Origin of the sequence: Amnibacterium sp. (assembly GCF_051956055.1) — a bacterium.
In the GTDB taxonomy this organism is placed as follows: Bacteria; Actinomycetota; Actinomycetes; order Actinomycetales; family Microbacteriaceae; genus Amnibacterium.
The window spans coordinates 1-57,671 of the sequence record NZ_JBQCGC010000080.1 but is presented as its reverse complement, the minus strand read 5'-3'; the positions used below and the strand labels follow the sequence as shown (position 1 = coordinate 57,671).

Sequence of the window (57,671 nt, the reverse complement as noted above, 5' to 3'; positions counted from 1 at the left end):
TCGGTGCGCGTCACGGTCCACGGCCTGAAGGCGGGCGAGCGGTTCCGCATCGCCCTGAACGGGCGCCAGGTCGCGACCGGCCGGTCCACGTTCGGCGGCAGCCTCACCCGCACGGTGCGGCTCCCGGCCCGCGCGAAGGACACCGTGCACCGGATCCGCGTCACCGGCAGCCGACGGGTCACCGACCCGGCGACCACGGCGAGCCACGAGCTCACGGTCACGGCGGTCTCGTCGGCCAAGCGCCTCCGGGTCACCCGCTCGGGCAGCACGCTCACGGTGCGGGGGCTCGCCGCGAAGGAGCGCGTCACGATCCGCCGCGGCCGAACCGTGCTCGCGACCGGTCGCGCCGACGCGCACGGCGTCTTCGTGAAGCGCACCTCCCGTCTGCAGCACGGCACGCACACGGTGACCGGCTCCACGGCGAAGCGCACGGGCCGCCTGGTCGTGCGGTAGCGCCGCCTCCGCTGGCTTGCCGCGGCCGGACGTTCGGAGACGCCCGAATCGACCGATCGTGGCAGCCCGGCGGAGGAGTGGGCGCGCTCGCCTGTTGGCCTGCAGCGCCTCCGCGCTGCGAGCGAAACCCGAGCAGATCGTGACCCGGGCGTGACCTCGGGCGACCATGCTGAATGAGACCCGTTGTGGGTCCGCAACGGCGCGGGCTCCACGACGGGCTCGACGTGCGTCGGTCGAACGCCTCAGCGACCTCAACCAAGCCGTGCTGCAACCTGAACGTGATCAGTCGATTCCCCAGGAAGCCGCCCCAGCTTCTGGCAAGATTCTCGCTCGGGATCGTACCCAGGTCCCGAAGCTCCAGGAGGTGCGCGTGAGCGCAATCGGCTTCCTCGTACCGCACGCGGGAGGCTCACGGACATCGACGTCCACCACCGATCGCGGTGCCGTTCGAGTGACACGGCGCAGCGCCGGCACCACGGGGTCCGCGCCGGATCGGACCACCCTTCAGAACCGATACGGAAGCCGATGAGCGACGCTGCAGCGTTCGGAACGCGCGCTCATCGAGGAGGCGCCTCCGAAGAGGGGTCTGGCGCGCGGCCGCCGCGTGAACTGGAATCGGGGGCGCCGCTGCCCGATCGAGAAGGAGAACGAGTGTCCACTGCGTCGCCGTTGATCGACGACCACGAGTACGCAGCCCTCGAGTCCGCGGTGAACGCATTCCTCGACCAGTACGAGGCATCAGGAAGCAAGGGCGTCGGCTACCTGCTCCGCCGGCCTCGGCGGACCGCAGCGGCCTTCGCGTCGGCGCGACGGCTGCCCGTGTTGCAGGTCCGGACGTCAGCCACTCCCGAGGGGAGGGCGGTCCGGCACGAGCTCTCGCGCGGTGTGGGGCGTCTGCGCACACCCCTCCACACCGTCTCCGGCGCGGTGGCCGTGCCCGACGACAGCACCCAGTACGAGCTCGGCGCATCGAAGCAGACGCTCCGCCGCAAGGTACGGGCGGCGCAGAAGCGCGGGATCACCTGGGAGGCGGTCACCGACCCGGTGCTGCGCCGTGAGCTCGTCGACCTGGCGGACGAGCACGAACGGAACAATCCGCACGCGCTCTATCGCGCCGACAGCCCGAGCAATGAGGATCTCCTCGACTACGACCTGTGGCTGCTCGCCCGGGCCGCGGATGGCTCCCCGCTGCTGCTCTCCGTGACGCCGATCGATGACGGCGTCGGTGCGCTGCGCTACTTCCGCACCCTCCGCGCGGACGACGACGCCTCGTTGGCTCGCTACCTGATGACCCAGGTGCTGATCACGGAGCTGAGCCGCCGCGGCGTGCACCATCTGGTGGACACGACGATCTCGATGCACCTGTCGCACGGCCTGCGCCACTTCCAGCGGATGGTCGGGTTCCGGCTCATCCGGCTCGAGGTGTGCGAGGACTGAGTCCGGGACGTGCCGCAGGGTGGGAGGTGCTCCCACCCTGCGGCTCGCGAGCGCTCAGCGCACCTCGAACTCGGCGAGACCGACGTTCTTCGTCGTCGACGACACCGACGTAATGGTCAGCTTGATCGAGATGGTCGATCGGGCGGGGAAGGTGATCGTCACCGGCGCGCCGGTGTTGTCGAGGCTCGGCACGGTCACCGTCGACCCGTCACTGAAGGTCAGCGTGCCCCCGGTGATCTGGTCATCGGTGTTCGGTCGGTCGTAGAGCGTCACCGAGCTGACCGACTGCGCACTGCTCCAGGTCAGCAGGATCCAGCTCCCGGCCTTGCCTCCCGCACTGGCCCACTCCGCGGTCGCATCCGTCGGATAGCCGCTGATCTTCCCGTCGATCGCCTTCGCTGCCGTCTGGTTCGTCGCCTGCGAGGACGCGGTCGCCGTGGCCGTCAGCGCGAGGTTCGTCCCGGTCGGCGTCGGCGTCGGCGTCGGCGTCGGCGTTCCAGTCGGCGTCGGGGTCGGTGTCGGCGTTCCAGTCGGGGCCGGCGTCGAGGTGCGCGTCGGCGTTCCAGTCGGCGTCGGGGTCGGCGTCGGCGTTCCCGTCGGCGTCGGCGTCGGCGTCGGCGTTCCCGTCGGCGTCGGCGTTCCCGTCGGCGTCGGCGTCGAAGAACCGCTCGTGCCGGTCCAGGCCTGCAGCTCAGCCAGTCCGACGTTGACCGTCGTCGAGCTGACGCCGTCGACGACGAAGCGGACGCTCGTGACGGAGCGCGACGAGAAGTCGATCGTCGTCGCCGCTCCGGCGTTGTCCAGGCTGCCGAACGACACCGTGCTTCCATCGGAGAAGAGCAGATGTCCGCTCGTGACCTGGTCGTTCAGGTTGGGCCGATCGAACAGGACCACCCTCGTGAGCGGCTGCGGGGCAGCCCACGTCAGCTGGAGCCAGCTGCCGACGCCGCCGCCGACCGTGGCCCACTCCTTGGTGTAGTCACCGGGATAGCCGTCCGCTGTGCCGTCGATCGCCGCCGCCGCACTCTGTCCGTCCGCGGTGTTCTGCGAACTCGCGGTGGCGGTCGCGGAGGCGGACACGTTGGTCGCCGTCGACGGAGGAGGCGTGGTCGTACCGCTGCTGGCGGTCCACACCTGGAACTCGGCGAGGCCGACGTTCGTCGTCGTGGAGCTGACGCCGGTCACGGTCAGCTTGACGCTCGTGATCGAGCGACTCGAGAACGACACCGTCGTTCCTGTCCCGTCGTCGGCGAGAGAGGGCACGGCCACCGTCGACCCGTCGGAGAACGTCAGGGTTCCCGCGGTGATGCGATCGTTGAGGTTCGGGCGGTCGAACAGGGTGACGTGGTCCACCGTCTGCGGCACCGCCCAGGTGAGGGTGATGGTGGCGCCGACGCCCTGCCCCTGGGTCGCCCACTCCTTGGTGTAGTCACCGGGGTAGCCGTCGACGATGCCGTCGATCGCGTTGCTGGCGAGCTGTCCCGTCGACGTGTTCTGCGAGCTCGCGGTCGCCGTCGCGTTCAGTGCGATGTTGGTGCCGAGCGAGGAGTCCCCGCCGCCGCTCTGCTCGGAATCCACCGTGTACTCCCGCTGAAGCCAGGCGGCCTCCGGGCTGCCCGCGCACTGCGCGGCCGTGCTGCAGATCTGGGTGTCGTAGGGCGCGTAGGTGTAGAAGGCGGCCGACTTGGCCGCGATCTGCGCGCTCGTGAGGTTGACCGCCATGTTCTGCGTGGCGTAGTCGAGGAAGCCGGTGAGGGTGTGCGTCGTCGTGTACTGACCCGAGGCCTCGTGCGTCAGGATCGCGACCGCGTGGTGATCGGCGTGGTCGCCGTCGCCGTAGGAACCCACGTAGTCCTGCGTGTTCACCTGACCGGGCCGGTAGGTCGTCATGAGCGCGAGGATCGACGCGACGAGCTGCGCTCTCGTGTAGGTGGCGGTCCCGTCGACCGCACTGATGCTGGAGATGTACCCCTTCTCCAACTGTGGCACGCTCACGTTGCCCGTGCTGGGGTTGCCCGCCCCCGTCAGGCCGCCGTCCGGCAGCCGGAAGTACACGAGCGTGATCGCCGGATCGGCGGTGAGGGATGCCGTGACGACCGTCTTCCCGGCGAGGACCACCGTGCCCGCGGTCCACGAGTTCGCGACGCCGGCCATCTCGGCGTACGCAGCCTTCACCCCCAGCTCACGGCCCTGCCAGTACGTCTGCGCGCGGCCGTCGTCACCGGCGGTGATGTAAGCCGTCGTCACGCACTTGCCTGCGGCGATCGCCGTCTGGATGTCGGGGTTCTGGAAGAAGAGGTCGTCGTCCTGGTGCGCGACCACGTCGAGCACCGAGCCGGAGGCGCAGCCCGTCGTGGCTGCAAGCGCCGGAGCAGCAGGAGTGACGAACGCGCCGACGACGAGCGCGACGACGGCGAGGAGTGCACGCGACGATCTCGGGCGACGGCGGGTGGGCGAATCGGGCATTCGGGGGATCTCCTCGACATCGCGGCCGTGGAATCCGGGACCGCGGATGTCGGACGGCCGTGGGTGCGGTCCATCGTCGGGTGCGTGTGGGGGAAGTAGCGCAGGGTGCAGCGCGCGGTGGGGACCGCAGCCGAATCCTCCCCCGATGCTCGGGCGCCGTCAACGCCGAAAGGCTCTGTCGGCCGCCTGAGGCCCGCGGATTGGGGGTACGGGTCAGCTCGAGCGACTCCAGGCCGCTACCCAGTCGATCAGGATGTCACCCTGCGCCGACCTCGCCGGGGGTGTGTCGATGATCTCGGTCTCGGCCTGCAGCGCCCAGCGCATCGGCACGCGAGGGAGAGCGAGCGGATCGGTGGTGGTCCACGACTGGCCGTCCAGCAGGAAGGTCAGGCGACCCGGTTCCCAGTCGATCGTGGCCGTGTGCCACGCCTGCATACGGGTCCCCGTGTCGACGAACCAGGCGAAGTCGGCCGGGTCGCCATCCGTGCGATGGGAGCTGCCGGTGATGGGGCCGTCGAGCGACCCCTCAGGGAAGTCGATCTCGCCCTGGTTCCACTGGTCCGAGTCCGGCCAGAGCAGCCACGCGATCTTGAATCCGGGCACGGCGTCGGCGCGGAACCGGACGCTGTAGCGCCCGTACAGCTGACCGTGCCACTGCTGGCCGTCGGGGGTCGGCGTGAGGGCGCAGACCTGCGGCTGCTCCCCTGCGGTGTGCAGGTGACAGTCGAGCATGCCGTTGCTGACGCTCATGGTGGTCGCGGAGTTCCACACTCCCACCTGACCGCGCGGACGCGCAGTCTCGCGGGACGTCTCGGTCATGCCGTCGTACCAGGACCATCCCGGATACACGGCGGCGAACGAGCCGAGCGGCGCCGGTGTCGCGAAGTCCTGCTCGAGCAACGGGGTCCATCCGGCCGGGGCGGAGGGGCGCGTGGCACCGGCCGCGACCGGCGCGCCGTCGGCGGTCGCCGGCAACTGCACGGCCGCTCCGACGACCTCAGTCCCCTTGCTGCGCACGACCGGAGCGACGTCGACGGTGTAGGGGGTGGTGGTCGCCAGCCCGGTGAGCACGAGAGAGCCGCTGGCCGCGATCGCGTCGTGCTCCTGGATCGGCGCCGTCCCGCCGGCACGGATAAGGGTGACCCGGACCGCCACGACGTCCTGACCACCGGGCGCGAGCTCCCAGTCGACGGTCAGCCGTCCCCGTCCAGGCCGGACCGCAGCGGTGAGATGGGCGGGTCCCTCAGCACCGACCCGCTTCACGACGGCCTCCGCGACGATCCTGGCAGCAGCGGTCGGCACGCCTCGGCGCTCCGCGATCAGTCGCGTGAGCACGTCCGTCGGAGGCACGGATGCGCTGCCGCGCGCAACCACGCGCAGTCCGGCGCAGTCCGGGCCCGTGCAGGACACCCCACCTGCGACGCCACGGCCGGTGCGCACGAGTACGAGACGCGCTCCCCCCGGCGCGCCACGCAGTTCGAGCGCCTCGGAGGCGCGTGGTGCGACGGTGACCGAGCCGGTCGTCGATCCAGCTGGCCCGATCGGCGAGGCATCCGCGCGCAGGTAGGCCACGACCCCGATCACGACGGAGCCGGTGCGGTCGTCGTTGCGGATCAGGAGGCGACCGTCCGCGCTCAGCGGAAGGATCGCCCATTGCGGGGATGCATCGGAGGCGAGCAGCCGCGTGCACACGGTGCCCTTCTCGTCGCACACGACTGCCTGCCCCAGCCCTTCGGCGCCCCCGGCGATGAGCGTCGAGAGGACCAGCCCCAGGCATGCGAGGACCGCGATACCGGCGGACCGGACCGGGTGTCGGCGCACGGCCCGCCCCACCCCGGCTGCCCGAGTACGGACCCTCGGGAGGGGGGAAGCGGGCGGCACTGCGGCACCATACCCGCGGATGCCCTGATCAGATGCCGAAGTCGGCGGATCCGGACCTTCGAGGGCCGCGACTCGGCCCCTGAAGGTCCGGATCCGCTGAGGTCAGCCCCGCTTGTACTGCGCCACCCAGTCGATGTACACGGACCCGTCCGCGTTCGCCGCCGGGCTCGTGCCGTCGGTCGACGTCTCGTTCTGGAGATCCCACCGCATCGGCTGCGTCGGCAGGTAGGTGGGGTCGGTGACCGTCTTGACGACGGAGCCGTCGAGCTCGTACGTGATCCGGCCCGGCTCCCACGTCGTGGTCGCCGTGTGCCACTTCCCGTCGGCCATCCGGGTCGCCGTGGCCCCCCAGGTCTGGTCGCTGGGGTTCCCGAGCACGTTGTGCGCCGCCCAGCCCACCGCGCCGTCGAGGTTCGCCTCCGGGAAGTCGACCTCGCCGCTGCTCCAGTTGTTCGAGGTCGGCCACAGCAGCCATGCGACCTTGAATCCCTTGACGCTGTCGGCCTTGAACCGCACGACGTACTTGCCGTACGTCTGCCCCTGCTGGTTCCACGAGCCCGTGCCGGGCACGATCGGCGTCAAGGCGCCGGCCTGCGCCTTGCCGTTCGACATCCAGTTCCGCATGCGGAGCACCGAGCCCGACACGCTCATCGTGGTCGATGAGTTCCACGTCGTCCCCGAGGCTCCGGAGGTGCTCCCGTCGTAGCCGGCCCACCCGGGGTACTTGGACGCGAACGAGCCGAGTGCGGCATCGGTGTCGAAGTTCTGGGCGATCACCCGTGTCCATCCCGGGTAGGCGTTCGCCGCCGGCATGGCGGACCCGCTCGACGGAGTCGGCGCCGCATTGCTCGGTGTGGCGCTCGGCGATGCGCTCGGGCTGCTGGACACGCTCGGCGCGCTCGAGGACGGTGCGCTCGACGGGGTCCCCCCGGCGGTGTTCGCGAGCGTGGTGGCGGTCATCGAGATCGGCGACACCGTCGCGCCGCCGACGACGGGTGCGACCGTCACGGTGTAGCGGGCACCGGCACGGAGGCCCGAGAGGGTGTACGAGCCGTCCGACGCGGGGCGATCCACCGGGGCCGCGCCACTGCCCGGGCCGGAGCTCGCGACGCGCACGGCGCTGACCTTGTCCGAGCCGACGGCGAGCTTCCACGAGACGGTGAGCGACCCCGGCCCCGGGGCGATGGCGGCCGCGATGGTGGCCCGATCGACGCTGGCAGCGAAGTCCGCCACCGCACTCGGGGTGGGCATGGCCGTGGCGGTGCGCGACGCGAAGTCGCGGAGCGCGGTGGCGATCTCGGTGCGGTCCACGGTGTCGTGCCGACCGGAGAACGCGACCAGCGCGGTCCCGCATCGGCGCGCGCCGTCTTGGACGGCCGAGGTCGACGCATCGGTTGCGGTGGCGCTACCGGAGGAGGCCGAAGCGCTGGGCACGACCGGGGACGTGCAGGCGGCATGACTCTTCGCCCACTGCGACCGGGCGAACGAGCTCCCGACCTGCACGATGACGGCGCGCGCGGTGGAGGGCACGCCGGAGAGCCGGACCTGCTTCCGCTGGTGCTGGTCCAGCTCCACGGACGCTGCGGTCCCAGGGCTCGCGGGTGTCACCGATGTCGCGGAGGCGGCGTCCGACGTCACGTAACCGACGACCCCGACCTCGGTGTCCCCCTGTGCGCCGTCGTTCCGCACGGCCAGCCGGTCGTCGCCCTGTCGCTGCAGGGGGATGATCGCGATCGACGCCGTCGTCGCGGCGGTCGTGTCGATGCACGCGCCTCCTGCCGAGTCGCACACGGCGAGCGCCGGGGACGCGCCCACGCCGAGCAGCGCGCCCGTCACGGAGACGGCGGTGGCCAGCGCCGCGCCGGCGCCCGTCACCAGCAGCCAGCGCCGCGGTCGGACCGGGCGTCGGCCGCCCCGGTGCGCTGAGCGCCGTCCCCCGGCGATGGCAGGATCGCCGACGCCGGCGACCCAGTTGCTCCGCATCCTGCTTCTGGACACCCCGTGCTCCCTCGTCCCGGACGCCCGTGCTTCCTTCGGGACGTCCTTCTTGCGCGGCCCGGTCGTCGTCCGGACTCGCGGAACGTATTGAGGAGTGTTCGCCGGGAAGGCGAGGCGACACGGCGTGTTGGGCACCCTTCCGGTGGCCGAAAGGTGCTACGCCGCGTCCGGCTCGGGCGTGCTAGGGACGCCGGACGGCGAGAGTCGCTCCGTTCACCGACGGTCCGCTTCGGCCTGCAGCGTCGCCTCGACACGAGCGAGGTGCTCGGCGTACGGGAATCGCTCATCGACCCACGCCTGGCAGGCTGATCCGAGACCGGGCTCCGTGTCGCGCCAGTCGAGGACGTCCGAGAGCACCTGGAGCAGCGCATCCGCGTCCCGCGGCGGCACGAGCAGGCGCTCCATGCCCCCTTCCAGCAGCTCGGGCACCGCTCCGACCCGGGCACCGATCACCGGCCGTCCGGTCGACATGCCCTCCACGATCGTGCGGCCGAACGCCTCCTCGACCCAGGAAGGGCTGACTACCACGTCCGCGGCGTGGAGGAAGGGGATGACGTCCGTACTCGGCGGGACAACGCGGACCCGCCGTTGGTCGAGCCGGGCGATCTGTCGCCTGGTCTGGTCCGAGTCCATCTCGGGCGGGTAGAACCCCGCGAGCAGCAGGGTGACGTCGTCGCGCTCAAGGCGACGGAACGCCTCGAGCACGGTCGGCAGCCCCTTCTCCTCCGTGAAGCGTCCGTAGAAGGTGATGACCCTGCCCTCGATCGGCAGCCCGAGGGACGTCCTGGCCGCCCTCAGCTCGTCGGCGCCGCCGAACGGGTAGCGCCCCGGCGGGAGCGCGTTGTGGATGACCTCGATGCGGTCGCCCGGTACCCCCGCCTCGATCCACTGCCGCCTGGTGAACTGCGACACCGCGATGAAGCGGGGCACGCCCCTGGCGAGCCATCGGGTGCGAGGCGAGCTCGGCGCGTGGTGCAGGTGGGCGACGAGACGGACTCCCGTGGCGGCGGCGAGCAGCCTCCCCCACACGATGTGCTCGGCGCGCCCGAGCCACACCACGTCCGGGCGCAGCCGGCGCGCAGCACGCAAGGTCGGAAGGAACGCGAGCAGGTCGCGAAGCGGTCGACGTCGGGTGAGCTTGAACCGCACAGGTCCGTGCAGCACGACGCCGCCGTCCTCGAACAGCGACCGCTGCGACCCGTCCATCCCGTAGAACAGCTCGACGTCGTGACCGTTCGCGACGAGGGCCGTGGTGTCTTCGAGGGTGCAGATCTCGATGCCGCCGACCGGCAGGAGGAACGCGATATCGCCGACCACCCGCATCCTCGAACGATATCCGTTCACCCCCGCGACCAGGCGGAGCGGGCCCACAACTGGGGTGTCGACGGCGAGGGGCCGTCACGTAGTCTCAGGACGCTGTCGAACCCGGGGCAGCCCCGTCCTTCACCCAAAGGTCCCTTCTGACATGGCCGATGCCCGCGGAATCGCGCGTGGCGCGATCTGGAACTACTCCGCGCAGATCGCCACCGTCCTGGCACAGGTGGCCTATGCGGCGGTGACCTCGCGCCTCCTGGCACCGCACGACTTCGGTGCGTTCGCCGCGGGCACCGCGAGCGTCGCACTGATCAACCTCGTGTCGATGGCCGGCATGCCGCAGGTCGTGGGCCGGATGACCGACCTGCACCCCGACCGCCTGGTCGGCCTGCTCGCGTACGCCGGGGTGATCGGCCTGGGCGCCGGCGCACTCACCTTCTTCGGCGCCCCGCTCTGGGCGACCGTCTGGGGCGTGCCCGCAGCCGTTCCCGTGCTGCACGTGCTCGCCCTCACCTCCGTCATCACCCCGTTCGTCGCGCTCGGCAACGGGCTCGCCCTGCGACTCGGCCTCTTCAAACGGTTGGCCGCCGCGACCGTCGCTGCGAATGTCGGCGGCATGGCGCTCGGCGCGGTCTTCGTGCTGCTGTGGCGAGCGCCGGACTCCCTTGCGGTCGCCCAGGTCATCTCCCTGCTGGGTGTGGCCACGATCGTGCTCACACAGACGCGCTCGCACTTCCGCGGTCGATTCCGTCTCCGCACCACGCTCGCCGACGTGAGCTACAGCACGAAGACGCTCGTCTCCGCCCTCCTCACCTATTGCGCCTCCACGGTCGGCAAGGTCGGCGTCAGCCAGGCGCTCGGTCCGGTGCCGCTCGGCAACTGGAACCGGGCCGACGCGATCACCACCAACCCGTTCTTCCTCCTCGGTTCCGCCATCACGCAGGCCGTGTATCCGGAATTCCGGCACGACATCGAGGACCGCACGCGCACGCGGCGGGTCTGGTCGGATCTGCTCGGGGTCCTCGGTTGGGTCTGCGTGCCGCTGGGGGTGTTCGTCGCGGTCATCGCTCCGTTCGCGGCGCGAATCCTGCTCGGTGACGGGTGGGGGCTCGCGGGGCAGTACGCGTCCATCCTCGCGATCATCGGCGGCCTGCAGCCCGTGGTGTTCATGCTGGTCAGCGGCTTCGAGGCACTCGGCCGGTTCAGCTGGAACTGGAGCGGATACGTGATCTCGTTGGTGGTCAACGTGCTGAGCGCCGGCGCGGCGGTGATCCTGCACAGCGTCTGGCCGGTCTTCATCGGCACCCTCGTGTCGTTCGCGATCATGCACCCCGTGCACCTGCTGCTGGCCAACCGAGAAGGGCTCGTGGACCTCCGACGTGTCGGACGCCACTACGCGGAGATCGCCGGGTTCAGTCTGGGATTCGCCGTGGTGCTCTGGACGCTGCTGCACGTACCGACCGTGCTCGCGATCTCGCCGGTGCTCCTGATCGCCGTGCTGCTGTTCGCCGTCGTCGGCACGCTCCTCCTGCTCAAGCGCCGCGATCGGTTCCCGCCGGTCGTACTGGCCCGTCGCTACGGGCTGTTGCCGAAGCGGGACGCCGGGATGATCGAGACCACGAACGCCGCGGCGGCCGGACGATGAGCGGCGCGATGCCTCGGCTGCTGATCGTCGCGAGCAACCGTTGGGGTTACCTCTGGCAGCGCCACCAGTCGCTCGCGGTCGCCGCGGCCGCCGACGGATGGCAGGTCGACTACCTGCAGCCCCGCCCGCGCAACCTGCGACAGATCGCCTCCTACCCCCTGCGGATGATCCGGAGAACGAGGGTCGAGCAGGAGCACCCCGTCGCCCACGACGGCGTCTCCATCGTGGGCAGGGCCGGCTGGGCCGGACGAACGGGCCCGTACGACATGGCGATCGTGTATCTGCCGGACCGACTGACCGAGTGGCTGCTGCGACGTGTGGTGCGCGGCCCCATCGTCTACGACGCGGTCCTGGATTGGGCGACGGTTCCCGCCGCCTGGTTCCCGCCGGTGGGCTGGCGGTCGTCCGAGCGCCGCATAACGAGAATGCCCCGCGCGTCGACGTCCACGGACTCCCGCGGCATGGCGGAGCTGCTCGCTCGCCGTGGGTTCTCGGCCGAGGTCGTGCCGCCGGCAGCCGACGACGCCTTCCTTACCGCTCCCCACCCCGACTGGAACGAGCGCCGCAGCCGGGCGCTGTACTTCGGGGCGGTGCGTGCGGAGGTCGATCTGACGCTCATGGAACGGCTCGTGGCGGACGGCGTGCCCGTCGACGTCGTGGGCGTCGTGGACGAGGACCTGCGTTCTCGGCTGCTCGCCGCGGGAGTGTCGATCGAGCCACCGGTCGGAGTCGAGGCGATCGCCGAACGGGCGGCGCAGTACCGTGTCGTCCTCCTGCCGTACCGCGGCGCCCGTGGCGCCACTCTCGCTCCGGCGAAGCTGTTCAACGCCGTCGCGAGCGGCGCGTGGGTCGTCGCGTCCGGCATCGACACCAGCGTCGTCACCGCGCCCGGCCTGGTCACGCTGGAAACGAGTGACGACCCGGCCGAGCGGATCCGCGCGCTGTTCCGTTCGGCGCCGGGGCGCCCCGCGGAGCTGCCCACGTGGGCGGCTCGCTGGCGCCGACTGCTGGAGATCGCCGAAGCGCCGATCGTCGCCGGAAGCACGGAGGTGCTGTCGTGAACATCGTCATGTACATCGGCGGCGGCGCCATCGGCCTGCTGCTCCTCGCCGCGTTGTGGGCCGCGAAGTCGTGGAAGCCGACCCTCTGGGCGCTCGCGGTGCTGCTCTCGGTGTCGCCCCTCGCGCTCGCGACGAAAGTGCCGGCGCTCGGCAGCGACACGCTCTTCAAGGCGGCGATCATGGCGATGATCGTGCTGCTGTGGATGCGGCTCGGCATGCGCGTGCGCTGGCCGGTTGGGCTGATGCTCGGTGCGCTGCTGTTCGCGCTCATCGTGTCCGTGACGCACGTGGTGCCGTCGATCTCCGTCAGCACCGGGCTCGCGTTCAAGGCGTTCTCGGGGTACTTCATCACCATCGCGGCGCTGATGGTGCGCTGGCGCCGCGAGCACCTGGCCGACGTGCTGCAGGTGCTTGTCGCGCTCCCGCTGCTGTCGAACATCATCGGACTCGTGCTCCAGGCGGCGGGCATGTGGCAGATCCGCGGAGACGGCCGTCTCGGTGGCGCCCTGATCGGTCCGACGCTGGCCCTGCTTTCTGTCTCCGCCGCGTTCGCCGCACTGGCCGGGATCATGGTGCTCGGCCGGCGCAAGTGGACCGTCTGGCTGCTCGTGGACTGCGCGTTCGCATTCCTCACCCTGACCCGCGGTGCGCTGCTCGCCTCCGGGATCCTGGTCCTGGCCATGGGCATCTGGACCTTCCGGGCACGCAGGACCAGCTCCTCCAAGACCGTGAACGCCGCCCGACTCGTGTTCTTCGGCGCGGTCGCAGTCGCCCTGATCGCCCTGCCGTCGATCCTCGCGCGCGACCAGGGGAACTCCTACGAGGGCTCGTTCAACACCTCGGGTCGCGATCAAGCCTGGCCGTTCTACATCAGCCTCTCCGCGAACTCCCCGTTGCTCGGTCGAGGGCTGGGATTCGCGAACATCGCGAACGCGCTGCTCCATCCCGTGGGAGTCCAGAGCGCGTTCGAGTCACCGCACAACGAGTACATCCACCTCTACGTGGACGGCGGGTTCGTCTTGGCTGTGCCGTTCTTCTTCGGCCTCATCGCGCTGTTCGCCCTCGTGGGTCGGATCACTCGGCGGCGGATGCTGGCACTCGGGATCCTCGGCGCCACCTTGCTCTACTGCTACGTCGACAACAACTTCTCGACACCGCAGTTCGACGTCGTGCTGGGTCTACTGCTCGCCGCGCTGATGGCACCCGCGCCCACGAGCGACGAGGCTGTCGAGCTCGAGGGCCGCGCGATCGAGGTGGTCGCCGAACGCGAGCAGTCGGATCGGAGACCGGTCCGCGTCTGACCGCGGACGGCGCAGATCGCCGACCACGAGCGATGAGACCGGCGGCCGCTCCGGCTTGTCGGTATCGGAGCACCGGAGCGGCCTGCGACTGCAGCATCTGCACCGACTGGCAGCGGCGACGCACCCGGAGCCGCAGAGTCCGCGCCTCGCCCCGTGGCGACATGCCCCGACCGCATCCGCTCGAGCGCTCCGCGGTCGAGCGCGCGCGGGCCACCTGTCGAAAGGCCGGCCGGCCAGCGGCTCGGCCGGTCAGCGCGCGCGGATGCGGTGCAGCGCCTGACGAGGCCAGAGCGCGGCTGCGCCGAGCATGGCGAGCGCTGCACGGCCGCGGCGCCCGGCCGCCTTCGCCTGCAGCGCCGACCGGTAGAGCGTGAGGCTCCGGGTCTGGAGCTGCACACCGAGCCGGCCGAGCGGCCCGATCGCACTCCACAGCTCCGCCGGTTGCAGCTCCGGTCGGCCCGCGAGTCGCCGACGATGATTCTCGACGGCGAGCCGGATGTTGCGTCGGACCTTGCTCATCGAGCCGGCGTTGATGCCGCTGTCGTGGAACCGGTAGCGCAGCACCGTCCGATCGAGGTTCGCCAACCGGCCGTGCTCCGCGAGGCGGAGGAACAGGTCCCAGTCCTCCGAGACCCCGTGCTGCCAGTAGCCTCCGACCTCACGGATGGCCGACGCGCGCAGCATCACCGACGGGTGGCACACCACATGGCGTCCCGCGATCAGGCCGGCCAGGATCTCGTCGTGGCTCGCAGGGAAGCGCGATTCGGACTCCGCGCGCCCGTCCACCAGGCGCTCGATCTGGCCGCCGACGAGCACCACCTCCGGATGGTCACGCAGGAAGGCGGCCTGCGCGGCGAAGCGACCGAGCACGGTCTGGTCATCGCCGTCCATGCGTGCGAGGAACTCGCCCCGCGCTTCGGCGAACCCGCGGTTCAACGTCGCGGCGAGACCGCGATTCTCCTGACGGACCACGACGAGGCGCGGATCCTGCACCGCAGCGAGGACCGCGTCCACCGAGCCATCGGTGCTCCCGTCGTCGATGACGCGGAGCTCGAGGTCGATCTGATCCTCGTCGAGCACGCTGCGCACCGCCTCGAGCAGATACTCCCCCGCGTTGTACGCCGGGAGGATCACGGAGACGGTCGGCACCGCCCGGAGGGAATCCGCGGAACGAGGCGCGCCCGCCGCCTGCGTCGGAGGGGCGGGCGTCGGACGCTCGGCCATCAGACCTCGCGGGTCTTCAGTGCGGCCGCGCGCTTGGCGTCACGACGGCTCCGAGACTTCCCGACCCGGGACGAGTACTCGTACCGCACGTAGGAGGAGGCGTCCGCGCCCTTCACCGGCAGCTTCGTGAGCACCACGCCGAGCACCCGACCGCCGACCCGCTCGACCTTGCCGATCGCGTCCGCGAGCTGTCCCTTCGTCGCGTGACCGGCGGCGCACACCATGATCGTGCCGGCTGCGCGGTGGGAGAGGATGGCGGCGTCGCTCACCGGCAGCAGGGGCGGCGCATCGATGACGATCGAGCCGAAGCGGTCCTCGAGCGATTCGAGGAGCCGCTTCATCGCCTCGCTCTGCAGCAGCTCGTTCGGGTTCGGCGGGATCGTCCCTGCGGGCAGCACCGTGATCTCCCCGTTCCCCCACTGCTGCAGCGCGTCGTCCAGGTCGACGCGCCCGATGAGCACGTCCGTGAGGCCCACCGCTCCGTCGAGCAGGAGCGAGTCCGCCACGCGCGGACGACGCAGGTCGGCATCGATGATGAGCACGTCGGCGTCCGTGTCCGCGATGGCGAGCGCGAGGTTCACCGCGGTGGTGGTCTTCCCCTCCCCCTCGGTGGACGAGCTGATGACCATCGACTTCAGCGAGCGGTCGACGTCGAGGAACTGCAGGTTGGTGCGCAGCGAGCGGAACTCCTCTGCGAGTCTGCCGGTCGGCTCGTTGCGCATGACGAGCGGGTTCTTCTTGACTGCGCTGGAATGAGCGATGCCGCCGAGCACCGGCCGGTCGGTCACGGCCTGCGCGTCCTCCGGACGACGCACGCGGGTGTCGAGCACCGCGCGGAGGATGGCGAAGACGAGCGCCAGCGCGAAACCGGCGACCACGCCGATGAGCAGCGTCAGCGGGACGTTCGGGGAGCTCGGAGCCTTGGGGGCCTGCGCGGCCTCGACTGTCGAGATCTTGACGGGCGCGCTGCCACCACGGGTGGGCGAGATCTCGGACACGCTCTTCGCGAGCTGCTCGGCGACCCCGTTGGCGATGGCCGCGGCGCGCGTCGGCGATGAGTCCTTCACCGCGATCGCGATCAGGGTGTCCGTGCCGGTCGTCGTGATGGTGATCTCGCTCGCGAGCTTCGTCGTGGACACGGTGAGGCCGAGCGACGAACGCACCGGATCGAGCACGACAGGCTTCGTCGCGATGCCGGCGTAGGTGTTGACGACTTGCGCCAGGTAGGTCGAGCCGGCCGAGAGCTGGTTGAGGTCGCTCGCCGAGCTGAGCGTCACCACGACGGACGATTCGGCGTCGTAGCTGGGCGTCTGCTTGAGCGCGACGACGGCGGCGCCGCCACCACCGATCAGCGCTGCGACGACGAGCAGCACCCACGATCGGCGGAGCACGCGGATGTAGTCGGAGAATTCCACAGCTTGGTCCCTCGGTTCGGGCAGGTCCGGGTGGTCGCGGTCGAACATCGTCGGGTGTCCGATGTCATTGCGACCGCCTGCACCATTCTGCGCCGCATCAGATCATCGGCGCGCCCCCAGAATGCGGCGCACGAGGTCGTGTGCACGCTCTGAGCACGGACCGATCCCTCGGCCCGTCGGAAGACCCCCGCGTCCCCGTCGGCACACGCATCCATTGCGCACGGCCCCAGAAGACGGGTGGTTCCTGGATCTGTGAGGCGCCACGCCGTACAGTCGGACTTGCAGGACACCGATCGCGCCGGTCGCGCCCTGCATACCCGTACCCATTCGGCGCCAGTACTGCGACACCCATCGCAGGTGAGGCCTCCCATGCCCCTCTCTCAGCCCCTTTCGCGATCCATCGAAATCGCGAAGGTCCCGTTCCAGGTGACCACACTCGACGGTGCGGCCGACTGGATGCTGACCCGCGCCGCACGGCCTGGACCAAGCGGGGTCGCGGTGCGGCTCGCCAACGCCTTCTGTGTCACCCTGGCCAGCCGACGCCCCGACTACCTCCATCTTCTCCGGACCCGCGGGGTCAACTTCCCGGACGGAGCACCCGTCGCATGGACCATGCGACGCGCCGGTGCCCCCCACGCCGGCCGCGTCCGCGGCCCCTCGTTCTTCGCCGAGACGCTCGAGCGCAGTCAGGGCACCGGCATCCGCCACTACTTCTTCGGCACCGACGAAGCGGTGCTCGACGGGCTCGTCGAGCGTGTGAGGACGCTGTACCCGCGGGCGATCGTCGTCGGTGCATCCGCGCCCGACTTCGCCGAGGATCCGCGAGCGCTCGCCGCCCAGCTCCCTGCCTCAGTCACGCGCGACTCGGTCGACATCGTGTGGGTGGGGCTCGGGACGCCGAAGCAGGATTTCGTCGCCGATGTGCTCGCCACGGAGCGGGGCATGGTCGCAGCCGGTGTCGGGGCCGCGTTCGACTTCCTCGCCGGCAGCGTCCGTGAGGCGCCGCGCTTCGTTCAGAACTCGGGCCTCGAATGGCTGTTCCGGCTCGTGTCGGAGCCGCGTCGACTGTGGCGCCGCTACCTCATCGGGAACGTGCAGTTCCTTCGAGTCGTGCTGCCCGCGCTTCGCAGCGCGAAGCGCGACCAGGAGCTCGGCGACGCCCTTCCCGACACCCAGCCGATCACCCTCCCCACGCCGGACCAGATCGCGGAGCGCGCCACCGTGCAGGCCCACTGAACGCAGGGCGAAGGCCCCGTCTCCGCACCGGAGCCGGGGCCGTCCGCGTTCCTGCCCGCGGACATCCCACGAAGACCCGTCGAGGGCGTCGCCGGGATCCGCCGACGCCCTCGATGGCCGGCCGCGCTACTCGACCGTGACGGACTTCGCCAGATTGCGCGGCTGATCCACGTCGAGCCCCTTCGCGACGGCGAGCTCCATGGCGAACAGCTGCAGGGGCACCACCGCGAGCAGCGGCTCCATGAGCGGGCAAGCGAGCGGAATGCGGAGCACGTCGTCCGCATACGGCAGCACCGCCGCGTCACCGGCCTCCGCGATCGCGATGACGTGGGCGCCACGAGCGCGGACCTCCTGGATGTTCGACACGACCTTGGCGTGCAGCTCCTCACCCTGTCGAGGACTCGGGACGATCACGATCACGCGCTGGCCCGGCTCGATCAGCGCGATCGGACCGTGCTTCAGCTCACCGGCGGCGAATCCCTCGGCGTGGATGTACGCCAGCTCCTTGAGCTTCAGGGCCCCCTCGAGCGCGATCGGATACCCGACGTGGCGTCCGAGGAAGAGCACGGAACGGGTGTCGGACATGCTGCGCGCGAGTTCGCGCACCTCGGCGGACTCCTCGAGGACGGTCGCCAGCTTCGCAGGGATGGCCTCGAGCTCGGCGAGTTGGGCACGGATCTCCGTCGCGTGGATCGACGCCCGCGCCTGCGCGATCGCGAGGCCGAGCAGGTAGAGGGCGGTGATCTGCGCGACGAAGGCCTTCGTCGACGCGACAGCGACCTCAGGGCCCGCGTGCGTGTAGAGCACACCATCGGACTCGCGCGCGATCGTCGCCCCCTGGGTGTTGCAGATCGACAGGGTCGTCGCTCCGCGCTCACGGGCGTAGCGGACCGCCATCAGGGTGTCCATCGTCTCCCCCGACTGGCTGATGGAGACGACGAGCGTGCTCGGGGACAGCACGGGCTCCCGGTAGCGGAACTCGTGGGCGAGCTCCACCTCGACCGGCAGGCCGGCCCAGCGCTCGATCGCGTACTTGCCGAGCAGGCCCGAGTACGCGGCGGTTCCGCAGGCGAGCACGAGCACCCGATCGATCGCCGCGAGGTCGAGGCCGGCGAGCTCCGGCACCACGACCCGGCCGTCGACGACCCGACCGCGGATCGTGTTCGCGACGGCGTCGGGCTCCTCGCTGATCTCCTTCGCCATGAAGCTCGACCAGCCGCCCTTCTCGGCGGCCGACGCGTCCCATGCGACCTCGAACGGCGTGGGCTCGACCGGCTCGCCGTCGAAGTCGAACACCTCGACGGCGTCCGCCGTGATCGCGACCATCTGGTCCTGACCGATGGCGAGCGCCTGCCGCGTGTACTCGACGAACGCGGCGACGTCGGAGCCGAGGAAGTGCTCGTGCTCGCCGAGCCCGATCACGAGGGGCGAGTTGCGACGGGCCCCGACGACGAGCCCTGGCTCGTCGGCGTGTACGGCCAGCAGCGTGAAGGCGCCTCGCAGTCGCCCGACGATCGCGAGCATCGCGGCGCGGAGGTCGCGCGTCCGGCTGTACTCCCGACCGAGGAGGACGGCTGCGACCTCGGTATCCGTCTCGCTGTCGAAGCGATGGCCCTCAGCGAGCAGTTCGGCCTTGAGCGCGGCGTCGTTCTCGATGATGCCGTTGTGGATTAGCGCGAGCCGGCCGTCATCGCCGAAATGCGGGTGCGCGTTGCCGTCGGTGGGGCCGCCGTGCGTCGCCCAACGCGTATGCCCGATCCCCGTGCCGGCGTCGGGGAGGCGCTGTTCGGCGAGGTCGGCCACGAGCACGTCGAGGCGTCCCGCCTTCTTGCGCGAGTGCAGCATGCCGTCACCGTCGACGACCGCGATCCCCGCGGAGTCGTAGCCGCGGTACTCGAGGCGACGGAGGCCGTTCACGATGACGTCGGTGCTCGAGCGAGCCCCGACGTAGCCGACGATTCCACACATGGTTCGGGCTCGTTTCTCGGAAGGGCGGGTGGTCAGCGCGCGAAGGCGCCCGATGGAGATGCAGGAGCGCGCATCACTGACGGCCGTGCGCGGTGGCGCGCGGCACACCTTCGGGGCGGTGCGAGAAGGGTGGTGACACGGGCGACGAGCACGGCGTATCCGTTCCGCCCTGTGGGTGCAGGGCAGCGGTGAGATTCGGGTCCTGCCACGGTAATGGTCTGCGGTGCTGGCGGGCAGCCCCCGAAGAGGGGCGCGGACGCCCGGGATGCCTCACCGTCGGGCGGTGTACCGTCATGCGGCCGCGCGTGCCGCGGTCGACACCGGTGGACCTGCACCGCGATGAAGGAGTGATGTGGCAGATCTGACCCCGGTGCGACTGGAGCGCACGACGGACTCCGGCACCTGGGACGCCCTCGTCGAGTCCCTGACGCCGGAACCGGCGTTCCACCGGGCGGATTGGCTCGATCTGCAGTCGAAGCTCAACGGCTTCCTGGTCGAGCGCCTGCTCGTACTCGAGGAGGACCGCCCGATCGGCGTCGTGCCCGTGCCGCGCCGCTCGCGGCGATCCATCGAGGGCATCGATGCGCCGTTCCCGTATCTCGGCCCGCTCGTGCCCGCGGAGCGCCTCAGCGCGACGATCGCGGCGCTTCGGACGTGGCAGCGCAGGAACGGCCTGGTCATCTCGCACTTCGAGTTCGGTCCTGCCGCGGCCCCGTCGACGCTCGAGACCCTCACCGGCGCCGGCGCTCAGGCGCACGCGGACAGCACGGTACTGGTCGATCTCGCCCACGGCTCGGCCGATGCGCTCCGCGCCGGGTACTCGTCCCTGCGCCGCCGCGACATCCGCCGAGCGATCCGCGACGGCGCGACCGTCCGCAATGCGCACCCGGGTGAGCTCACGGCGCTGCTCCCCCGCGTGCTGGAGGAGGCATTCCATGCGCACGGCAAGCCTTCCCCGTATCCGGAGGACGTCGGTGAGCAGGTCGAGGCGTGGGCGGAGGGCCGCAGCGACGTGGGCACGTTCACCGCGTTGGTGAACGGGGAACCCGCCGGTGTGCAGGTCGTGCTCGGAGGTGGCGAGATCGCGCTCGCCTGGGTCGGAGCGTGCCTTCGCGCCTACCGGAGCGCGAACCCGAACGTCCTGCTGTACGACCGCCTGCTCGAGTGGGCGCTGGAAACGGGGCACCGGACCGTCGATCTGGTCGGTCGCGTCGATGAAGGCGTACTGCGCTACAAGATGGCGTTCGGCGGGGTCGAGACCCCCTACACGGTCGCACGGTCGACGTTGATCCCGCAGCCGCTGCTCACTGCGGCGGGCAAGGCCCGTCGGCTCATCAAGCGCTGACGCGGTCCGGGCGCTCGGGAACCCGCGCGCCCGCGACCAGCTGGTCGAGCATGCCGCGATACGAGGCGGGATCGAGTGGCCGGAGGACTTCGCCGAGCCTCGTCCGCAGCGGCACCCGCAGACCGGCTTCACTGAGCCATTGGTCGATGTCGAGGATCGACGCTCCGGACGAGAACTGCGCCAGCTGCCTCGCCCCCGCGGCCTCATGGGTCAGCCGGTAGCTCTTCGTCCGCGTCGCCCACGCCCGTGCGTCCGGAGGACTCACCTTTCCGAGCAGGAGCGCCGTCAGCCACAGCGCCTGCATCTCCGCGCCGACGGGGCTCCGGAACGAGTTCATCCATCCGAGGAACGCGATGCGCGACGGGTGCCGGGGCACGGTGTGCAGGTAGAGGTGCAGGTCACCCTGCGGATCGAGCAGCGTCGCCCGCACGGCGTCGCTGAGGAACGACAGGTCCTGGTCGTACCCGGTGGCCGCCACGACGACGTCGACAGGCAGGGTCGACCCGTCGGCGAGCACGGCACGTCCTCCCGCCGGTGCGGCCTCGAGGGCCGTGATGCGGGTGCCGCGGGCGAGTCGGATCGCCCCCGCGTCGATGGCTTCGAAGAACCCGGTCGTGACGAGGTGCGTGAACCCGTCGATCCCGCCCTCGGGAACGAGCCCGCGCCGGTCGAGCTCGAGCTGGGCGCGGACGCGGCGCTCGAGCGCTCGGAGCACCCGGACCCGGACGCTGCGGTCGAGGCGTTGCAGCACGCGGCCGACGATGGTCCGGTGCGGCGCCCAGATGAGGTGCTCGCCGAGCCGGGAGAGCACGAGGCGCTGCCAGGTCATCCCACCGATCCGCCACGGCAGCTTCCAGCTGATCCCCCGCGCGACGACGGTGACGGACCGGGCGAGCGGCACCGCTGCGAGCGCGATGTCGGCCGCGGATTTCCCCCAGCCGACGACGACGACGTCGCGGCCGCGCAGGCGGTCGCCGTCCCCGACGTCGGACGGTGCGAGGACCAGGCCCCCGTTCGCGGCGAAGCCCGCCGCGCCGGGGTACTCGGGCACATGGGGAAGCGAGCAGATGCCGTTCGCCATGACCAGCCAGTCGGCGTGCTCACGCCGCGCTCCGCCTGGACCTTCGACGTCGAGGTCCCAGCCGTCGTCGCCCGCGGCGCGGTCGGCGAGCACGACACGGGTGCCGAGCTCGATCACCTCGTCCAGTCCGTTGCGGCGCGCGAACTCGGCGAGGTAGGCCTGCACGGCGGCTCCGCTCGGGAACTCGTCGTACTCGTCCGGCATCGGCAGGTCCGAGAAGGAGTAGGTGCGCTTGTCGTTCTGCGTCTTCACCCCGGGGTAGCGCCGCGACGCGCTCCACACCCCGCCGACGTCGGCCCGCTCCTCGAACACGACGACCTCGAACCCCGCGGCCTTGAGGGCACGCGCAGCGGCGAGACCGGAGACACCTGCTCCGACGATCGCGACCTTCACTTCGCTCCACCTTCCCCGACGGGGCACGCCGGCGTGGGTCGAGCCGGTTCGGGTGGTCGGGTGGCCCCAGCGTAGAGATCGGCACGCACCGCCGCATTCCCCACTCGAGGGCACAGGGGAGGGATCGCAGGCGGCGGCGTGGCGGTGATGTGCTCGACACATCGGCGCGGGATCATGTGCTGTGCGCGCGTGGGTCCGGCTTCCGGCGATGGATCGCGCACGCCGCCGGCAGATGCGGAAGGCGCACCGTACGCGGATGCGCGAGCTGCGTCGAACCGCTCCCGAACGCTGGCGCGAGCATCCGTGATCCGATCCCTCCGGCGCCAGGAGGCGTGCGTGGGGATCACGGCTGCAGTCCTGTGACGATCGCGGCGAGCTTCGATGCGATCGTGCGCTCGTCGCTCGCGGTGAGGTCCCCGGCGCGCGCCGGGGCGGTCAGCCACTTGGACGCGACGGGATCGACCCACTTCGCTCCGGCCGACGCGGCCGCGACGGACAGCGTGCTGCGCAGGGTCGCGAGCGTGGCCGACGAGAACCCGTTCGTGACGACGGGCCCGACCAGCGCCACGGCGGCGCCGGGAGCCCGCTTGTGCACCGCCGCGACCACCTGCGTCGCGGCACCGGCAAGGGTGTCGCCGGAGGCGGCGCCGTCGTTCGCACCGCCGACGACCAGCACGACCTGGGCGTCGACGGGCACGCTCTCCGCGGCGCCCACAAAGGTGCGACGGCTGCTGCCGGACGTCGCGTAGCCGCCGCCATCGGCGGCGATGGTGGTGACCTGCGATCGCAGCTGGGAGGCGAGCAGCGCGGGCCACCGCTTCGACACGGTCACGCCCGCCGAGGACCGATCGGCCGTCTCGTCGGCGAGCACCGCCACGACCGGACCGGCAGCCGGAGTCGGGGTCGCCACCGGGGGCGGCGCGTACCCGGCCGCCTGCCTGGCGGCTGCGGTCGTCTGGTCGGCACTCTGCTGCAGCAGGATCCCGGCCGGCACGACGAACAGCACCACCGCGACGAGAACGGCGACTGCGCTCCAGGCGTCCTTCGAGGTCCGGTCGCGGAACGGTCGGCGGAGTCGGTCCCCGCCGACGGCCGGCTGCGCGGTCGCCGTCGATGCACCGGACCGTTCCGTGTCGAAGGGACCGAGCGATCGCGCATTGCGGCCGCCGTCGGGCAGGCGGGACGTCGGAATGCGAGGGTCGGGCATGTCGCTCGAACTCCGTTCACCGCGCCGGGTGAGCGCAGGTCGGCCATCGTCGGCGTGGGCTCGCCGCCGCCGGATCGTCGGTCGGGTACCGCGGATCCGATGGCGACATCGTACCGGGCCGGAAGCCGGCGCGCGTGGTCGCAGCCTGATCGGGGCCTCCTTTCGGGGAGTCGCCGCCCCCGGAACCGGTCCGTAGCATCAGGTCGATGTACCCGAACGAACTCCGCAGGACCACCCACCTGCGCACCCGGCGCGTGACCGGCGCCGCCTTGCTCGCCGCCGGCGCCTTGCTGCTGGCGGGATGTACCTCCGCCGCGCCCGCTCCGACGCCGTCGGTCACCCCGGCGGTCGAGGTGGTGCACGACCTCCAGTTCGCGGCGCCCGGCGGCACCCCCCTGCTCCTCGACGCCTGCACGCCGAAGCACGTGACGGGCGCACTGCCTGCAGTGGTGATCGTGCACTCGGGAGGGTTCACGCAGGGCAGCCACAGCGACCTCGACTGGCTGTGCGAGCAGGGGGCGCAGCACGGCTTCACCGCCTTCACGGTCGACTACCGCCTGCTTGCGAAGGCGCACTTCCCCGGCCAGCTGGACGACGTCGTCGCCGCGGTCGACTGGATCAGCGCCACGACGCAGGCGAGCCGCTTCCACGTCGACCCGAAGCGCATCACGCTCCTCGGCACGTCGGCAGGGGCGACGATCGTCTCCGAGCTCCTCACCGGGGTGCCGGGCTCCCCCGTGCCGACCAGTCGGTTCGCCGGCGGCGCGCTCCTGTCCGCCGCGGTCGACTTCACATCCGTGGCCGGGCCCGGAGCGGACATCTCGAACGCGGGCGTGCAGGTCACGCTCCAGTACGCCGGCTGCTCCACGACCGACTGCCCCGAGCTCGCCGCCCTGTCAGCGGTGCGATCGGTGAGCCACAGCGACCCGCCGATGTTCCTGGCGAACTCGACGAACGAGCTCGTGCCCCTCGATCAGGCGAAGGAGATGGACGCCGCGCTGAAGTCGGCGGGCGTGCGGCACGAGCTGCGCATCGCGCAGGGCACTGATCACGCGGAGTTCATCGCGCAGAACCACCCCGACATCGACGCGGCGATGTGGGCGTTCCTCCGCTCGACGGTCCGCTGACGCGGACCCTCGCTCCGGGGGCCCTCCGCGGCTGAAGGGGCGCCCCGCACCGCCCCGTCAGCCGCGGATCGCCCCCGGAGCGGAGGACGGTACAGCGGTGGCGATCGGCGATTCGAGCTGCTCGAGCAGCGCCGCGGCGACCGCCCCGACGTGCGGCTCCCGCATCATCGCGCTGTGCTCGCCGTCGACCGTGACGAAGCGGACATCGCCGGTGAGCAGCTCGCCCCACTCCGCCTCGTCGTTCGGGTTGCCCAGGCCGGCCACGACCATCGCCCGACCGTCGTACGGCTGCGCCTGGTAGCCGCGGGCGGCGAGCACCGACTGGTAGAAGAACGTGTCGAACTGCTGCTGCCCCGAGTAGCGGATGATGCCGGCGGTTCGAGCACGCAGGAGCCGCACGGTCGCTCGGAGCGGAGTGGTGCGCTGCAGCGACTGCTCGCCCACGTCGGACAGCATCTTCGACATCGCCCGGCCGAGGACGGTGGTGGAGGGACGGTCAGCGAGCCGCCCGAACTGCTCGGTCATGCCGAGCTCGTCCATCGCGTGGGCCGGCAGGTACGTGTCGATCATCCCGAGGAGCGCGACCTCCTCCCCTTCGGCACGGAGGCGGTGCGCGACCTCGAGGGCCACCATCCCACCGAAGGAGTGGCCGACGAGCCGGTACGGCCCGTGCGGCTGCTGCTCGCGGATCGTTCGCAGCGCGCGCCGCGCATGCGCAGCGATGCTCCAGTCCGGGACCGCGCGCCGTTCGAGCCCGTGCGCCTGGAAGGCGACGACATCCCAGCCGTCGAGGTGCCGCGCGAGCGGGAGGAACTGCAGCGCGAGGGCGCCGGCGCCGGCGAAGCAGAACAGTCGTCGCTCCCCCGACCCGGTACGCAATCGGACCGCGTCGGGGTGGTCCCCCTGGCGGGCCGAACCGCGCGCGACGACGGCAGCGAACTCGCGCAGGGTCGGCGCGTTCAGCAGATCGGCGGAGGAGAGCTCGATGTGGAACCGCTCGCCGACGTCGGCGAGCATCTCCTCGACGCTGAGCGAGTCACCGCCGAGCGCCAGGAAGTCGCCGTCCAGCGGCACCTTGTCCATCCCGAGCACGCCGGCCCAGATGCCGCCGACGACGAGCTCGTGCTGCGTGTAGGCGAGGTCGCTCACCTCGGCCTCGTCGGGCTTCGGCAGACGCTGCCGGTCGATCTTGCCGCGCTCGTTCCTCGGCATCTCGGCGAGCAGCACGATGCTGCCGGGAACCATGTACTCGGTGAGCCTTGCGCGCAGCTGCCGCCGAAGCTCGGCCACGGAATCGGGACGCACCGACGGTCGCTGCACCACGTAAGCCACGAGCCGGGTGGGCCGGTCGGGCTCGACCACGGGGAGCACGAGCGCCTCGGTCACCTTCTCGTTGCCGCGGAGCGCGTCCTCGATCTCGCTGAGGTCGACGAGGTAGCCGCGCACCTTCACCGCCGTGTCCGAGCGCCCGACCAGCGTGAGGACGCCGTCCTCGTCGAGCCGCGCGAGGTCGCCCTGCAGGTAGGTGCGCCGACCGTCGGGCAGCACCCCGAACTTCTTCGCGTTCTCCTCGTCGTTGCGCCAGTAGCCGCCGGAGAGGTAGTCGGAGACGACCAGAAGGCGGCCGGTCTCGCCGGGCTCGGCCTCGGTGTCGTCATCCCGAAGGATGCGCACCTCCCGATTGGCCAGCACTTGGCCGGCCGGAAGGGTGCCGTTCGGAGCGCGGACGTTTGCGGGGATGACGAGGCTCGCGGTGCACGTGGCCTCCGAGGAGCCCATCCCATTCACGAAGATCACGGGGCCGGCGAGCCGGGATCGGAACGCTTCGACGTCCTGGCCGCTGATGCCCTCACCGCCCGTCGAGAGGACGCGAACGCCGTCGATCGACTCCCCTGCGGCGAGCTCGTTCGTGAGCGCTCGCAGCAGGTGCGGGCTCATCCCGAGCACGGTGACACGCTCGGCGCGAACCCAGTCGAGGATCGCTCTCGGCGTGCTGCTCCGCGCGTCGTGCATGTGCAGCGATGCGCCGTTCAGCAGGGTCGTGAACACGACGACGGGTCCGCCGACGAATGCCATCGGGAACAGGAGGGAGACGCGGTCGCCCGGACCGGTCCCGTTCGTGAGCCGGTTCGTGAAAGTGTCGTTGAGCATCTGGGCGTGCGTCTCGATCACGCCCTTGGGCTTGCCGGTGGAGCCCGACGTGAAGACGACGAACGCCGTGTCCTGGTCGGCGGCCTCCGGCATGGGCAGGTCGGCGGCACGGGCGTCCGCGGGCACATCGAGCATGACGCGCTCGACCCCGGTCTCGAAACCGGCGAGCACGTCGGCGTGCGCCGCGTCGGTGATGCAGGCGCGCATGCCGGCGAGCTCGACGATGTCCGCGGTGCGGGCCGGAGGCGCCGCCGGGTCGAGGTTGATGAACACCCGGTCGAGTCGCATCAACGCGAACAGCAGTACGACCGCGTCGGCGTCGTGCGAGAGCAGCAACCCGACCGGCTCGTCGCCGGCCGGCACCCGGTCGCGCACCCAGGTGGCGACCACGTCGATGCGGTCGAGGAGCTCTCGGAACGTGAAGGTCCCCTGAGGAGCGGTCAGCGCGAGCGCGTCCGGCTGGACGTCAGCGACTCGCCTGAGGCGGTGCAGCAGCGAGTGGTACTCGCCTGGGAACTCGATCGGGTCGAGGGCGGGCATGCTGCGGGTCTGGTTCTGGGGCATTCGGGCCTCCGCGGCCGGCTGGCGACGAGTGGGTGCTCGCGCAGGGACGCCGGCGTCTGTCTGGGTGCTGGAATGGTACCGGCGCTGCCGCGCGTTGCAATGAGATCATTAAGAATCTGCTCGCGACGCGCCGGGGAACACCCCCGATTGCGGGGAGCGTGAACCGACGGTGCACCGTCCGGGACACCTCGGGAAGCGCACCGATTCCGTCCGGCGTGGACGAGCAGCTTCAGGAGATGCGCCGATGAGGGTCCCGGCCCCCACCCGGGCGCTGACCACGCACCGGGGCGGACCCCTGAGCGTTGAGCAGGAGCGCACCGTTGCCGCTCCACACATGATGCCCGGCGACTACGTCCTGTGCCGGATCCGCTCGCCGCTCGTGCTCACCGAGGATGCCGTGGTTGTCGCTCGTGCGCACGTGCACGTTCGTCGAGGGCATGCATTCGAAACCGATCCAGATCGTGCGACCGCGTCCGGTCGCATCCTGGTGTCGTCGTCGGCGGCGGCGACGATGGTCGCGCTATCGCCGACAACGATCGTGCCGCGCCCTCCGGGGCCGCGACACGGCTCCCTCGGCGCGAGCTCGGCTTCTCAGGAGCGGACCGCGCGGGCGTGCTCCCAGTACCAACCGACCGTGGAGCCGATGCCGTCCACGAGCGAGATCCTCGCGTTCCAGCCCGCGCCGGCGAGCTTGCTCACGTCCAGCAGTTTCTGCGGCGTCCCATCCGGCTTGGTCGTGTCCCACTCGGTCACGCCGGTGAAGCCGACCACGTCCGCGATGGTCTCGGCGACCTCGCGGATCGTCACGTCCGTGCCGGTGCCGACGTTCACCTGCGCAGCGCCGTCGTAGTGCTCCAGCAGGTGCAGGCACGCGTCGGCCATGTCGTCCACGTGCAGGAACTCGCGCCGGGGCGCCCCGGTCCCCCAGTTCGTCACCGTGGTCGCACCTGACTTGACTGCCTCGTCGTACCGGCGGATCAGCGCTGGCAGCACGTGCGAGCCCTTCGGCGAGAAGTTGTCGTTCGGCCCATAGAGGTTCGTCGGCATCGCGCTGATCCACGGGAGTCCGTACTGCTTGCGCACCGACTGCACGCCGAGAATACCTGCGATCTTCGCGATCGCGTACGCGTCGTTCGTCTCCTCCAGGTGGCCCGTGAGGAGGCTGTCCTCCTTGATCGGCTGCGGCGCGAATTTCGGGTAGATGCACGACGAGCCGAGGAAGAGGAACCGCTCGACGCCCTGCTCGAGCGCCGCGTCCATCACGTTCGTCTGGATCCGCAGGTTGTCCGACAGGAAGTCGACCGGATAGGTCGAGTTCGCCAGGATCCCGCCGACCTTCGCGGCCGCCAGCACCACGACCTTGGGCTTCGTCTCGCGGAAGAAGGCGAAGGTCGCGTCGCGGTCCTTCAGGTCGAGTTCAGCCGACGTGCGGCCGATGACGTCCTCGAAGCCCTCCACCTCCAACTTGCGCACGATGGCGGAACCGACGAGGCCGCGGTGGCCCGCGACGTACACGCGGTCCCCACGGTCCAACGGAGTCGGGGTGAAGGGCACGCCGCCCTTCAGATCGGTCTTTCCGTCTGTCACGCCTCCACCCCGAGGGCGGCGTTTCGGCGAGTGGTCCAGGAATCGAGCTTGACCGTGTCGATCCAGGGCCGGCCCTCGTGAGCGAGTGCAGCGACGTCCGCCTCGACCATGAGCTTCGCGAGCGCGAGGCCATCGACCGTCGCCGTCCAGCCCAGCTCGGTCTTGGCCTTCGTCGCGTCACCGATCAGCGCGTCGACCTCGGTCGGGCGCAGGTAGCGCTCGTCGAACTTCACATACTCCTGCCAGTCGAGGCCCACATGCGAGAACGAGGTCTCCAGGAACTCGCGCACCGTGTAGCCCACGTTGGTGGCCAGCACGTAGTCGTCGGGCTGGTCGGCCTGCAGCATCCGCCACATGCCCTCCACGTACTCCGCCGCGTACCCCCAGTCGCGCACCGCGTCCAGGTTGCCCATGAAGAGGTCCTTCTGCTGGCCCGCCTTGATCCGCGCGACCGCCCGTGTGATCTTCCGGGTCACGAACGTCTCACCGCGACGAGGAGACTCGTGGTTGAACAGGATCCCGTTCACCGCGAACATCCCGTACGCCTCGCGGTAGTTCTTCGTCACCCAGTACGAATAGACCTTCGCGGCGCCGTACGGGCTGCGCGGGTAGAACGGGGTCTCCTCGTTCTGCGGCGGCGGCGTCGCACCGAACATCTCCGAGGACGAGGCCTGGTAGAAGCGGCAGTGCAGGCCGGCGAGGCGGACCGCCTCGAGCAGCCGCATGCTGCCGACGCCGGTCGTGTCGCCGGTGTGCTCCGGCTCATCGAAGCTGACGCGCACGTGGGACTGGGCCGCGAGGTTGTAGACCTCCTGGGGCTTGATCTCCGACAGCAGCGTCACGAGACGAGCGCCGTCGGACAGGTCGCCGTAGTGCAGGAACAGGCGGGCGTCCGGGTTGTGCGGGTCCGTGTACAGGTGATCGATCCGCGCCGTGTTGAACGTCGAGGCACGACGGATCAGGCCGTGGACCTCATAGCCCTTCTGGAGCAGCAACTCTGCCAGGTACGACCCGTCCTGGCCCGTGATCCCCGTGATGAACGCGACCTTCTTGAACGGCATGGAGATTCCTCGGGGAGAGTTCGGTGCGTGGGCCGATGGGGCGCCACGGGTGGGTCACCATTCATGGTCACACATGCATGAACCGGGGACGACGTCCCAGAAATAGGCGCGTCGAAGCAGTGAGTAGTCAAGTGCCTTCTGCCAAGAAGGGCGGGCCGATCGCGCAAGGGTCACCAGGACCATCCGGCGCCGCTGAGAGCCTCAACTCCAGCGCGAAGTCGAAGGAGCCTCGATCGGAGCGACTCCCGACCGGCTTCTCCCAGTCGTCGTTTGGACAGGTCCTGCGGTTCACACCTGAGTCTTCAGCTCGAACCACGTTCGAGCTTCGGCTCTCGTCGTCCGGTCGGTGCTCGTCGAGCCGGGTGTAGTCGACGCGCCCCGAGGAGACGGTGCCGGGGTGTGGCTGCATGGACGAGCGCCCGGAGGCCGGCCTCCGGGCGGGAACGGAACCAGCAGCGGTCCTGCCACCACCACGAGCACCGCGCCTGCGCCGAGCATCCGGATGATCCCGCCGACGGCAATGCACCCGGCGCTGCTCGGACGGGCTCACGCGCAGGCGCGGCGCGGGCCGGAGGGAACGATCTCCGCCCGCCGCGGCGCGCGCTCAGCCGGATGCGGTGAATGCGTCCCACCTCGGACGGCCGGTCGGTGCTGCCGCGCGATCGTGTTCTCTCTCGACTCGTCCACGACGGCCTGCGCCTCCCCCCCATCGGTTCGTCGGATCGCGACAGCTCCACATCGACGCCTGCCTCCGCGAGCGCAGGCATCATCCGGCCGCGCTGGCATCTCGACCTACGGCGCCGGCAACCGGGAGGATCCCGTCGGCCGGGCCGCGACAGCATCCCGGTTCGCGCCTCTCCTGCGCGGGTAGCGGCGGACGGAGCGTGCGAACGTGGTCTCTGCCGGTGCCGGGAGCGTCGACGGGAGCAGCGTGGCGTTGTCGTCGGCGCCCCGAACATCGCGAGCAGCGGCAGAGCGGAGGTCACGAGCCCCCGAGTCCCGTTGCGGCGATGCCGTCGATGAAGCGCCGCTGCAGCAGCAGGAAGAGCACGAGCATCGGCAGGATCATGATGATGCCGGCGGCACTGATCAAGTTGTAGTTCTGCGTGAAGCCCTGCTGGAAGGTGAAGAACGCGAGCGACACCGGCTGCCGCTGCGGGTTCTGGATGAACGTCACCGCGAACAGGAACTCGTTGTAGGCGGACAGGCCGGTCGTGAGCGCGATCGTCAGGAATCCCGGCCAGGCGTTCGGCAGCACGATGCGGAACAGCAGCTGCAGCTCGCTCGCCCCGTCGACGCGGGCCGCCTCCTCGAACTCCCGCGGGATGCCGATCATGAACGACCGCAGCAACAGCGTCGCGAACGGCGAGAACAGCCCGCAGTAGATGATGATCAGCCCGAGCTGGGTGTCGTAGAGCCCCACCTTCGACCACATCGAGAAGAGCGGCACGAGGAACATCTGACCCGGCAACGAGCTGACGATCAGCACGTAGCTGATGAACGCGTTCGCACCGAGGATTTCGAGACGAGCGAGCGCGTACGCGGCGCAGCCCGCGACGAGGCACGTGAGGACGACCGTGCCGACCACGATGATCACCGAGTTGACGAGCCCGGCGCCCATGTTCGCGATCTGCCAGGCGTCGATGAAGTTGCTCCACTGCCAGCTGGTCGGCAGGCTCAGCGAGCTCGTCGCGTACTCGTTGGTCGTCTTCAGCGCGTTGAAGAAGAACAGCACGATCGGCCCCATCGCGAACAGCGCGAGGCACGTCAGGATCACGTAGGTGACGGGACCGGCGCCGCGGCGGGCGCCCCGACCGGTCTGCGCCCGGGCACGACTCCGCTCGGCGACCTTCGGCTGCGGCTGGGCGGTGACGGTCATATCTCCCACTTCCTCACGCGGCGGAGCACGAGGTACCCGACCACGACGATCGCGCTGATGAGCGCCATCACGACGCCGATGGCGGACGCATAGCCGCCCTGCAGGTTGCTGAACGCGTCCCGGTACAGCACGGTCGACAGCAGATCGGTCGAACCCGCCGGCCCGCCCTGGGTCAGCACGTAGACGTAGTCGAACGCGAGGAACGACCAGATGATCGTCATCAGCCCGAGGAAGGCGAACGTCGGGCGGATGCCCGGCAGCGTGATCGAGAAGAACTGGCGCGCAGGCCCGGCCCCGTCCATCTCCGCCGCCTCGTACAGCGAGGGACTGATACCACTCATCGCGGCGAGGAAGACGACGACGAGGAAGCCCCACCACGCCCAGTTGTTGACGAACTCGACCGACCAGAGCGCCAGGGACGGGTTGCCCAGCGGGTTGATGTGCAGCAGCGCGCCGATGCCCGACTGCGGGTCGAGGATGCTGCGCCAGATGGAGGCGTTGACCACGCTCGCGACGATGTACGGGATGAAGTAGAGGACCCGGAACACCAGCTGGAACCGGCGGATCCGGGTGAGCGCGTAGGCGCCGAACAGTCCCATCGCCATCGGGACGATCAGGAAGAAGATCGTCCAGAGGATGTTGTGCCACAGCCCGTTCAGGAACTCGCCGTCCCCGAGCAGCTTCGTGTAGTTCGCGATGCCGATGAACTTCGCGCCGCCGATGCCGGACCAGTCCGTGAAGGAGTAGTAGACGGACGACGCGGCCGGGATCAGCACCACGACGACGTTCACGAGGATCAGCGGCAGCATGAAGAGCCAGCCCGCGACCCTCCGGTCCTTCAGTCGGACCGCGAGCGGGCGGCGGCGGTGGAGGACCACCGACCGCCGCCCCGCCGCGGCCGTCACGAGGAGAGCCCGGCGCTCGGCTTCGGCGCAGTCGGGACGGCGCCTGCGGCGAGCTCCGGCGCGAACTTCGCCTGGATGCCGGCGAGGTAGTCCTGCACCGACAGCTTGCCGGTGATGACGTTCTCCCAGTAGTCGATCATGTACGTCTCCGTCTGCTGCGGGAAGAACGTCCACGTCGTGTAGCCGATCGACTTGGCGGTCGACAGCTGCGTGTACAGCTTCACGGTGCGCGGATCCGCCTTCGACCCGAAGTCGGAGGCGGACACCTGGATCGGCGGCATCTGGAAGTCCTTGTCGACGACCGAGGAGATGATCACCTTCTTGTCGGTGGTGAGGAAGTTCAGGAACGACACCGCGTCCTTCACGCTGCTCGAGTGGGCGTTCACGCCGGCCGACTGCCCGATGGCGAGGTCGAAGATGTCGTTCTTCGTCGCGCTGCCGAGGGAGGGGATCGTCGTCCAGTCCCAGGTCGCCGAGTTCCCCGCCGCCTTGCCGAAGTAGGGCGCGAGGTTGGAGAACTCCCACGTGCCGGAGATCATGCTCGCCGCCTGCCCGGAGGCGAGCTGCCGGTACACGACCGGGAACGTGTTCGTGAAGTAGTTCTGGACGCTGCCGCCGTACCAGCCCTTCTTGAACCACCCGGCGAGCTTCGTGAGCGCGTCGACGAACACCGGATCGGTCCACTTCGTCTTGCCCTGCAGGGCTGAGTAGACCGCTTCAGGGCCGGCGGCGTGGTTCAGCGCGATGACGAGGTGCCACTCGTTGGCACCCTTCCAGTCGGCGTTGCCCGCAGCGAGCGGGATCATGCCTTTGGCCTTCGCCTCCGTGTTGAAGTTCTCGAACTCGTCGAGCGTCGTCGGGGCGCTGAGACCGAGCTTCGACAGGGTTGCGGGGTTGTAGTAGTAGACCATCGACTCGTACGAGGTCGGCAGCGTGCGGAGCTTGCCCTCGATCCTCGACGCGTCGAGGGCCCACTTGGCGAACGCCGTGTCCCAGCCGTACTTCGAGACGTACTTGTCGAGGTCCTCGAGGTAGCCGGCCTTCGTGTACTCCGTCACGTTCGACGACGGTCCCGGGGTGACGATCACGTCCGGGCCGGATCCCGCCGCGAGCGCGGTCTGGATCAGCCGATCGATGGTGTTCGACGACTTGTTGCTCACCACGACCGTTCCCGGCCCCGGGTAGGCGGTCGCGAAGTGCTGCTTGAAGTACGTCACCTGACCGGCGTCGGAGAAGTTGTTCCAGAAGTTGATCGTGCTGCTGCTGCCGGATCCGCCGGAGCAGGCGGCGAGCAGGGCCGTGAGCCCGGCTGCGCCGGAACCCGCCAGCAGGGTGCGACGCGAGACGGTTGCGTCCATGAGGTGATCTCCCTTGATCGATGCGGTGTGGATGCAGGTCGGTGCGGCTCAGCCGCGGGCGGACTCCGCGAGTCGGACGGTGCGGTCCGCGAGGTCCGAGATCACGGAGTTGTCGAAGCCGAAGAGCGCGGACCGGGTGCGGTTCTCGAGCGGGTCGATGAGCCGCGCCGGGAGCCCGGCCGTCCCACTGAGGACGCCCGCGACGGAACCGACGGTCGCGCCGTTCGAGTCCGTGTCCCAGCCGCTCATCACGACCCGGCCGACCGCCGTGGTGAAGTCGCCGTCCGCCCAGAGGAGCGCGGCGACGACCGCCGCCGCGTGGTTGATGGTGTGCACCCAGGAGTAGTGCCCGTAGACGGCGCGGATGTCCGCGAGCGCCTCCTCCCAGGTCACGCGCTGCTCGTGCAGGGCGAGCACCCGCTGGATCGCCTCCGCGAGGCGGGACTTCGGCGGCACGACGGCGAGCGAGCGACGCACGGCCTCTTCGGCATCGGCCGACACGAAGGCCGAGGCCACGAGCGCCGCGGACCACATCTCGCCGTAGATGCCGTTGGCGACGTGGGACAGCGCCGCGTCCTGGTAGGAGCGGGAGGCGGCCCCCCAGGGGTCGCCGGCGTGGACGAAACCGAACACGTCGGCACGGATCAGGGCGCCGATCCACTCCCGGTACGGGTTCCGACGTGTGGCGGTGCGCGGCACCGGCACGCCCTCGACGAGGTTGATGTACGCGGCGCGCTCGGCCGTGTAGGTCTGCTCGATCGGCAGGAGGAGCTTCCACTCCCGGCCGACGTCCTCCGGGGTCAACCGGTCGCCGTACCGCTCCTGCAGGTGCAGGCAGAGGATCGCGTAGTCGATGTCGTCATCGCGGGCGGACCCGCGCACGTTGCCCCGCGTCGTCTGCGGCCAGTTGTCGCGGAACTCGAACTCGGCCGGCTGCGGGTCGAGCTTCACGAAGTAGTCCGTGAGGGGGTACGAGTCGGTGAGCCGGAGGTAGTCGGCGATGCGCTCGACCGTCCAGTAGTCGCCGAGCTCGACCGGCTTGCCGAGGTTGCAGCCGGCGATCCGCCCGAGCCACGCGGCGTGGATGCGGTCGGCGCGCCTGGCCGAGTCGACCGGCTCGGCTCCGGGCAGCTCACCGACCGCTGCTCGGATCTCCTCGAGCGGCGTCGGCTCCTCGAACGCCCACGGCTCGGTGCGCTCGGCGTCCTCCATCCGGTCCACGAGCGCGAGCACGGCTGCCCGATCGCTCGGGTCCGTCGCATTCGCCTCGGTCACGAGGTCGTCGACGTCGTAGCCGGTCTCCCGACGTTGCGCGACCTCGTCGGTGAGCAGGTTGCGGACGTCCAGCGGGTCGTAGCCGGCGCCCTGGTAGGCGGGGTCGAGCTCGACGCGGGCAGCGAGGTCGGTCATGAGGTGCTCCGTTCGGTGAGGGGTCGGTCAGGCGGAGGCGCGGCGGACCAGGTGGGTGCGCAGCGCGAAGCGCGCGTACGGGAGGTCCGGTCCTCCTTCGATGCGGCGGAGAAGAGCCCGTGCGCATGCGGCGCCCGCGGCGGCGGCAGGGTTCACGACGGTGGTCAACCGGGGGGTGACGAGGTCGGCGGTCTCGATGTCGTCGAAGCCGATCACCGCGACATCGCCGGGCACGCTCAGCTCCAGCGCCCTCGCCGCGTCGAGGACACCGATCGCGATGAGGTCGTTCGCGCAGAGCACCGCGCGCGGGCGTTGATCGAGTCGCAGCAGCGCCGTCGCCGCCGCAAAGCCGCCGTCGCGGGTGAACGGCGTGTGCAGCACCCAGTCCTCGCGCACCTCCAGGTCGAGTGCTCGAGCGGAGGCGCGGAAGGCGGAGAGCCGGGTCGTCCCCGGTGCGCGGCCGTCGGGGCCGCTGATGAAGCCCACCTCGCGCACGCCGCTCTGGGCGAGATGCTTCACGGCCTCGGCGATGCCGTGCGCGTCGTCCGACCCCACGACGTCGGCGACGGGTTCCGCGTCCAGGCCGGAGAGCAGCACCATCGGGAACGAGGGGCCCACGATCTCCCGGATCTCCCGCGGCGCGGTCGACAACGGCTGCATGACGACGCCGTCGACGCCGCGAGCGAGCATCTCCCTGAGCAGATCGCGCTCCGCGTCGGGTTCACCGTCGGTGTTGCCGATGAGGGTGACGTAGCCGGCCTCGGACACCCCGTCGTGGACGGCGCGGGCGACCGCCGGGTAGTAGGGGTTCGCGATGTCGGCCACGAGCAGCGCGATCGAGTGCGTGCGCTGCTTGCGGAGCCCGCTCGCGACCAGGTTCGGCCGGTAGTCGAGATCCGCGATCGCCTGCATGATGCGCTCGCGGGTCGCCTCCGACACCGCGCGCTTCCCGCTCAGCGCATGCGACACGGTCGTCGGGGACACCCCGGCGGCGGCGGCCACGTCGGCGATGCGGCGTGCTCGGCTCACGATCGCTCCTTCGCAAATCGATTTGCAGTTCCTGCGGATCGATCATGCGTCGCGCTCTCCGCGCTCGTCAACGACGCCACGGGAGCAAACGGGATTTGCTCGTTTGCGCTCATTTGCGCGCCTCGACGTGCGCGTCGACGTCGCCGCGCTCCTCGGACGCCTGCGGACGAGAGCGAGAAAGGTCCTCTCGTTCCCACCCCGGACGCGGTTCCGGTTCAGCGATGCTGGGCGCTCCCCGCAGCGGCGGTCAGCGGCCGAGATTATGGTTCGAACCGTGAACGCATCGGCACCCCTGCCCGCCGCGTTCGACGCGCCGCGCCGGATCTCCTTGGTCGACGACCATCAATTGGTCGGGCTCGCGCTCATCACCGCGTTCGCCTCCCGCTCCGACCTGCGGCTCGACGGGTCCTACCCCACCGTCGACGCCCTCCTCCGCGCCCAGCCCAGACCCGGGCTCGTCCTGCTCGACCTGCGGCTCGCGGACGGCACCTCCCCCGCAGGCAACGTCCGCCGCATCCGCGAAGCCGGCGGCGAGGTGCTCGCCTTCACCTCCGGCGAGGACGCCTACCTCGTGCAGGAGGCGCTGCGCGCCGAGGTGCTCGGCATCCTCCGCAAATCGACACCGGTCGAGATGATGACCTACGCCATCGGCCGCGCCGCCCGCGGCCTGCCCGTCATGACCAGCGAATGGGCACACGCCGTCGAGAACGACCCCCAGCTGCACGACGCCGCGCTCAGCCCGCAGGAGTCCCGGGTGCTGCAGCTGTTCGCGGACGGCGCCCGATCGCAGAGCGTCGCCGATGAGCTGCACATCACGGTCGGGACGCTCGAGGACTACATCCGTCGTATCCGTTCCAAGTACGCGCGAGCCGGGCGGCCCGCCCCCACGAAGATCGACCTGTACAAGCGAGCCGTGGAGGACGGGCTGCTGCCGGCGCCGGGGCGGGAATGAACCACGCCGTGGAGGACCGGGTCCTCCGCACGATCGGCGTGCTGTTCGGTGTCGGCGGCGCCGTCTTCGGCCTCCTGACCCTGCCCGTGATCCTCGCGCAGCTCGCCGTGACCCCGCCGGCCTGGACGGCAGCGGCGCTCGTCACCACCCTCGGGCTCCCGATCGCGCTCGGTGTGGTCGCGCCGTTCGCGCCGGCTCGGACGATCCGCGTGCTGGGCGGCTGCGTCGCGGTCACGCACCTGCTCGCGATCTTCACCGACATGTTCGTGGCCGTCCCGGACGGCACGGGCTCGCCGTGGGTACTGCAGCTGACCGCGATCGGCACGACCGGTGCCGCACTGGGGCTGCCGACCGGGCTCGTGGTCACGGACGTGCTGCTCACCGGCGTGCTGGTCTTCGCGGACCGGACCGTGACGACCTCCGCGCCGCTCGGGCTGATCCCCCTGCAGGACGCGGCTTTCGCGACACTGTTCGCCGCGGTGTTCGCGGCCCTCGCGGTCAGCGCGCTGCGCGCGGGCCGCTCCGTCGATCGAGCGGCCGACGGGGCGATGGCCGCCACCCGCGCCGCCCGAGACGAGCGGGTGCGGTCGGACGAGCGCACCCGGGTGAACGGCCTCGTCCACGACCACGTGCTCACCACCCTGCTCGTCGCCGCGCGCGGTGCCGCACCGACCACCACGATCGCGGAGGACGCCGCGGACGCCCTGCGACGGCTGCACCGGCTCGCCTCCCCCGACGACGACCACGAGCCGGCACGGGTCGGCGAGGTACTCGACCGCCTCCGGGCGCAACTCACCTCGATCGCCCCCGACGCCGGCTTCGTCGTCGAGGGCCATCGCAGTGAACCGGTCGAGGCACGGGCCGCCGCGGCGCTCGTCGGCGCGCCCGCCGCGGCGCTCCGGAACGCCAGGAAGCACGCGCCGGGGAGCGCCGTGGAGGTGCACGTCGCGCTCGACGAGGCACGGGTCGAGATCGTGATCGTCGACGACGGGAAGGGCTTCGTGCGGCGGGAGGTGCCGCCGAACCGGCTCGGCATCGTCACGAGCATCGAGGGGCGGATGCGGCAGGTGTGCGGGGCGGCCGACGTGCGCTCGCAGCGCGGGCGCGGGACGGCCGTGCGGCTGAGGTGGCCGGCGCGATGAGCCTCGAGACGTCGCTCGAACCGCCGCTCGGCACCCGGTGGGCGCGCGTGCTGCTCGTGGCGTTCGCGCTCGTGCACGTGCTCCTCGCGCTCAGCGCGGGACCGACACCGCTCCCCGTCACCGTGGCGGCGCTCGCCGCGATCACCGGCGCCGCGGCGATCCTCGTCCTCACCCCGGGACGGGTGCTGTCGGAGCGGGGCACCGCGGCCGTGCTCGTGCTCTCGGCGGCGGGCTTGGCCGCGGTCGTGCCATGGTTGCCGGCCGCCGGGTGGCCCGGCTACGCCGCGTGGCCGCTCGGAGCGGCGATGATCATCGCAATCGGCCTCGCGGTCCGGGGCCGGATCGGCGCCGCGTGGCTGCAGATGGCGGTCATGGCCGCCCTCAGCCTGGTGTGGTCGGCACGCGGCGGGGTGAGCCCGCTCGCCGGGATCGGGCTCGTCGACCGGCACGCCGGCACGCTGCTGCTCGGCACCCTGTTCGCCGTCGGGCTGCGCCGAACCGCCCGCTCGCACGACGAGCTGCTCGCGGTCCAGCGGGCGGAGATCCTCGAACGGGGCCGGGCGGAGGCGGAGCTCGCCGCGCGACGGGAGGTCGTCGACCGCGTGCTCGCGGAAGCCGGCCCGATCCTCACGCGCATCGCCGCGGGCGAGGAGTTCGACGACGAGGAGCGCGCCCGCATCGCCGCCGTCGAGGGGAACCTGCGCGACGAGATCACGCTGGGTCCGATCCTGTCAGAGCAGCTCGACCAGGCGCTGGAAGCGGCGCGGCAGCGCGGCCTCGACGTGCTGGTGCTGACCGAACCCTCCGTGCGGGATCTGTCGACGCCGGTGCGGATGCGGGCCGCGCAGTGGATCGCCGGACAGCTGGACCGCGCCGGGGGCGCCGAGTTCGTCGGCCGGGTCGTGACCCGCGGCCGGGACGCGCGGGTGAGCGCGACGGTCGGCGAGCACATCGAGGACCGGATCATCACCGAGGTCGACGACTGATCACGGGCCGCCTCCCGGGCGGTCTCCGCGTCAGCGCGGCAGGTGGATCGGGCGGCAGACGCTCACGATCGCGGTGACCTGCTCGAGCGCCCAGTTGCGCACGACCTGGATCGGCTTCGCCACGGAGGTTCTCCTTCATCGGGGACGGTGCGCTCATCCTGCGGTCGCCCCCCGGTCGGGGGGCGGAGCGACACGCCGGCGCGTCCGTCCTCACCTCGTCACGCCACCGTCCCCTCTGCAGGGGTTTGTTGAGAATGGTGCGCGCGCTCTCTACAGTCGAGGCGCTCGCGGGTGTTGTTCAACGGCAGAACCCCGATCTTCCAGATCGGATGCGCAGGTTCGACTCCTGCCACCCGCTCCATCTCTTCGCCTGCTGCTGTGCGGCGGTCGTGGCGGCGGCTGAACGGACTCGTCCTCCCGCGGTTTCAGGGCCGAGGCGGCCGGGCGACGAGCAGCACGCCGTTTCCTGCGAGTGCGAGCGCTCCCGCGCCGGCGGGCACGACCACGGTCGCGCCGCGCCGCAAGGTTCGGCCCGCGAGGACGACGTCGCCATGCTCCACGAGCGCGACCGCGAAGCCCGGGCCGAGGACGCTCTCGCCGTCGACAGGGCGTCGCTCGACCGAGAAGTACGGGGCTGCCTCCCTCGGCAGAACCGAGCCCGACGTCGTTCCGCGGGTGACGAGGGCTTCGAGCGCACGCTCGTCGAGCGACGCACGCGAGACGGCCTGAAGAGCGGTATCGAAGCCGAGGCCCAGATGCCCCTCCTTCGTGCCGTCGACGGCGAAGCCGCGCCACTCGAGGAGGATCGAGAGGTCCTCCGGCTCCTGCACCTCGAGCAGAAGGACACCCTCACCGATCGCGTGCAGCTGCCCCGCGGGCACGAAGACCGCGTCGCCGGGCGCCACCTCGATCGGGTTGAGGAGGTCGAGGAGCCGCGTCGTGGCCTGCTCGTCCACGAGGGTGCGAAGCTCCTCCTCTCCCACCTCCCGGCGCAGCCCGAGGTACACGGTGCCGCCCTGGAGGATCACCCACGCCTCCGCCTTCCCGTGCGCATGGCCGAGGTGCGCGGCGGCGAATGCGCCGTCCGGGTGGGCGTGCACCGGGAGGCGCTGACCCGCGTCGAGCAGCTTCGTCAGCAGCTTCGTGTCGGCGCCCCAACGCCCGACGTGCGCGTCGCCCAGCCAGCCGACGGGGTCCGCCTCGACCGCGACGCGGAGCGGTGTGCCGTCGGGCAGCATGGTCTCGCCGACGACGGGCTGCCCGAACACGTGCGTGGTGCTCGCGATCCAGTCCTCCGGCTCGTGGTCCTTCGCGGGCTCGTCCCCGCGGAGGTCGGTGATGCGGCGGCCGCCCCGGTAGAAGCGGTCCGCGGGCCGGTTCGACGGGAGGACGATCGGGGCGTTCGGCATGGAACTCCTTTGGTGGTGGTGGGCGGTCCAGCAACCCGGACTTGCGTCGAATCGGGGTTCGAGGCGGCGCGTGCAACCCGAATAGGGGCAAGTCTGCGCCCGGGGGAATCTGAGGATCGGGCGGTCTCGACGCTCGCTCCGCTTGCATCTCGGGGCTAGTCCCTCGAGAGACCGGTTCACCGTCGGCCTCGTGCCACTCGGAGTCCCCCTCACTCGACTGCGGGCTGCATCCTGGACCGCGGGTGACGATCGCACCGGGCGAGAGCAGGTTCGCCGGGCGGTCGCCGTCCGGCGCCTCGTCGTGCCTGCCGCTCACGGCTGCCGTGCTCCGCTCGGTCGCGCCGGGTCAGCGCGGCCGGGCCGCCCCGGGTCCCCGGGTCGCCGTGTGCTTCTGCGCAGGGTCGCGGTCACCGTCCGCACAGCGGATCCAGTCCGCAGAACCGGCAGCCTTCCGGTCGCAAGGCTACGCATCCGACTCGCTCGCAGACGGGGTGCATGCAGCGGCGTTAGCGTCGTCCGGTGCACGCTGGGGCGCGGACGCGACAAGCCACGAGCCGGACCGAGGACGGGACCGCAGCGGTCCGGCCGTCCATCGCTCCCGGCGCCTCGGTCGTGCTGCGGAGACCGTGGCGTCTGCGCGGGACGACCGCCATCGTGCGGCGGCGCGTGACGCGCGGCTGGGAGGTGGAGGTGCGGTCGCCCCTCGGCACCCCTCTGCATCTGACGCTGCCCGCTCGGGCACTGCGGGTGCGGTGAGCCGCTCGGGGTAGGTCGGGCGCGAGGTTCGGGGTGGCCTCGAGGCTCGCTCCGCTCGCACCTCGACCAGCGGAAGGAGAGCGGGCGGGCCGGGTCCATCCGGTCGTCGAGGTGCGAGCGCCAGCGAGCCTCGAGACCACCCCGGACGTCAGGCGAGGGCGGCCGTGCCGCACGCCGGGCAGGACCAGTAGGGCTCCCCACCCCGCGACTCCACCGCCTCCATCCGCGTCAAGCAGACGCCGCAGTTCGGGGTGTCGAGCCCGCGCTCGTCCGCGACGCGGTCCGTCGTCGCGGGCGGGCCGTCCCACCCCTCGCTGCCGCCGTCACGCACGGGGTCATGGTGGCGCATCCCACCGACGGCCGGGCCGGTCCGTTCAGGTCCGTTGCAGGAAGCGTCGGGCGCGCCAGCACCTCCTGAACGGCCGCCGAGAACCTGGTCGCGACATGCCCGGGGGATCCCGGGCATCTCGGCTGCCGAGAGACCGGTGACGCGTCATGCTTCGGCCGTCCCCATCGAAGTGCACCAGTCGCTCCCGGAGTCCGCCCGATGTCCCACGTCCCCGCGCCGCTCGTGGGACGCGCCTCGCTGCTGACGACGATCGCGCGGAGCGCCAGGGAAGGGCGTGGCCTGATCCTCACCGGCGAGCCCGGTTCGGGCGGCAGTCGGGTGCTCGCCGAAGCACACGCGGCCGCTCGGCGCGCCGGGCTGACGAGCGCCCGCCTGCTGCCCGCGCCCGGCGGGGCCGGGTACCGCGTGGGCGCGTTCCTCCGGCTCCTCGACCACGATGCGCTCGAGGCGCTCCCGGCGCGCGACGGCGGCGCGATCCGCGCCGCGACCGTCGGGCTCGGCCTCCGGGCGGTGTTCCTGGACGACGCCCACCTCCTCGACGACCATGCAGGTGAACTCGTCATCGACCTCGCCCGCGCGGGCACCGCGATCATCGCGAACGCCCCCGGCGTGAGCGGCATGCCGTCGGCACTGGAACGCCTCATCGCCGAGGAGCGGGCGAGCGCCGTACCGCTCGAACCGCTCGCGCACGACCACGTCACCGAGCTCGCCGCCCATCTGCTCGGCGACCCCGTCGACGGTGAGCTCGCCCTCGCGCTCGCCCTCGCCTCCGGAGGACGACCGCGCGCGCTCGCGGAGCTGATCGACGACGGCGTCGGCAGCGGCTCGATCCTGCACGCGGACGGCCTCTGGCACCTCGCCGCGCCGCTGCCCGCGCCCCGCACGCTGCGCTCCGCGGTGCTGGAGGCGTTCGCGGCGCTCTCCCCCGCGCTCCGCGGATGGGTTGCCGCGGTCGCTCAGGCCGGCGCGCTCGCCGACGACCTCGCCCGGCGCATCGCGTCGGCCGAATCCATCAGCGCCGCGGACGAGGCCGGCTGGACCGTCCGGGACCTCCCGCGTGGGGTCACCCGCATCGCCAGCCCGCCCATCGGGGCGGCGGTGCTCGGCTCGCTCGACGCGCGCGCCCGCGCCGCGGTGCTCGCGCGACTCGTCGCGGTGACCGAGTCGGTGAACCGCCCCCTCACCGACGAGGAGCGGGTGGCCCTCCTGTGCTGGCGGATCGAGCTCGGCATCCGGCCCGACGCCCGCGAGGCGCATGCGCTCGCGCTCCTCCCCGGCACCGGGTCGGCCGCGCGCGAGCAGCTGCTCCGGGCGGCGGTCGACGGCGGCCTGCCCGCTGACGCGGAGCTGGCCGACCACCTCCGGCGCACGCGGCGACCGCAGGAGGCGCTGCACCTCATCGACAGCGCGCTCCCCCGCGCGGCGACGGAGGAGGAGCGCGTCACCCTCGTGCGGGTCCGCGCGCTGACGACCGCCGTCATCGAGCGACGACCTGACGAGGCGCTCCGGACCATCGAGCAGCATCTCGACGGCGACAGCCCGCATCCCGACCTGCTGGCCGTGCGCAGCGCCGCGCTGCTGCTCGAGGGCCGGCCTGGCGAGGCCGCCGGGACCGCGGAGGGCGTGCTCGCGTCCCACTCCCCGTCCCCGTTCGCGACGGGGTTCGCGCTGATGCAGCTCACGCTGAGCCGCCGAGAGCTGGGGCTGCTCACCGGTGCGCTCGAGACCGCGGAACGCATCGCGGGGTTCGAGCACGTCGACCGGGCGTTCGCCGACAGCGCGACCCTCGTCGGGTGGCTGCCGCACGACCTCAGCGTGGCCGTCGGGGCGGAGACCGACCACGCCGATCGGCTCGAGGAGGAGCGCGAGCGGATCCCGCTGGCGCAGCGCGCGAACCGCTGCGCTCCCCTCTCCTTCACCCTCGCGGGCATCCATCTGCTGCGCGCGGATCCCGCGACGGCTGCGCGGCTGCTGCGCGACGCGGACGCGGGATCCGGGCCGTGGCGGGACGGCTGGCGCCCGCGGATCCTCGCCGAGCTCGTCATCGCGTACGCGCTCGCGGGCGAGCTCGACGACGCGGCGGCGACCGAGGACCGCCTCCGGCGCATGCACCGGCCTCCGGTGCAGCACGGCCGCGTCGAGCTCGCGCGGGCCCAGCTCGCCCACCTCCGCGGCGACCCCGACGGGGCGCGCGCGATCGCGGCGGCGGTCGCGCGCCGCGGCCGGGAGACCGGGCTGCTCCTCGACGCGTTCGACGGCGCCTTCGCGGGCATCCGGTACGGGGACGACGAGGCACCGCACCACCTCCTGGCGCTCGGCGACCTGCCCGAGGGCACCGGCCGCGACGCGCAGCGCGCGTACGCCCGAGCGCTGCTCGAGCGCGACGTCGCCTCGGTGGACGCGGCCGCCGTCGGGCTGTGGGAGGCGGGGCTGCGCCTGCACGCGATCGAGGCGACGATGCGCGCGATCGCGCTCGGCGCGGCCGACGCCTCGCCCCGGGTCGTCGCCTGGCTCGCCCGCACGCCGTCCCTCCGGCTGCCGGAGCTCGCCGACCGCCGCGCCGCGGGGCTCACCACCCGGGAGCGGGAGGTCGCGCTGCTGGCCGCGGCGGGCCTCTCCGACCGGGCGATCGCGACCGAGCTCGACATCACCCTGCGGACCGCGCAGACCCATCTCAGCCGGGCGCTCGGCAAGCTCGGCATCCACCGTCGCACCGAGCTGCCCGGGCTGGTGGTCGAGCCGTGACGCCGGCGGCGCGGCCATGAGCCTCAGCGGCCCGGCGCTCGTCGGGCGCACCTCGGCGCTCGACACCGTCGTCCGGAGGGCCGAGCACGGTCGCAGCAGCATCGTCACGGGCCCGACGGGCATCGGTCGCAGCCGGCTGCTCGTGGAGGCGGGCGTCCGGCTCGAGCGCGCGGGCCGGCGTGTGCTGCGAGCGACGGCCACCGCCTCCGCCGCCGCCGTGCCGTTCGGGGTGCTGCTCGGATTCCTCGATCGCGCGGTGCTGGCGCGTATGGCGCGGAGGACCCGCTCGGCCGCGCGGCGCTCGTGCGCAGCGGCGTCCGCGCGCTCGAACCGGACGCGGTGCTCGTCGACGAGGCCTCCCTGCTCGACCACGCGTCCGCCGCGTTCCTGCTCGAGCTGAGCCGGTCGGGGGTGGCCGTGGTGCTCGCCGTGACGAGCGGGCGGCGGGTGCCGGACGCGGTCCGGGCGATGGCCGACGACGGGGACGCGCTCACCGTCCGCCTCGACCCGCTCGACACCGACGGCTCCGCAGCGCTCGCCGCGGCGATCCTCGGCGGCCCCGTCGAGCCGGCGCTCGCCGTCGCGCTCGCCGCCGTCGCGGAGGGGTCGCCCGCCGCGGTGCAGGAGGTGCTGCGCGCCGCGCGGTCGGCCGCCGTGGTGCGGCTGGAGGAAGGGATGTGGCGACTCCGGGGCGTGCTCCCCGCGCCCGCGGCCGCGCGGCGCCTGGCCGCCGCCGAGTTCCGCGCCGCGCCCGCGGACGAGCGGGACTGGCTCGTCGCGGTCGCGGTCGCGCCGGAGGTCGCGGACGACGTGGCCGAGCGGCTGTGCAGCGACGAGGTGGCCGACGACGTCGAGCGCGCCGGGTGGACCGTGCACGACGACCGCGCCGGGGCGACGCGGATGCGGAGGGCCGCGCAGGCCGAGGCGGTGCTGCACGCCGCCGGGTCGCGGCAGCAGCGGACGACGCTCGGGCGCCTGCTCGAGGCGATGACCGACCTGCCGCGTCCGCTCACCGACCGCGAGCGCGTCGCGCGCGGCGCGTGGCGGCTGGAGCTCGGCCTGCCGGTGTCGCCCGATGAGGCGCTCGAGCTGGCCGCCCTCACTGCGCTGGCCGACCCGGACCTCGCCGAGCGGCTCCTCCGGCACGCGGTGACCGAGGGCGGGGGCGGCCCTGCCGGGATCGCGCTGGCGGAGCACCTCCGGCGCACGAACCGGCTCGACGAGGCGGTGCGGTTCCTCGGCGACGCGTCGGACGATGACGCGCAGGGCGCCGAGGCGGCGACGGTGCTCGCGCTCGTCACGGGCTTCGGCGCCGCCCGACCCGGGCACGCGCTCACGGTGCTCGACACGCATCTCGGTGCGCACGGCGACCGGGCCGATCTGCAGGCGGTGCGCAGCGGGCTGCTGCGCATCGAGATGCGGTACCCGGAGGCGCTCAGCGCGGCGGAGGCGGTGCGCCGCGGCCCGAGCGGGTTCGCCGCCGTGTTCAGCGGCATCACCGAGGCCCTGGTGCGGATCGAGCTGGGCGAGCCGTGGGCGGCGCTGGAGCTCGTCGAACGCCTCCGGGCCCCGGCGAGCGCCGCGGTGGACCGCCTACCGGAGGGTCCTGCGCTGCTCGACTGGCTGACGGGGTGGGCCCCGGCGACCGCCTGCCTCGACGTCGCGACGGCGGGCCCGATCGCGATCCGGCACTACGACCACACCCTCGAGGCCGGCCTACACACGGTCCGGTCGCCCTTCGCGCACCTGCTCGGCCTGGTGCGGACGCTCGAGGGCGATCTCGGCACCGCGATCGGCCTGCTGCGCGAAGCGGTCGGGCTGCCGGGGGCGTGGCGGGAGAGCCGCCGTCCTGTGGTGCTCGCCGACCTGGCGGTCGCGCTCGCCCGCGCCGGCGATGTCGCCGGAGCCGCGGAGGCGATCGAGCAGGCGCGGTCGGACGCGGTGCCGCCGTCGCAGCAGGGGCGCCTCCGGCTCGCCGACGCCGAGCTGCTTGAAGCGCGAGGTGAGCGCGACGCGGCCGTGGTCGTCGCGAGGGAGGTCGCGGAGCGCGCCCAGGCGCTCGGTGCGACGGTCGAGGAGTGGGACGCGCGGTTCGCCGGGCTGCGGTTCGGCGACCGCGCGGCCGCGGAGGCGCTGGGCGAGCTGCCGTCGTTGCCCGGGGTCGGGCGCGCGCTGCAGCAGGACCACGCCCGCGCGCTCGTCGGCGAGCGCCTGAGCGAGCTCGAGGCGACCGCGCGGCGCTACTGGGCCGCGGGGCTGCGGTGGTTCGCGGCGGAGGCGCTGGTCGATGCGATCCGGATCCGCGACGAGCAGGGGCTGCCGACGACCGACGCCACGGAGCGCCTGGCGAAGTGGACCGCGGAGGTGCCGTCGCTGCGGTCACGGACCCTCGGCGCGGATCCGGCGCCTCCGCTGACCGGTCGCGAGCGCGAGGTGGTCGCCCTCGCCGCGCGGGGACTGACCGACCGGGGCGTCGCCGAGGAGCTGGGGATCTCGGTGCGGACCGCGCAGACGCACCTGGCGAGGGCGTTCGCCAAGCTCGGCGTGCACCGGCGGACGGAGCTTGTCGGCCTGCTCGACGACGCCTGACGCGTCAGGAGGCGGCGCGGGCGCGGGGCTGCGGTGCTGGCGCCGCGCTCCGGAGCGCGAGGCGGCGACGGTGGTCGCGATCGGCGAGCCCGACGGCGCGGCCGATCACGAGGGCCAACACCACGGAGGCGAGCAGCCATGCGGCGAGGACGCCGAGCACGATTACGATCAGCATCCGGCACCTCCCCCAAGGTCGCCTCCACCCTCCTCGCCCGGCCCGCTTCGCGGCACCCCCAGAACGCGGCACCCGCTCCCCTTTCACGGATGAGGGCGCGGGCCCTTATCCGTGAAGGGGTCAGACCGCCGCGAGGAAGTCCAGGCTGCGGGCGATCTCGGGCAGGGCGTCGACCGGCGGGATGTTGAGGTGGCCGTGGAGCATCCCCTCCGCCACGGTCGTCTCGACCGCGACACCGCGGGAGGCGAGCTGCTGCGCGAACAGCTCGCCCGAGCTCCGGAGGTCGTCGAACTCGCTCACGACGATGCGCGTCGGCGGGTAGCCGGTCAGATCGGCGAGGCCCGGCGTCTCATGCGCCGGGATGTCGGTCACGCGCCCGAGGTAGGTCTGGAAGATCGCGAGCACGACCTGCGGGAAGAAGCGCAGCACGGGCGGGAGCGTCCGCAGCTCCGCCGCCACCGCGTCCTCCACCGCCGGGTGCGGGAAGTGCAGCGCGGGGTAGGCGAGCAGCACTGAGGCCGCGCGGCTCCCCTCCTCCTGCCGCAGCGTCGCGGCGGCGGCGAGGAACGCGCCGGCGCTCGCACCCCCGATCGCCGCCTGCGCGGGGTCGATGCCGAGGTCGTCGGCGTGCTCGAGCAGCCACGCCCAGGCCGCGGCGACGTCGTCGACCGGGATCGGGTGGCGCACCTCCTGCCCGGCGAGGCGGTACTCGACGCTCACGACGACGCCCCGGAAGCGCCGGGCGAGCTCGAGCGAGACGACGTGCGCCTCCGGCATGTCGAGATCGCCTGCGGTGAAGCCGCCGCCGTGCGCCCACAGCAGGCTGCGTCCGCTGCGCTCCCCCTCCGCGCGATAGACGCGCACCCGGATCGGCCCGTGCGGACCCTCGATCGTCGCGTCCTCGACGGCGACCGCGGGAGGCGTGTAGTCGCCGTACGGGGCACCGAACGCGAGGGCCGATTCGGGGATCGACTCGGCCGGGGTCCCCGGCGCGATATCGGCGATGAGTGGGAAGCGGGCGGCGATCAACGGATGCACGGGCACGGCTCCATCCTCCCGGTTCGCGCACCGAGCCCTCACCTGCCCGGGAGAATGGGGGCATGCGCCGATGGACTCTCGCGGCCGTCGCCGCCATCACCGTCGCACTCGCCTGCACGGGCTGCACCGCCTCCCAAGGCACCGCCGCGCCGCTCCGGACCCCGCCGCCCTCCGCCGCCGCGACCCCCTCCCCCGCGCTCACCGGGCCGCCCACCACGGTCGCGGTGCTCGGCGACTCGCTGTCCCGAGGCTTCAACGCCTGCGACCACTTCGGCGACTGCCCGTCGGTCTCCTGGGCGGGCGGCACCGATCCGAGGGTCGACAGCGTCGCGTCGCGGCTCGGCGCCCGGCTGCACGGGCGCGTGACGGTGAAGAACGTCGCGAAGTCCGGCGCCACGGTCGCCGATCTCGCGGCGCAGGTGCCCGCCGCGGCGGCGGCGAACCCGGACCTGGTCACGGTGCTCATCGGCGCGAACGACGTCTGCAAGGCGTCCCTCGGCGACATGACCTCGACGGAGCAGTACGCCTCGACCGTCGGCAGCGCGCTGCAGGAGCTCCAGACGCTCGCGCCCGGCGCCACGATCCTCGTCGCGTCGATCCCGGACGTGACCGCGATCGTCCCCGTCGCGGCGGGCAACCCGACCGCACGGTTCCTGTGGAGCCACGGCGGCTGCGCCACCGCTCTCGCCGATCCCCAGAGCGAGTCGACGGAGGCGGCGGTGCGGCGCGCGGCGGTCGCGGACCGGATCCGCGAGTACGACGCCGCGCTCGCGGGCGCCTGCGGCACGCTCCCCCGCTGCATCTACGACGGCGGCGCCCTGCACGGCTACACGCCCTCGATGAACCAGCTCTCGGCGCTCGACCGCTTCCACCCGTCGGTCGCCGGGCTCAAGGAGCTCGCCTCGATCGAGTGGAAGGCGCTCGTGCAGTCGCCACGCGCCGGCGTCCTCCTGCGCCGCTGAGCCCCGCTCAGGAGGAGCGGGAACCCGCCGCGAGCGCGACCATCGCGGCGCCGACGCGGTCGGCCGTGGCACGCACCTGACCGGCGGCCGCCCGGTGCTCCTCGATCCCGAGCCCGTGACCGTCGCGGATCGTCATCGGATCCTCGGGTTCCACGGGCCTACTCCACCAGTGCCGCTTCACCGGCTCGCCGGGCAACAGCGGCACGAGCCCGCGGACCGAGTGGAGCGCCCGAGCGAGTGCGGCGAGGTCCGCCGGCGGCTCCGCACCCCGCTGAGCGAGGACGCCGAGCAGCGCCTCCGCCTCCCGCAGGGTGAACACCTTCGCCTGAGAACCGGGTGCGGCCTGGACCGCGGCGGAGCGCTGCTCACGCTCCATCGTGAGGATCAGGTCGGCCTCGCGGACGAGATCGGCGGTCAGCTGCCGAGCGCGGTGCTCCGCTCCGGAGGCGACGTCGGCAGGATCGAGGTCCTCCGCGGAGACGGGGCACATGCCCTCCCCCTCGAGCGCCCTCGTCCCCGCGCTGGAGACCGCGACACCGGCGAACGCCGACCCGGCGAGCGCCCGCTGCAGCGTCCTCTGCGCGAGCGGGGACCGGCAGACGTTCGCCGTGCAGACGACGAGCAGCAGTCCGGATCCGCTCCCCGTCACGGCGCCATCGTGCCACGCGCGATCGGGACGGGGAGAGCCGGCGCGCGGCGCGGATGATCGCGGACGATCCGCGATCAGCCCGCTCAACACGCCGCGCACGCGGAATCACACGCTTGGAATTCCGCTGGTTCAGAGGCCGCTTGGAGGCGCCGCGATCGCCGGTTACGGTCGACCCACTCGCCGTGAGCACCTCCTCCGCTTCCCTGGAAAGGCCCGGTCCCCATGCGCATCTCCCCCCTCGCTTCGGCATGCCCGGAACCGTTCCGCCACACGACCGGAGCAGCCTGATGGGCCGCCACAGCGCCCCGGTCGCCGTCGACGCGAGCGCGGACACCGGGGCCGCGATCGGTCCCGTGACCGACCCGCGGCTGTTCGACCGCCCGCTCCCGGCCGCCCCGGCGCGAACGGAACGCACTCAGCAGCATCCGGCGCCCGGCCCGCACCCGCGCACAGCCGCGCACCAATCGGTCGAGCACGCGCCCCTCGTCCGCACGCCGGCGCGGCTGGGGGTCGGCCAGCCGTCCGACATCCGCACGCCCTCCCCGCGTCCCTTCGAGCCGGTAGCCGTGCGTGGAACGGCCCCGCGCGCCGCCGCGCCGCTCGTCCCCCATGTCGCCGGCACCTCCCTGCTCGGACTGCCGCGGCCGGACGGGCACCCGACGCAGCGCTACGTCCGGACCGGCCCGATCCCGGTCGAGCCGACGCTTCCGACGAAGGCGCCGACGCCCTTCACCCGCAAGCGCGAAGCCGCGCTCGCCGCTGCGGCGCTCGCCGTCGTCGGCGCGATGTCGGGTGCTGCTGCCCTGCTGCCCTCCGGGGCGTCCAACGCGAACGCCGCGACGAGGATCGACCCGGTCAGCGCCCCGATCCCGCGCTCCTCCGGCGGATCGTCGAACAGCGCATCCGGTCTGAACCCGCAACAGCTGAAGCACGCGATGCGTGCCCACCACAGCACCCGCTCGAGCGTCGGGGGCGCGACGCTCGCAGACGTGGTGCGGACGAACGCGACAGCGCGCGCCACCCCGCCCGCGACCGCTGCTGCCACCGCGCGTCCGTCGACGTCGGCGCCGCCCTCCGCGTCGCCCAGCCCGTCCGCGTCCTCCTCCCCGGCGGCGGCCTCGACCGTGAGCTCCACGAGCCCGCTGGGGTCGCTGCCCGCGCTGATCGGTGCGCTGCCGCTGATCCCGTCCGCCCTGCTCGACGGCACCTACACGCTCAGGGACTTCCTGGTCCAGAGCTCCGGCTCGGTGATCGCCGGCGGCAGGCTGCGCGGTGCGGGCGTGGGGAGGACCGTGGTCGAGATGCAGAAGGACTCCTCGACGAAGGCGAGCTCGGTGCCCGGGAACGGGAACAACCAGGGCGGTCTCGCGAACCCGGTCAATCCGCTGTACCTGCTGCGCGGCGTGAGCGACCTGGAGGACGTCACCATCCAAGGCACCGAGCAGGGGCACCTCTACAACGGCGTCTACATGACGGGCTCGAGCCCGACCATCAAGCACGTCCAGGTGAACGACATCCCCGGCAACTCGAGCGCGAACCCGGGCGAGACCTTCGCGATCGGCGTCAACCGCGCCTCCGGCACCGCCACGGTCGACGACCTCACCATCAACGGCGGCACCGGCTCGCTCGCCAGCGCGGCCGGCCTGGCGATCAACAACTCCGCCGCGAACTGGAACATCGACAACCTCACGACGAGGAACCTGCGCTACTCGGCCGGGATCGCGCTCTGGCAGGTGCACGGCACGTTCAACATCCGCAACTGGACGCAGTCGGGAGGCGCCAGGAGCCTCGGCGCCGAGCGGATGGCCGGCACGGTCAACCTCTACGACCCGAAGTGGTCCGCGGGCACGATCGGCCACGACATCACGTACACGTGGGACGGCGGCTACACGGGCGGGAGCATCAACTTCTACTACAGCTCGGCGTCGCAGGTGCCGAACCGGAAGATCCAGATCCTCACGAACAAGGCCGCGGGCATCGCGAACAGCGTGCACGTCTACATCGGTGGCGTCGAACAGAACGCGAGCAACTACGTCACCGTGAACTGATAGGGGCGCCCCGACCGGGCGTCGTCGGCCCGCGGAGGCGGGGCGTGCGGGTCGCGCCTCCTGCCGCTAGCCTCGGCGGACCGTGAACAGAAGCGCCGTCGGGGCGATCGCCGCGCAGGGCGCCCAAGCACTCGCGAGCTTCCTGCTGCAGATCGCGGTCGCCAAGACGCTCGGCATCAGCGCACTCGGCGCATTCGGGATCCTCTACGGAGTGGTGGTGCTCGCCTCCGGGACCATCACCGGGTTCGTCGGCGATTCGCTCGTCGTGCTCGATCGCCGCGCGAGGCGGATCCGCGCGGCGCTCGAGCAGTTCGCCCTCCTGATCGCCCTGGGAGCCGGTGCGCTGGCCGCCGTCGTCACGACGGCCCTCCGGTTCACGACCCCGGTCGAAGGCGTCCTGTTCGCGCTGGCGACCGCGGCGTTCTGCCTCGAGGAGGTGGTGCGGCGCACCCTGATGGCGAACCTCAAGTTCTGGCGGGTCGCGACGATCGACTCGGTGGGGCTCGTCGTGACCCTCTCGATCGTCGCCGTCCTCGCGATCGGCCCCGGGCTGCAGCTGGCATCGTTCCTCGGTGCGCTCGCGGTCGGCCAGACGGTCGCGCTCCTGGCGGGATTCGCGGTGATGCCGAAGGAGGACCGCTTCCTGGTGCCGCCGACGGCCGGAGGGCGACGCGCGGTCGCAGCGTACGGCGTGTGGCGGTCGCTGCAGCAGTTCCTGCGACCCGCACTGCTCACCGCGGTCCGCACCACCGTCGTCGTCGTCGTCGGCCTCGCCGCGACCGGCCTGCTGGAGGCCGCGCGCACCTACACGGCGCCCGCGCTGCTGCTCGTCAGCGGGCTCTCCTCCTACCTCTTCGCCTCGTTCGCGCAGAACCGCGACGTCGACCTGCGGATCACGCTCCGGCGAGCGGATCGAGCCGTGTTCGCCCTGCTGGCGTTCACCGCGGCGATCGGCGTCGTCGCCGTCGTGCTGCTGCCGTTCGTCGGCCGTACGCTCTTCTCGGCGCAGCCCGACCTGCGGGCGGTCATCGGCTGGCTCGCGTACACCGCCTCCGTCGCCGCGGTCACGCCGTACGGCGCCCTCGCAGCCGTGAGCGGAGGTCAGGCCGCGGTCTTCGCGGTCCGCGCTGCGGACACCGTCGTCTCGCTCGCCGCGGTCGTCGTCGGGCTCCTGCTCGGCATGGATCCTGCGTGGTCCGCTGCCCTGCTCGCGATCGGGTCACTCGGCGGCGGCGGCGTGCTGCGTCAGACGGCGTCGCGGCGGGCACGCAGAGCCATGAGGGGCGAGCCCGCCCCTGCGACGATGGCAGCCCATCGCGTTTGAAGCGGTGCGGCTCCAGCCACGTGCTCGGATCGGTCCGGGCGCATGCCGCTGGCGCGTCGACGGGCGGCACGCCCGGTCCGACTGCAGGATGTGGGAGTGAGGCACCAGCGGAATCGGATCCACCGTTGGATTGGAGCGACGCGACGACGCCTTGCGCCTGCACTCGTCGCCACGACGGCGGTGCTGATGCTGCCGCTCGCGGGTTGCACTGCGCAGTCCTCGCCCGGGCCCGTGTCGACCTCGGTGCACGCCGCGCCAGTTACCGAGGTGCCCACGCCGGCTGGAGGCATCGACCTCGTGACCGCTTCCTGCCCCACCAACGCGAAGACCGCGACGAGCGGGAACGCCGTCACCGGGACCGTGTACTACGACAAGAATCAGAACGGGCGCCAGGACCCGGGCGAGCCCGGACTCGCAGGCATCCCCGTCTACCTGTCGAGCGGTCCCGACTCGATGACGCCCGGCGTCGAGAAGTCGATCTCCACCTGCACGGGGAAGGACGGTCGATTCACCCTGCTCCCGAAGGACAAGTACAACGGCTTCCGCGTCTTCATCCGCACCGGATGGTTCCGTACGCAATGTCCCGGGCTGACCTGCGCCCCGGGGGGTCCTGGTGACAACGTGGCCGCGGGACCGGAATGGATCTACTCGGAGGTGCTCACCGGCCGCGCGGGCCACCACGTGAACGCCGGGCTGATCCCCGATGCGGGCCAGTACGTGGTCGACATCCACTCGAAGCACTACTCGACGTATCCGCCGACGCTTGCGAAAGCGCACCCCGTCGACCTCGCCGCCCGATTCACCGACGACGAGACGTCGAACTGCCGCACGACGACGAACGGCGTCAGCTGCCACATCGGCCAGTTGATGGGCCAGACGTTGTACATCGCGAACTCCGGGCTCACCCCGGTCTCGGGCATCAAGGCCGTCATGCAGCTGCCCTGGGGCGAGCGCCACAAGTCACTGCAACTGCTGCGGACCGGTTCGTCGCCCGGAATCACCGGCGTGACCGACATCAAAGTCGTCCCCGCCAAGGGACCGCGCAAACAGGGAACCGCCGCAACCGCGGACAACTACACGACGATGACGTTCACGATCGAAGGCACCGTTCCGCCTGCGGGTCTGATCGCCGTCCTCTCGCTCGACGAGCTGGCTTCCGGCACCCCGGGGACGCAGATCGTGGGTCACGCGGGGATCACCGCAGAGGCGAACGCGTCATCGGATCACGACTCGGCCTTCTGCACCGCCCCAGCACTGCCCCAGTCGTGCGGCCACATCCAGAACACGCATTCGTTCCTCGACCTGTCGGGCGACGACAACGACAGCGACCGCTTCAACGTGCTCGCCCCGTAGGTCCGCTGCGGCGCGGCACCAACGGGATGAGCAGACCGCTCAGCGCGCGGAGACCGCCTGAGCGGTCGACGGAACCGAGTCGATCGGCTGCATTCCGCGCGCTGAGTCGGCTGAGCGCTGTGCTCGGCGCCCCGGCCACACCGCGGTGGCGATGATGAAGAAGAGCACGAATGTCGCGCTCGAGTCGATGAGCCCGTTCTCGACGACGCTGCGGATGAGCAGCGTGACCACGAGCGGGAGCGCCCAGGGACGTGCCGGTCGCGAGCGCACCACGAGGACCAGCGTGCCGATGGCGAACACCGCGAGGAGGACAGTTCCGAGGACACCGTCCTGCGCCAGCGAGGAGAACCAGCTGCTGTCGAAGACCTGCGTGGCCCAGTACTGGTGGGTCACGTGGATGCTCTTCATCGAGAGTCCGTGCCCGAGCCACCACGAAGCCTCATCCTTCGGCAGCGCCAGCACGGCGTTCCAAGCAATGGTCCGCGAGTTCAACGAGAGCAGGCGGCTGATCCCCTCCCCGCGCAGAACCAGCGCCGAGAGCAGGGGCGTGACGGAGAGCAGCGCGACCAGAGCGGCCAAGCCGACGACGACACCGATGACGACGACACGCTTCACGCGCCCCGAAACGAACAAGGCGACCAGTGCGCCGATCAGCAGCATGGCGAGCGCGGTGCGCGAACCGGTGAACCCGATGAGGACGGCGAGCACGACGACGCCGAGCACGGGCCACAGACGCAGGCCCCGTCGCATGAGGAGCGCGAGCAGACCGATCGCGGGCGGCAGCAACAGGCTCGCGAGCTCATTCGGCTCGAGCGCGGGGATCCCGCCGCCCAGCCGGCCGGCTTGCGTCCCAGTGTGACGGATCGAGCCAATGCCCGTCACGGCGGCGAACAGGCCTACCGCCGCCATTGCGGCGAGCAGGGTGGCGACGGCGGTCTCCGTCGAAGCCCCCGCGAGAACGAGCAGCGCAGTGGCTCCGAGGATCACGATGCGGACGGCGAGCACGGCGTTGGGGACGACCGCCCCCAAGGTGAAGGCGCCGACCACGGAGATCACGACGATCAGGCCCACGATCACCGCGGGAAGCAGGCTGAGCGGGCGGCGGACCGCGGACGTCCGCCAGAACAGGAACGCCGCAGCGAGCGCGACGACCGCGATGACGGCCTTCAGCACGACGGTCGAGTCGAGGCCGCCGCTGTACAGCACACCGCGACGCCACGAGACCACGCTTGCGAGGACGAGGAGCCAGATGCAGAACGCGGCGATGTCGCGACGGTGCCGGAAGAGGATCTGCGTGATCCCGGTCGGGTTCGGCGAGGTGCTCGGGAGGGGACGCGAGCGGGCGCGTCCGTCAACGACGGGGTTCATTGAAACGGGTCCATTCAATGGGGTGATCGACGCATGGGTGGGCGCCGAGAAGGGGTTGTGCCACGCTATGGGAGGCGTCTCCTCGGAGCCAGAGCACCCGCGCCCCCCGTTGTGGGCGGAACGCAGACCCAATGCCCGGGAAGGACGAGCCGCCGATGTTCCTCAGGGTGTGGAGCGCCGGTCACGCACCCGCCGCGACGACGTCGGAGCACATGACGCCACGGGCTCCAAGGCCTACGACGCGGTCCCGCCCGGCCTGTGTGCTGATGACATGACCGATGACCGGCTTGCCGGTCGAGGTGACGAGCTTCCACTGCTCCGCGGTCGCCTCCTGGTTGAGTCCGATGAGGTCCCAGTCGGCCAAGGTCGTGCTGAAGATGTCGCTCGTGGGCGGCAGGTCCTTCCCGTAATAGAACCCCCACGATCGGATGCCCGACGTCTTGGCGAGCCGGGGCCAGGTGACGTTCGACGCCTCGGACTTGGCGATGACGGTCTGCCGCGCAGTCGGAACTCGCCCCTCGATGGTGGCCAGCAGCTGCGGGTAGTGATGGGGATCGACAGCCTTGGGGTCGATGAACAGGACGTTGGATGACCCGAAGCGGTCGAGGAAGCCGTGCAGATCGAGGTAGGGACGGTCTGGCTGCCCCGGGCTCGTCGTGGCCTTCGCGGAGATGCGGTGCTGCTGCACCTCCTTCCAGGTGTGCTCTGCCGCCAAGAAGCCTGTGGTCCCGGACAGTCGATCGAGCGTGCCGTCGTGCAGGCCGAACCAGACACCGTCGATCGTGCGGGATACGGAGAACTCGAGCACCCGGAGCCCCCTCGCGACGCACTGCTGATAGGCGTACAGCGACTGTTCCGGCCAGTCGTTCTCGCTGCCCCGGTGGGCGACGAAGAACGGCTTCTGCGCGAGCATCGCATCGACCGTGAAGGATCGGGCCGGGAGGTTCGCAGCAGCGATCGCGGCGGCGCCGGCGAGTGCAGCCGCGCTCACGCCGCCCGCGAGCAGCGCGCCGCGTCTCGTGATCCGTCGACGCCCTGCCTCACCGGCGCCGTTCGCCGAGTCCTTCATCGTCATGGGCGCTCCTCTCCGGCGGCCGAGGCCCGATCCGTGCTTGTGGAACGCAGACCATTCCGACCGTATCGGCTCCGCCTCCTCGAGCAGGCTCGCCGGACCACCCCTTTTCGCGTGCACGCGTGCTGCGGGCGCCCCTCAGCGAGCATCCGGCCAGGTGGGAACAGGGGGCGTCGATCGAGAGCGCGGCCGGGGGGCGCCCCCCCCCGCGGGCGCCCCCCCCGGGCGCGGCACTTAGCCGGGTGCCCCCCCGAGGTG

Annotated in this window: 42 protein-coding genes and 1 tRNA gene (1 of these 43 running past the window's edge); 19 read left to right on the top strand and 24 right to left on the bottom strand. The window is 71.7% G+C overall.

What is annotated here, in order from left to right; genetic code table 11:
• Positions 1-453: the end of a putative Ig domain-containing protein gene (locus ACTHLI_RS11680; protein ID WP_440183734.1), read on the top strand. The gene continues 2,256 nt to the left of window position 1, outside the view; 453 of the gene's 2,709 nt are visible here — the last part of the coding sequence; its start codon lies beyond the left edge, outside the window; the stop codon is at positions 451-453.
• Positions 454-1,104: 651 nt separating this feature from the next.
• Positions 1,105-1,890: a hypothetical protein gene (locus ACTHLI_RS11675; protein ID WP_440183732.1), complete on the top strand. Its 786-nt coding sequence runs from the start codon at positions 1,105-1,107 to the stop codon at positions 1,888-1,890.
• A gap of 54 nt (positions 1,891-1,944) precedes the next feature.
• Here the strand turns inward: ACTHLI_RS11675 and ACTHLI_RS11670 are convergent, their stop codons facing one another.
• From ACTHLI_RS11670 to ACTHLI_RS11655, 4 genes are all read right to left on the bottom strand, one after another.
• Positions 1,945-4,356, bottom strand: coding sequence for a DUF7402 domain-containing protein (locus tag ACTHLI_RS11670; RefSeq protein WP_440183731.1), 2,412 nt, complete (start codon positions 4,354-4,356; stop codon positions 1,945-1,947).
• A gap of 213 nt (positions 4,357-4,569) precedes the next feature.
• On the bottom strand, positions 4,570-6,177 hold the full coding sequence (locus tag ACTHLI_RS11665; RefSeq protein WP_440183729.1) for a glycoside hydrolase family 16 protein: 1,608 nt from the start codon (positions 6,175-6,177) through the stop codon (positions 4,570-4,572).
• A 162-nt stretch (positions 6,178-6,339) separates the two neighbouring features.
• Entirely contained in the window at positions 6,340-8,235 is a 1,896-nt protein-coding gene (locus tag ACTHLI_RS11660; RefSeq protein WP_440183728.1) for a family 16 glycosylhydrolase, read from the bottom strand.
• A gap of 213 nt (positions 8,236-8,448) precedes the next feature.
• Positions 8,449-9,558 (bottom strand): glycosyltransferase family 4 protein, encoded by a 1,110-nt coding sequence (locus ACTHLI_RS11655; protein WP_440183727.1) that lies wholly within the window; start codon positions 9,556-9,558, stop codon positions 8,449-8,451.
• Positions 9,559-9,700: 142 nt separating this feature from the next.
• Between ACTHLI_RS11655 and ACTHLI_RS11650 the strand changes: the two genes are divergently transcribed.
• From ACTHLI_RS11650 to ACTHLI_RS11640, 3 genes are read left to right on the top strand one after another with little or no spacing between them, the layout of a single operon-like run.
• A complete protein-coding gene (locus tag ACTHLI_RS11650) occupies positions 9,701-11,194 on the top strand; it encodes an oligosaccharide flippase family protein (protein ID WP_440183725.1) in 1,494 nt (497 codons plus the stop codon).
• Between the two features lie 8 nt (positions 11,195-11,202).
• Complete coding sequence (locus tag ACTHLI_RS11645; protein WP_440183723.1) at positions 11,203-12,255, top strand: hypothetical protein; 1,053 nt, start codon at positions 11,203-11,205, stop codon at positions 12,253-12,255.
• Complete coding sequence (locus ACTHLI_RS11640) at positions 12,252-13,556, top strand: O-antigen ligase family protein (protein ID WP_440183722.1); 1,305 nt, start codon at positions 12,252-12,254, stop codon at positions 13,554-13,556. The genes ACTHLI_RS11645 and ACTHLI_RS11640 overlap by 4 nt, the downstream gene beginning before the upstream one ends.
• A gap of 249 nt (positions 13,557-13,805) precedes the next feature.
• Here the strand turns inward: ACTHLI_RS11640 and ACTHLI_RS11635 are convergent, their stop codons facing one another.
• On the bottom strand, positions 13,806-14,705 hold the full coding sequence (locus ACTHLI_RS11635) for a glycosyltransferase family 2 protein (protein ID WP_440183720.1): 900 nt from the start codon (positions 14,703-14,705) through the stop codon (positions 13,806-13,808).
• Positions 14,706-14,779: 74 nt separating this feature from the next.
• Entirely contained in the window at positions 14,780-16,195 is a 1,416-nt protein-coding gene (locus ACTHLI_RS11630) for a polysaccharide biosynthesis tyrosine autokinase (protein ID WP_440183719.1), read from the bottom strand.
• A gap of 426 nt (positions 16,196-16,621) precedes the next feature.
• Here ACTHLI_RS11630 and ACTHLI_RS11625 point away from each other — a divergent pair, with 426 nt between their 5' ends.
• Positions 16,622-17,431: a WecB/TagA/CpsF family glycosyltransferase gene (locus ACTHLI_RS11625; protein ID WP_440183717.1), complete on the top strand. Its 810-nt coding sequence runs from the start codon at positions 16,622-16,624 to the stop codon at positions 17,429-17,431.
• A 126-nt stretch (positions 17,432-17,557) separates the two neighbouring features.
• On the opposite strand, the gene glmS is transcribed toward ACTHLI_RS11625, so the two are convergent.
• Positions 17,558-19,399 (bottom strand): glutamine--fructose-6-phosphate transaminase (isomerizing), encoded by a 1,842-nt coding sequence (glmS, locus tag ACTHLI_RS11620; RefSeq protein WP_440183716.1) that lies wholly within the window; start codon positions 19,397-19,399, stop codon positions 17,558-17,560.
• A 352-nt stretch (positions 19,400-19,751) separates the two neighbouring features.
• Between glmS and ACTHLI_RS11615 the strand changes: the two genes are divergently transcribed.
• The gene (locus ACTHLI_RS11615) at positions 19,752-20,744 is read left to right on the top strand and encodes a GNAT family N-acetyltransferase (protein ID WP_440183715.1); all 993 of its coding nucleotides are present in this window, start codon (positions 19,752-19,754) and stop codon (positions 20,742-20,744) included.
• Here ACTHLI_RS11615 and ACTHLI_RS11610 read toward each other — a convergent pair.
• Both ACTHLI_RS11610 and ACTHLI_RS11605 read right to left on the bottom strand, forming a co-directional pair.
• The gene (locus tag ACTHLI_RS11610; RefSeq protein WP_440183713.1) at positions 20,734-22,218 is read right to left on the bottom strand and encodes a flavin-containing monooxygenase; all 1,485 of its coding nucleotides are present in this window, start codon (positions 22,216-22,218) and stop codon (positions 20,734-20,736) included. The two genes, ACTHLI_RS11615 and ACTHLI_RS11610, sit on opposite strands and share 11 nt — an antisense overlap.
• A 343-nt stretch (positions 22,219-22,561) precedes the next feature.
• Positions 22,562-23,425: a GDSL-type esterase/lipase family protein gene (locus ACTHLI_RS11605; protein ID WP_440183711.1), complete on the bottom strand. Its 864-nt coding sequence runs from the start codon at positions 23,423-23,425 to the stop codon at positions 22,562-22,564.
• A gap of 206 nt (positions 23,426-23,631) precedes the next feature.
• On the opposite strand from ACTHLI_RS11605, the gene ACTHLI_RS11600 reads away from it, so the two are divergent.
• Entirely contained in the window at positions 23,632-24,552 is a 921-nt protein-coding gene (locus tag ACTHLI_RS11600; protein WP_440183710.1) for an alpha/beta hydrolase, read from the top strand.
• Positions 24,553-24,609: 57 nt separating this feature from the next.
• On the opposite strand, the gene ACTHLI_RS11595 is transcribed toward ACTHLI_RS11600, so the two are convergent.
• The 8 genes from ACTHLI_RS11595 to ACTHLI_RS11560 form a co-directional block, all read right to left on the bottom strand.
• Positions 24,610-27,267 (bottom strand): AMP-binding protein, encoded by a 2,658-nt coding sequence (locus tag ACTHLI_RS11595; RefSeq protein WP_440183708.1) that lies wholly within the window; start codon positions 27,265-27,267, stop codon positions 24,610-24,612.
• Positions 27,268-27,858: 591 nt separating this feature from the next.
• Entirely contained in the window at positions 27,859-28,854 is a 996-nt protein-coding gene (locus ACTHLI_RS11590) for a GDP-L-fucose synthase family protein (protein ID WP_440183707.1), read from the bottom strand.
• Positions 28,851-29,915, bottom strand: coding sequence for a GDP-mannose 4,6-dehydratase (gene gmd / locus ACTHLI_RS11585; RefSeq protein ID WP_440183705.1), 1,065 nt, complete (start codon positions 29,913-29,915; stop codon positions 28,851-28,853). The genes ACTHLI_RS11590 and gmd overlap by 4 nt, the downstream gene beginning before the upstream one ends.
• 982 nt (positions 29,916-30,897) lie before the next feature.
• Positions 30,898-31,794 (bottom strand): carbohydrate ABC transporter permease, encoded by an 897-nt coding sequence (locus tag ACTHLI_RS11580; RefSeq protein WP_440183704.1) that lies wholly within the window; start codon positions 31,792-31,794, stop codon positions 30,898-30,900.
• On the bottom strand, positions 31,791-32,699 hold the full coding sequence (locus ACTHLI_RS11575) for a carbohydrate ABC transporter permease (protein WP_440183703.1): 909 nt from the start codon (positions 32,697-32,699) through the stop codon (positions 31,791-31,793). Before ACTHLI_RS11575 ends, ACTHLI_RS11580 begins: the two co-directional genes overlap by 4 nt.
• Positions 32,696-34,057: an ABC transporter substrate-binding protein gene (locus ACTHLI_RS11570; RefSeq protein WP_440183702.1), complete on the bottom strand. Its 1,362-nt coding sequence runs from the start codon at positions 34,055-34,057 to the stop codon at positions 32,696-32,698. Before ACTHLI_RS11570 ends, ACTHLI_RS11575 begins: the two co-directional genes overlap by 4 nt.
• 48 nt (positions 34,058-34,105) lie before the next feature.
• On the bottom strand, positions 34,106-35,467 hold the full coding sequence (locus tag ACTHLI_RS11565) for an ADP-ribosylglycohydrolase family protein (RefSeq protein ID WP_440183701.1): 1,362 nt from the start codon (positions 35,465-35,467) through the stop codon (positions 34,106-34,108).
• A 27-nt stretch (positions 35,468-35,494) separates the two neighbouring features.
• Positions 35,495-36,496 carry a LacI family DNA-binding transcriptional regulator gene (locus ACTHLI_RS11560; protein WP_440183699.1) on the bottom strand — a complete coding sequence of 334 codons (1,002 nt, stop codon included), beginning with the start codon at positions 36,494-36,496 and terminating at the stop codon, positions 35,495-35,497.
• Positions 36,497-36,770: 274 nt separating this feature from the next.
• Here ACTHLI_RS11560 and ACTHLI_RS11555 point away from each other — a divergent pair, with 274 nt between their 5' ends.
• From ACTHLI_RS11555 to ACTHLI_RS11540, 4 genes are all read left to right on the top strand, one after another.
• Positions 36,771-37,448, top strand: a complete 678-nt coding sequence (locus ACTHLI_RS11555) for a LuxR C-terminal-related transcriptional regulator (RefSeq protein ID WP_440183698.1) — start codon at positions 36,771-36,773, stop codon at positions 37,446-37,448.
• 8 nt (positions 37,449-37,456) lie between these two features.
• Positions 37,457-38,590, top strand: coding sequence for a sensor histidine kinase (locus tag ACTHLI_RS11550; protein WP_440183697.1), 1,134 nt, complete (start codon positions 37,457-37,459; stop codon positions 38,588-38,590).
• Positions 38,587-39,576 carry a hypothetical protein gene (locus ACTHLI_RS11545; RefSeq protein ID WP_440183695.1) on the top strand — a complete coding sequence of 330 codons (990 nt, stop codon included), beginning with the start codon at positions 38,587-38,589 and terminating at the stop codon, positions 39,574-39,576. Before ACTHLI_RS11550 ends, ACTHLI_RS11545 begins: the two co-directional genes overlap by 4 nt.
• A gap of 287 nt (positions 39,577-39,863) precedes the next feature.
• Positions 39,864-39,937: transfer RNA gene (locus ACTHLI_RS11540), tRNA-Gly, on the top strand.
• A 64-nt stretch (positions 39,938-40,001) separates the two neighbouring features.
• Here the strand turns inward: ACTHLI_RS11540 and ACTHLI_RS11535 are convergent.
• Both ACTHLI_RS11535 and ACTHLI_RS11530 read right to left on the bottom strand, forming a co-directional pair.
• A complete protein-coding gene (locus ACTHLI_RS11535; protein WP_440183694.1) occupies positions 40,002-40,985 on the bottom strand; it encodes a class I mannose-6-phosphate isomerase in 984 nt (327 codons plus the stop codon).
• Positions 40,986-41,889: 904 nt separating this feature from the next.
• Positions 41,890-42,072 (bottom strand): hypothetical protein, encoded by a 183-nt coding sequence (locus ACTHLI_RS11530; RefSeq protein ID WP_440183692.1) that lies wholly within the window; start codon positions 42,070-42,072, stop codon positions 41,890-41,892.
• A gap of 216 nt (positions 42,073-42,288) precedes the next feature.
• Here ACTHLI_RS11530 and ACTHLI_RS11525 point away from each other — a divergent pair, with 216 nt between their 5' ends.
• From ACTHLI_RS11525 to ACTHLI_RS11515, 3 genes are read left to right on the top strand one after another with little or no spacing between them, the layout of a single operon-like run.
• On the top strand, positions 42,289-44,835 hold the full coding sequence (locus ACTHLI_RS11525; RefSeq protein ID WP_440183690.1) for a LuxR C-terminal-related transcriptional regulator: 2,547 nt from the start codon (positions 42,289-42,291) through the stop codon (positions 44,833-44,835).
• A 16-nt stretch (positions 44,836-44,851) separates the two neighbouring features.
• The gene (locus ACTHLI_RS11520; protein WP_440183688.1) at positions 44,852-45,235 is read left to right on the top strand and encodes a hypothetical protein; all 384 of its coding nucleotides are present in this window, start codon (positions 44,852-44,854) and stop codon (positions 45,233-45,235) included.
• Complete coding sequence (locus ACTHLI_RS11515) at positions 45,139-47,424, top strand: LuxR C-terminal-related transcriptional regulator (protein WP_440183686.1); 2,286 nt, start codon at positions 45,139-45,141, stop codon at positions 47,422-47,424. The genes ACTHLI_RS11520 and ACTHLI_RS11515 overlap by 97 nt, the downstream gene beginning before the upstream one ends.
• A gap of 4 nt (positions 47,425-47,428) precedes the next feature.
• On the opposite strand, the gene ACTHLI_RS11510 is transcribed toward ACTHLI_RS11515, so the two are convergent.
• A complete protein-coding gene (locus ACTHLI_RS11510; protein WP_440183684.1) occupies positions 47,429-47,599 on the bottom strand; it encodes a hypothetical protein in 171 nt (56 codons plus the stop codon).
• 120 nt (positions 47,600-47,719) lie between these two features.
• A complete protein-coding gene (locus tag ACTHLI_RS11505; protein ID WP_440183682.1) occupies positions 47,720-48,643 on the bottom strand; it encodes an alpha/beta hydrolase in 924 nt (307 codons plus the stop codon).
• A 56-nt stretch (positions 48,644-48,699) separates the two neighbouring features.
• Here ACTHLI_RS11505 and ACTHLI_RS11500 point away from each other — a divergent pair, with 56 nt between their 5' ends.
• Entirely contained in the window at positions 48,700-49,599 is a 900-nt protein-coding gene (locus ACTHLI_RS11500; RefSeq protein WP_440183681.1) for a GDSL-type esterase/lipase family protein, read from the top strand.
• Between the two features lie 7 nt (positions 49,600-49,606).
• Here ACTHLI_RS11500 and ACTHLI_RS11495 read toward each other — a convergent pair whose 3' ends face one another.
• Positions 49,607-50,248, bottom strand: a complete 642-nt coding sequence (locus ACTHLI_RS11495; RefSeq protein WP_440183679.1) for an arsenate reductase/protein-tyrosine-phosphatase family protein — start codon at positions 50,246-50,248, stop codon at positions 49,607-49,609.
• 566 nt (positions 50,249-50,814) lie between these two features.
• Here ACTHLI_RS11495 and ACTHLI_RS11490 point away from each other — a divergent pair.
• The 3 genes from ACTHLI_RS11490 to ACTHLI_RS11480 all read left to right on the top strand — a co-directional run bounded on the left by ACTHLI_RS11490 (position 50,815) and on the right by ACTHLI_RS11480 (position 54,973).
• Positions 50,815-52,296 carry a hypothetical protein gene (locus ACTHLI_RS11490; protein WP_440183678.1) on the top strand — a complete coding sequence of 494 codons (1,482 nt, stop codon included), beginning with the start codon at positions 50,815-50,817 and terminating at the stop codon, positions 52,294-52,296.
• A gap of 82 nt (positions 52,297-52,378) precedes the next feature.
• The gene (locus ACTHLI_RS11485; RefSeq protein WP_440183676.1) at positions 52,379-53,620 is read left to right on the top strand and encodes a hypothetical protein; all 1,242 of its coding nucleotides are present in this window, start codon (positions 52,379-52,381) and stop codon (positions 53,618-53,620) included.
• A gap of 297 nt (positions 53,621-53,917) precedes the next feature.
• Positions 53,918-54,973, top strand: coding sequence for a hypothetical protein (locus ACTHLI_RS11480; protein WP_440183674.1), 1,056 nt, complete (start codon positions 53,918-53,920; stop codon positions 54,971-54,973).
• 39 nt (positions 54,974-55,012) lie between these two features.
• Here the strand turns inward: ACTHLI_RS11480 and ACTHLI_RS11475 are convergent, their stop codons facing one another.
• Together ACTHLI_RS11475 and ACTHLI_RS11470 are read right to left on the bottom strand one after the other, a co-directional pair.
• Complete coding sequence (locus tag ACTHLI_RS11475; protein ID WP_440183673.1) at positions 55,013-56,341, bottom strand: O-antigen ligase family protein; 1,329 nt, start codon at positions 56,339-56,341, stop codon at positions 55,013-55,015.
• A gap of 181 nt (positions 56,342-56,522) precedes the next feature.
• Positions 56,523-57,416 carry a glycerophosphodiester phosphodiesterase gene (locus ACTHLI_RS11470; protein ID WP_440183671.1) on the bottom strand — a complete coding sequence of 298 codons (894 nt, stop codon included), beginning with the start codon at positions 57,414-57,416 and terminating at the stop codon, positions 56,523-56,525.
• Positions 57,417-57,671: the final 255 nt, after the last annotated feature.

Coding starts and splice junctions, on each gene's coding strand:
- ACTHLI_RS11670 (WP_440183731.1), bottom strand. CDS start 4,356: ATGCCCGATTCGCCCACCCGCCGTCGCCCGAGATCGTCGCGTGCACTC.
- ACTHLI_RS11655 (WP_440183727.1), bottom strand. CDS start 9,558: ATGCGGGTGGTCGGCGATATCGCGTTCCTCCTGCCGGTCGGCGGCATC.
- ACTHLI_RS11650 (WP_440183725.1), top strand. CDS start 9,701: ATGGCCGATGCCCGCGGAATCGCGCGTGGCGCGATCTGGAACTACTCC.
- ACTHLI_RS11645 (WP_440183723.1), top strand. CDS start 11,203: ATGCCTCGGCTGCTGATCGTCGCGAGCAACCGTTGGGGTTACCTCTGG.
- glmS (WP_440183716.1), bottom strand. CDS start 19,399: ATGTGTGGAATCGTCGGCTACGTCGGGGCTCGCTCGAGCACCGACGTC.
- ACTHLI_RS11605 (WP_440183711.1), bottom strand. CDS start 23,425: ATGCCCGACCCTCGCATTCCGACGTCCCGCCTGCCCGACGGCGGCCGC.
- ACTHLI_RS11600 (WP_440183710.1), top strand. CDS start 23,632: ATGTACCCGAACGAACTCCGCAGGACCACCCACCTGCGCACCCGGCGC.
- ACTHLI_RS11595 (WP_440183708.1), bottom strand. CDS start 27,267: ATGCCCCAGAACCAGACCCGCAGCATGCCCGCCCTCGACCCGATCGAG.
- gmd (WP_440183705.1), bottom strand. CDS start 29,915: ATGCCGTTCAAGAAGGTCGCGTTCATCACGGGGATCACGGGCCAGGAC.
- ACTHLI_RS11580 (WP_440183704.1), bottom strand. CDS start 31,794: ATGACCGTCACCGCCCAGCCGCAGCCGAAGGTCGCCGAGCGGAGTCGT.
- ACTHLI_RS11570 (WP_440183702.1), bottom strand. CDS start 34,057: ATGGACGCAACCGTCTCGCGTCGCACCCTGCTGGCGGGTTCCGGCGCA.
- ACTHLI_RS11565 (WP_440183701.1), bottom strand. CDS start 35,467: ATGACCGACCTCGCTGCCCGCGTCGAGCTCGACCCCGCCTACCAGGGC.
- ACTHLI_RS11545 (WP_440183695.1), top strand. CDS start 38,587: ATGAGCCTCGAGACGTCGCTCGAACCGCCGCTCGGCACCCGGTGGGCG.
- ACTHLI_RS11535 (WP_440183694.1), bottom strand. CDS start 40,985: ATGCCGAACGCCCCGATCGTCCTCCCGTCGAACCGGCCCGCGGACCGC.
- ACTHLI_RS11525 (WP_440183690.1), top strand. CDS start 42,289: ATGTCCCACGTCCCCGCGCCGCTCGTGGGACGCGCCTCGCTGCTGACG.
- ACTHLI_RS11520 (WP_440183688.1), top strand. CDS start 44,852: ATGAGCCTCAGCGGCCCGGCGCTCGTCGGGCGCACCTCGGCGCTCGAC.
- ACTHLI_RS11510 (WP_440183684.1), bottom strand. CDS start 47,599: ATGCTGATCGTAATCGTGCTCGGCGTCCTCGCCGCATGGCTGCTCGCC.
- ACTHLI_RS11500 (WP_440183681.1), top strand. CDS start 48,700: ATGCGCCGATGGACTCTCGCGGCCGTCGCCGCCATCACCGTCGCACTC.
- ACTHLI_RS11475 (WP_440183673.1), bottom strand. CDS start 56,341: ATGAACCCCGTCGTTGACGGACGCGCCCGCTCGCGTCCCCTCCCGAGC.
- ACTHLI_RS11470 (WP_440183671.1), bottom strand. CDS start 57,416: ATGACGATGAAGGACTCGGCGAACGGCGCCGGTGAGGCAGGGCGTCGA.